The organism is Streptomyces sp. NPDC079167 (assembly GCF_040686735.1).
Lineage (GTDB): Bacteria > Actinomycetota > Actinomycetes > Streptomycetales > Streptomycetaceae > Streptomyces.
Genome location: NZ_JBFBLO010000023.1, coordinates 53,792 through 109,981, shown reverse-complemented (window position 1 = coordinate 109,981; position 56,190 = coordinate 53,792). Strand labels below are relative to the sequence as shown.

Here is a 56,190-nt window from a genome sequence, read left to right as displayed (position 1 = left end):
CACTGCTCGGCGGCTGCGGCGGCGGGAACGCCGCAACGATCCCGGACGGCTGGGCCACGCTCGACACCAAGAGCGTGTCCGTCGGCTACCCGGAGGACGAGGGGTACGACCCCCAGCCGGCGGCCGAGCGCGGCAGGGCCAACGCCGCGGTCGCCCTCAAGGAGGAGAAGGGGGTGCGCACCGGCATGGTCTCCGTCCAGCTGGACTTCGCCACCGGCGTCAGCGACGCCGGCGAGGCGGCCGCAGCGGCGGGCGCCGGCATCGGCCTCGGGGCGACCCGCAAGGAGACCCGGGACGTACGGCTCGCGGGCGCGGAGAGCGCCCGCGACGCCCGCAGGATCGACTACGAGTTCACCTCGACGGGCGAGGAGTCGACACCGCCGAAGGGAACGCGGATGACCGGCGTCGTCGTGACCGGCGTCGACTCGAGGGGCACCCCCTTCGCCATCCGCCTCAACGCGATGAAGAGCTGGCTGCCCCCGGCAGGCCTGGACACCTTCACCCACTCAATCACGGTGAAGTAAGCCGGTCGTCGGGAAGTCACGGACACCCATACCGGACATACGCGACGCCCATCCGTCCACAACTTCCCATCGACTCCCCCGGTTTTACGTCAGTCGAGGCAGAACTCGTTGCCTTCGATGTCCTCCATCCAGAGGCACGACTCGTTGTACTCGTCAGCGACCAGCAGACGCACCCGCTTCGCGCCGAGCGGGATCAGTCGCGCGCACTCGGCCTCGAGTGCGGCCAGACGTTCTCCACCCACGAGCCCGGTGCCGACCCGGACGTCGAGGTGCACCCGGTTCTTGACGACCTTGCCTTCGGGAACGCGCTGGAAGTACATGCGCGGACCGACACCCGTGGGGTCCATGCAGACGAACCCTGCCCCCTGGCGCTCGGGGGGCAGCGTGCGCTCGTACGCCTCCCACGTCGCGAACCCCTCCGGGGGCGGCGGTACGACGTATCCCAGCACCTCGCACCAGAAGCGGGCGACGCGCTCGGGCTCCGCGCAGTCGAAGGTGATCTGGACCTGCTTGATCGTCGGCATCGGATCACCATAGGGGCGAGGTCTTTCGTAGTCCACGGACTTTCCCCTGGCTGAGTCGCGGCGCATGCGGCCGAGTCGCGGCGCATGCGGCCGGTGACTACGGCATCGGGTGCGGGCGCAGGACCATGAGGGGGCCTTCCGAGGCTGCCACCATGGCGAAGGGGAACCGGTCGACCTCGACGCAGAGCGCCACGTCGTCGGGATGGACTCCTTGGCGCACCCCGTTGGCCAGTTCGGCGGCGGCGCGCGACCCGGCGGCGCGGCGGACGTACTCGGCGGCATCCGTCCCGGCCTCAGTGGTTCTCCGGGCGATGTACTGAGCACACGCCAGGTCCTCATCGGCCTGCCCGTCCTCGCCGGTGACCACGAACGTGACGCTGTCGCTCTTCCGCGCCCGCAGGAGCTGAGCCGTGGCCTCCGCCACGACGAAGCCGGCGCACAGCACCAGCGAGGCGTCCTGGACGGCGAGGGCGCCGACCGTCCCCGCCGTGGTCTTCTGCACGACGGTCCGTCCGCCGAGGTCGAGGGACCGCAACAGGCCGGGCGAGTTGACGGCGTCGAAACCGGGCGCGGGCGGACCGTCCTTGATCGCCACCCAGTCCGGGTGGCGCGCCTTGAGCGCCAGGGCTTCGTCGAGCGATCCGGCGAGAACGATCTCCTCCGCTCCCTGGGCGAAGGCCCACGCGGCCACGGTGTAGGCCCGCATGACGTCCACCACGACCGCGACGGAAGGGACTTCGGTCAGATCATCGATGCCGAGGAAGCGAGTGTCCATGCCGGCCATGATCGCGCACCCGCCCCGCATCGTCGGCGCCCGGCCCGTGCTGTGTGGCACATGCTGCGCGGCCCGTACTGCGCGTCCGGTTATCCACAGGCCCGCGCGGCATTCCGCGGTGCGAGGCATCCTCGTCTCCTTGACGTACTCGCCCTCGGGCGAGGGAGGTCGCCGAGATCGCCGTGAACTGAGCGGCGGAGTATCCATGGAGTTAGCCGGATGACGGGGAACCTTCAGCACTTCACCCAGCAGGGCATCCTGCTCACCCGTGAGGCGGTCGCGGCCGGTGGCGCTTCACGGCAGTTGAGCCGGTCACTCGTCTCGGAGGGCTGGCAGCGCGTCGTACGCGGAGCCTGGACGGCACCGGGCACAGAGCTGACGCCGTGGCTCAAGGCCCGCGCCGTGCAGATACTCCACCCCGGGCTCGTCCTCAGCCACCGGGCCGCCGCCTCACTCCACCGGATCGAACTGCTGCGGGACGCGATCGAGTTCACGGCCCCGGACAGCCCTGCCAGTCGGCGCCACGGGTTCATGGTGCATCGCGTGCCCCTCACCCCGGGGGAGATCTGCGTACGCGGTGGAATGCGGGCCACCACTCCCCTGCGTACGGTGCGCGACCTGCTCCTGGCCGGCCCGAGGGACGAGGCACTGGTCGCCGTGGACTCTGCCCTGGGCACGCGAGTGGTGCACGGTGCCCGCCGGGCACCCCTGGTCACGACCGCCCAACTGACCGCCGCCTGTGCGACGCATCCCACCCGCCGCCATCGCGCACCACGGGCGGCGGCCTGGCTCGCCCTGGCCGACCCGCAGAGCGGATCGCCCGCCGAGACGGTGGCGCGGCTGCGGATGCACGACGCCGGACTGCACCCGCTCAGCCAGGCGGAACTGCGGACACCCGCCGGCCGACTGATCCGGGCCGACTTCCTCTTCGTCGCGGAGGGCGTGGTGGTGGAGATCGAGGGCTACGCGTACCACGGCACTCGTGAGGCACACCGCCGCGACCTGGACCGCTTCAACGCGCTGAGCTCCTGCCCCGGGGTGCGCCTGATCCTCCGCTTCCCCGCCGAGACGGTGTTCCGCACCCCCCACCACATGATCGGCGAAATCCGCGCGGCCCTGGCGTCCCATCGCCCGGTCGGTGGGAAGTAGTGGACACCCATCCCGGACATTTGCGGCACTCATCCGTCCTCAACCTCCCATCGACCGAACGGACTCGGGCAGGAGGTGCCGCTCGGCGTCGCGCTGGAGCTGGTGCGGGGGCGCGTGGCGTCCTCGCCGTACGACGTGGAGGCCGCCGGGCACGACGTCCAGCGGCCGGGCGACGACGACTTCTGGGACGGCGTGCGCCGGGCGGTCGCCGCGCGCGAGGCCGGCCTCCTGGGGGAGATGTACGTCGAAGGCGCTTCCCGATGGCACCGCCTCAACCTCGACACCGTCGACTCGGTGCGTGCAGGACTCACCCCCCGCGCGCGGCTCGCCGTGTGGCCGGACCTGTCCTCCGACGTAGACGCGGTCCTCGCCACTCTCCCCGCCGAGGGCCTCGTCGAGTGCGTCTGGCAGGACAAGGACGGCCGGATCCACAGCGCGGTCGCCGACGAGGAGGACTTCCCGGCGCTGGCCCAGCGGGTCTCCGGGGCCGATGCGGCAGCGCTCCTGTCCGTGTACGCGGATGACCGGGTGCCGCTGTTCACTGCTGTCATGCCTGACAGCGACGGAGTGGTGCGAGCCCGATGGCAGACCGAGCCGACGCCGGCTGACCGCCGGTGGGCCTTCCTCACGTCGCTTCACCGAGGCGACATCGCGACCGGCCGGGTGACGTGCATAGCCAACTTCGGCATCTAATTGGACTGGTCGCTGGGAAGAAACGGACGGTCATAGCGGACATACGGGGCGCCTATCCGTCCGTAACCTCCCACCGACCGCCTGTGTCACCTCGGGAGGGTGGCCCATGACTTGATGCCCTGGTGCGGTGGGGGGCCGTCGGTTACGCCCCACTCGCCGCCCCAGTCGTCGACGACGGCCGACAGAAGCCAGAGGGCGTGGCGGCGTCGGGCTGAGCAGAGGGCGAGGGTGTCCGGGTCGGGATGGCGGGGGTGCTGGTCCCACAGGACGAGGCGGAGGGCGTCGGCGCGGTGGCGGAGGGAGAGGTAGAGGTCGCGGGCGGGGGTCAGGGCCGCGGTTACGGCGATGAGTTCGGTGACGGCGTGCGTCACCGGCCAGGCGAACGAGTGGAGCCCGTACGCCGCCAGAGAGGCGGCCACCGCGCGCCGACCGACCGCCGCGCTGCGGGGGTCGCCGGGCAGGGTGAGGCTGAGAACGAGCCCGGGGACGGGGAGGGGTCCCCTTGCGGGACAGAGGGCGGCGGGGGGTTGGGGCGGTGGCGCGTACGGGTGCATGACTGACTCCCTTGTCCGGCGTATGAGTTGACGGTCACCATCGCTGCGGGTGAGCTGTGGCCTGTCTCCCTGGCGCGGGCCTGCCCCTCCCAGGGCAGGAGGTGCGGGCAGGACCGCGCGATGCACTTCGGCTCGACGCAGTGTGTGCGGTGCGTCACTCAAAGTAGACCATGGGAGGCACTAGTGTCCTCACCCTGGAGGCAATTGCCTCCGTGCGGGTGGACTCGGTCTCCACCTCAGCGGCAGACTGTGCCTACCGTTGGAGGAAGAAGAGGCCCATGCCGAGCAGTTCCACACCTACCGAGCGGCAACGGCGTCTCGGCGCCGAGCTCCGGAAGATGCGCACCGCCGCCGAAGCGACGACCGCGTACGCAGCAGGCCTGCTGGGTGTCGACAGGACGAAGATCTCCAACATGGAGGTCGGCGTCCGGCCCGTAGCCCCGGAACGCGTCCGCACTCTCGCCTGCAACTTCGCATGCTCTGACGCTCGTTACGTTGATGCGCTTGTCGATATGGCCGAGCAACGCGAGCGTGGCTGGTGGGAGCAGTACCGGGGAACTCTGCCCTCGGGGCTGCTGGACATCGCCGAGCTGGAGTGGAACGCCGCACGCATCCGGACCGCGCAGACCGTGCATCTGCCGGGCCTCCTCCACACCGATGGGTACGCGCGTGCGGTGTTCGGTGCCGTACTGCCCGCACTGTCACGGTTGGAGATCGAGCTACGCGTGACCCACCGCATGGACAGACAACAGGTGCTGGACCGCAAGAACCCGGTTGACTACGTCGGCTTCGTTCACGAGGCTGCGCTCCGCATGCACTTCGGCGGCCGCGAGGTCATGCGGGAACAACTCGTACATCTCTGTGAGGCATCAGAGCGCACGAACATCGAGCTGCGAGTCATCCCCGTGGACCGGGGAGCGTTCCCCGGCGCGGGACACGCGCTCCTCTATGCGCACGGCGTCGTCCCTCAACTCGACACGGTGCAGCTGGATTCCGCACACGGTCCGGAGTTCATGCACGCCGAGGCGCAGCTCACCAAGTACCGGGCCCACCTGGACTGGATGGAGGAAGCTGCCTTGGGCGCAGCCGAGTCACGCGACTTCGTCCATGCCGTCGCACGTCAACTCTGAGGAGCCTCACCATGGCCGAGATCGACTGGGAAGAGCCCTACTGCGGTGAGGGAAACAATTGTTTCCGGCTCGGGACGGACGCTGAAGGCAACGCCTTCATCGCCGTTCTCGGCCAGGAGGATCGTTACCTCACCGACAGCCGCGAAGCCCTCCAGCAGATGATCCGGGACATCAAGGCCGGCAAGGCCGATCACCTGCTGTAGGCGACGCCCGCGTCCCCCTCGGCCGGGTGCCTGCGGCGGCTCAGGAGCTGCCAGGCGCCCAGGCCCAGGACCAGCACGGTCCCGGCGCCGATCCCGGCGAACCCGATCGCTCGCATCGTGAGGTTCTCGCCGCTGCCGGGGCCCGTGTCGCCGAGGCCGAAGCCTGCCGCTTCCGGGTCACCGTCGTACGGCGGGCCCGGCTGCGCCGTTCCCTTGCGGGTGACGTTCAAGGTCATGGGGACACCGCGGGGGACCTCCGGGTCGAGGGTCACCTGGACGTAGTACCAGCCCTGGAACCTCATCGCCGATTCCGCGGTCGACTCTCCCCCGAACCGGTTGGCGTAGGCGGCCGGGGCCGTGCCGAGATCGACGCCTGCGGGGGCACCGTTGTAGCCGATGCTCTTGTCTGAGACCGGGCCACGAGCCGTGTTGTACAGCGCGAGGCGCAGCCCGTTGACGGTGAAGGACGTGCCGTCCGCGGTGCCGTTGGCCAGCTGGGCCCGCAGGAAGAGCTGCTGGCCCCAGGCGACCGGCACCTTGTAGAAGCGGCTGTCCCCTGGCTGGAGGTCGTCCCGCCAGGTGCCCTCGTCGACGGCTGCCGCGTCGTTGAAACCCGTGCCGCCGCTCACCTTCTGCGGAGTGCCGTCGGGCGGGGACGGTGCCTCCGAGCTCCAGGACGTCGGCGCCTGGGGGGCGGTCGCACCGGGCTTGAGGCCGGGTTCCGCCATGAAGGTCAGCTCGATCGGCCACTCGGCTCCGCCGCCGGTCTTCGTACCCACCCGTGTCACGGTGTAGAGGTAGTCCCCGGCCTGCTGGCAGGCGCCGGTGTCATCCTTGATGCGACGCGACGCGTAGCCCGCGATCGGGCGGGTGGTGTCGTCCCCGAAGTACGCGGCCGGGCTCGAACCGCACGGTGTGCCGGTGGCCGAGGTCAGGGCGACCTGGATTCCGTCGAGGATGCCGCTGCCGGTGCCGGGGGGCGGGGCGAGCACCGTGGAGACGAACGCGTTGGAGGTGTCGTCCAGCCGGACCCGGTAGTACTTCTTCTGCCCCGGGCCGATGGTGTCCGAGTAGACCTTCGCCCGTTCCAGCCGGGGCCCGTCCGCGCTCGACTCCGTACCGGTGACGGGCACGGAGCCGTCGGCCGGCCCGTACGAGGCGGCACCGCTCCCCGGGGTGTCGTCCGCACGCGGGTGGGCGGCAGCGGGAGCCGTCAGAAGCAGTGCGCAGAGTGCTGCCGCCGCGCCGACGGCGGCACCGGCTCCTGGCCTCGACATCGATTCGCTCCTACCGTCCGGCATGGGCACCCACTGTAGGGGGCGCGTGCCGGGTGGCGGGCTGTGATCAGCCGGCCGGTGGGGTCATGGATCCGGTGGTCCGGCGGAGGGGTGACTTCGAGGTGCGGTCGGCCGCGAGGTAGACGGTGTCCACTCCGGCGGCACGGTCGTCCTTGAGGTGGAGGATCGTGGAGAAGCCCAGGCGGTCGAGGAGTTGGAGGTGGCCGGTGTTGGTGGACCACGTACGCAGCACTATCCACGGGGGCAGGGATGCCGGGAGGTCGAACAGCTCCTGGTAGAGGCCGCGCGCGATGCCGTGCCGCCGGTGGTCGTGGCGTACGGCGATGGTGCTCACGTACAGGCAGGGGCTCAGGTCGGCGAAGCGCGGGTCCCGGTGGTTGCTGCGGAAGGAGACGAAGCCGGCGGGCCGGTCCTCGTACCAGGCCATGATCAGGTCCTGCTGGAGCATCTCGTCCAGGTAGCCGTTGCCGGGATCCGCGTCCTCCGGCTCGCGCTCGCGCAGATCGGAGACGGCGGTGCCGCCGCGCAGGGTGAGCGGGGGTACGAAATCGCCGGCGACCTCCGCGAACATCTCCGTCAGCTCACGCAGCCGGTCGTCGGGGATCGCCCCTGGCCGGTACCACCCTGTGCTGATGTCGCTCACGCCACTCCTTCGCCGGGCCGGCTCGGGGCCGGCCCGCCGGGCCGCTCAGGGTCGTCGGCGCCGCGTCCTGAACCGTCGGCGCACACCGGTGAAATCTACTGCGAACAGGGCCCAGAAACCAAGCAAGGGGATCACCGTGGCCGCCACGTGGAGCAGGGTGAACCCGACATCGGTCAGAGAGGGGACGAGACTGGCTATGCCGGCGGCCGCCGAGATGGCGAACAGCACCTGCACGCGACGTAGTTCGGTCTCGTTGTTGAAGTCGGCCAGCTGGCGGGAGTGGTTCTCGAGCGCGTGCAGGAGGCCCATGGCGGTCTCCTTGTGCCTGCGGACCTTGAGATTCGCTTCCAGGTACTCCGCGACCCGGAGCAGTGCGGGGTCCTTGAGCATGACATCGAGGTTGTCGATCTCCGACAGGTCCTGCACGAGGGCGGTCTGGTTCGCGGACAGGACGTGGGCGCCCGCCAGCCGTCTGCCCGCGCCGCCCTGCTGTCCGCGCGGGTCATGGGCGTTGATCCACAACTGGCAGACGAACCACTGGGCGTGGACCAGGTTCAGCAGCGTGGTGACCGTCTCGGCGTCGACGGCTGTCGCGCCGGGCTGCGCCCTGATCACCGTCGACCATCCGGAGCTCGCTATCTCCAGCCCCCGGAATCCGAGCGGGGCGGCCAGTCCGTCCTCCGGAAGATCGGCGCCTCCGTCGGAGAGCCAGAGCAACTCCCGCACCCGTGCGTCGGGGAGGTCGTCGAGGTCTCCGATGAAGCACAGGCGGAAGTCGTGGAAGGAGTAGCAGAAGGGCCTGGGCTCGATGATGGCGGAAACCCCCGCACGCAGCGCCCGCACGGCGGATCCGTGCGCCTCGGAGTCGCTGGACCGCACACCGGGAGGGATACGGAGTTCCAGGTTCTCGCTGAGCGCGCGGCAGTGCTCGAGATAAGGCAGGTAGTCCCGGTTCTTCCACTCGACCAGGTCGTCGTAGAAGCGCTCGATCTCGGCCACGCCCTCGGTGAGGGTGAACATGTAGTCGACCGAGACCACACCGAGCCACGGATACATCCGCATCCGGCAGTCGAAGGACCACTTGGCCCCGGCGAGTACCGTCTCACCGCCGGGCAGGCTGCACGAGAGAACCGGTGCGTGTCCGGCAAGATACGATAAATTCCAGCTGCGTAGCATCGTCATGTCTACGTCCACGGAACCGTGCCGGGCCTCCATCACCGCCATCAGGCGCCTGGTGTCGGTGATGGTCCCGCCGAGGTCGTACTTGATGGGCACGAGAACCCTCAGCCCCGTCGTCGCACCGTGCGCATCCACGGAACCTCCCCCGATCCGGATCTCCCAGCCGCGCGCAGCGCAGAGGCACATCATACGACCGGCGGGCGGAGATCTCCTCAACTGGCGCCAGGGAACGGGGATTTGAGGCGGTGCGCTGTGTCGGCGGAGAGAGGAGGGGCGGTGGGTCCCTATGAGGCGCCGGCGCGCTGGAAGGTGACCTCGACGCGGCGATTCTTCTTACGGCCCTCTTCGGTCTTGTTGTCGGCGATCGGGTAGTCCTCCCCGTAGCCACGGATCTCGAAGGTCACGTTCGGGAGGCCCGGGGAGAGTACTCCTGACACGGCGTCGGCCCGCTGCTTGGAGAGGACGTCGCCGTGGGCGGAGGAGCCGAGGTCGTCGGTGAATCCGAAGACGCGGACCTTGGTCGCCTTCTGGTTCTTGATCTCCTGGGCGATCGCGTTGATGCGGGCGTTGGCCTCGCCACTCAGCTTGGCGCTGTCCTTGCCGAAGAGGACCTCGGCCTGGAGGGCGAAGGTGATGTCCACGTTGGTGTCCTCGCGGCGCTCCTCACCGCCCAGGTCCTCGACGACGGACTTGATGTCGAGCACGCGGATGTCCCCGAGGGTCGCGCCGTCCCCGAGCATCAGACCGGGCGAGTTCGCGTCGACCTCGACGGGCGGCGAGGCGGAGGGTACGGCCGTGGGGTTGTCGTCGGCCGTCGCGGAGGCGGCTCCCCAGAGCGTCGAGGTGCTGAGGACCACGGTGGCGGCGGCGCAAAGGGCGACGCGGCGGCGCAGGGCGCCCCGGGGGGCGCGGGGTGTGGGGGCGGGTGGTGGCTGCATGGTGGTCATCACCCGGAGATCTTGATCGTCGCGGTGGGCATGGTCGGGATTTGGAAGTCGACCTCGGCCGTGGTCTGCGGCGGGGCGGGGAACTGCGCGAAGAACGGTGCCTCGTCATCCGGCTGGATCGCTTCGAACTTCGTGCAGAGGCACCGGCCATCTGTGTCACGCAGGATCAGGTAGCGCTTCTTTCCTGCTTGGTCCACCAGAGTCGCGCCCGCCATGGACGCCCCGTTGCTCACGAGCTCCTGCTCAAGCCCCTGCCATCCGGGGGCGAACCAGATTTGATCCGAACCGTTCTTCACCCGCCCCTTGACCGTGATGAATCCACCGGACTCACGCTCGGCCGAGCTGACAGTGACCTCTACGCCGTCCTTGCCCTTGATCGTGGCCAGCACCTGGTCCTCGTCCGTCGCTTCGGGCTCCGGGGCCTCACTCTTCTGACTGTCGGAAGAAGTGGAGGCTTCCTTGGGCTTGCCCTCCGACTTGTCCGATCCTCCGTCCCCGCCACATGCCGTCAGCACGACAGCCATGGCTACAGAGGCGGCCGCCACAGCGGCCCCCTTGAAGCGAATCCGGGTCATGGCTGCACGCATCGGCGTGGTCCTCTCGATGTCGTTCATCACTTGTCGGCCAGGTGGACGGAGAACAGGTCTGCCAGGTCCGGCAGGAGTTCGAGGTTCTTGGGGTCGATGTCGAAGTCCAAGTCTTCGTCATCACAGACGGCTTTGTACGCCTTCCGCTCCTCGGACTCCTCCGTGTCGCCCTCGTCGTCGTCCGTCGGAGGGCTCGGCGCGGGACGTGTGTCCTCTTCGATGCGGCAGCGCGGCTCGATCACCGCTCGTGCGGTTGCCGTGGCTTTCTTCGTCGCCGTACTGGCGATCACCGAGTCGCCGACGGGCTTGTTCGTCTCGACCGTGACGATGTAAGAGAGCTCTGGCCAGTCCTCCGCGTAGCATCCCGGCCCGCTCAGGTGGGCATCGTTCTCGGCGGCAAGCCAGCCTGCCGCATCACACGACCCCGAGAGGGCTCCGTGCCCGCTCAGCAGGTCGTCCCACTCATCCAGGTCGAAGACGCCGGGCCAGCTCAGTTGGTCGCGCGCGTCCGTCGCCGCCGCGAGCGCGGCGGCATCTGCGGCGGTCTGGGCCTCGTTCTTCTTCATCGACGCCTGGCCGACAGCGAAGTACGCGAACGCAAGAAAGAGCAGGCCCGCCACCACCATGATGTAGATGGGGAAAGCCTGCCCTGCCTCACGTGGCTGTCTGGCTACTACTTTCCACCGGTGATCTTGGCGATCTGCCCGGTGATGGCACCGCCGATCGCCGTCCCGATGTTCGTCAGCATCAGCGCCGCGATGATCGCCACAACCACCACGATGATGCCCAGGTACTCCACCGAGCCCTGCCCCCGGTCCCGGTCCGCCCGGGCCTTCAGGCGCTCCACCGACGTGTTCGCCCAGACCTTGGCGTTGACGGAAGCCTGCAGCATCAGCTTGCTCATGGTGTTCCCCTCCGGGTCCGGCCGGCCGGGGGCCGGCCGACGCGTGTGTCTCTGCGGTGCCGCGTCCGGAACCGGCTTCCTCCTGGCCGGTGCCGTCGGCGACATGAGAAAGGTACGACGGATCCGCGTGTCCCACGGAGGGTCCCAGGGCCCAAACCCGGGCCCAAAACGGCCGTTGGGCCTGTCGTCCCGCCCGTGTCCCCCTGTCGGGGCGTCTCCCCCGTTCAGCCATGGCTGCCTGTCCCCCTCGCTCCAGGTCCCGAGCCCGGTGCCGTGCCGAGCCAGCGGGCTATGGCCTCACTGCGGCTGCCGCTGTGCAGCTTGGTGAAGATCCTGTTGATGTGGTTCTTGACGGTCTTTTCACTGATGAAGCACGTGGCGGCGATCTGCTGGTTGCTCATGCCCGAAGAGATGAGCTCCATGACCTCCGCCTCCCTCGAACTCAGGTCGTGCTGCTGCCGGTTGGGCGCCTGGGGACGCCGGCGTTCACTGTCTGTCGAAGACTGTGCCACAACGGGTTGCAGGTGCGAAAGGGCTTCCGGATTTCCCGCCGGTCGCACCGGCGGCGGCGAAGGCGTCCGGCCCCCGTGAGTGCCACCGGAGCCCGGGCCCGGGCCGCCCTGTGGCGCCCCGGCCGTCAGGGCCGTTCCGAGACCTTCCGGCAGTTGCCTCGGCTGGTGGTCCGCCCCTTGGCGCATATGGGCGAGAAGCGCCTTGGCGGCGGTTTCGGTGAAGGGGGCCCGGCCGCTCCTGGTGTCGCGTACGGACTGCACGAGTTCATCGGCCGTGAACTCGCCGTGCACCAGGTAGCCGCCCGCCCCCAGGCGCAGCGCCTCGTGCACGATGTCGCTCTCGCGGCTGTACGTCAGCATCATCACGGGTGCAACCTGCACCAGGTGCGGCAGGGCGGAGAGGCCGTCCACCCCGGGCATCCGAACATCGAGCAGAATGACGTCCGGCCGGTGGCGTACGGCTGCCTCGTAGGCGGTGCGCCCGTCCGCGGCCTCGGCCACGACCTCGATGTCCGCCCGGCCGCTGAGCAGCACCCCGAGACCCGCCCGTACGACGGGGTTGTCGTCCGCGACGACGACCCGGAGGGGCCCGGGTGCCGGCCCGTCGGGGGCGGCGGGGAACGCGGGCATCTGTGCGCGGGCGGTGGGCTCACCGGCGGTTTCCGGGGGCCGTTGGGGAGTCGGCGGGTGCTGGGTGGCCGGGAACGCGGGGGAGCTGGCTTCCGTGCTGAGCGGGGAGTCGTGCGAGGACGTGTGCTGGGAGGCGTGGTGCTGTGCCGCCCGGCCCTGGCCCGGCGCACGCGAGACGTCGTCCGGCATTCTGCGACCTCCTCTCGGATGGGGTGGGACGGAAAGAGGGTGGGGAGCGGTTACGGGCTCGGAGCTGGGGCCCGGGCTGCCGGGTCCGTCGCTGCGGGCGGGGTGAGGGCGGCCGTCGGGAGTTCCACGCGTACCTCCGTGCCCTTGGCCGCCTGGCCCTTGCCGATGCGGATGCGCGCGCCGATGGAGGCCGCGCGTTCGACCATGCCGACGAGCCCGAAGTGGCCGGCCCGCCTCAGGTCGTCGAGTGTGGTGCCCGTGGGCAGGCCCTGGCCGTCGTCGTACACGCTGACGCGCAGGACGTCGCCCTTGATGCCGGCGAGGACTACGAGGTAGGTGGGGCGGGCGTGCCGGTGGGCGTTCTCCATCGCCTCGGAGGCGACGGTGAGCAGCTGCCGGGCGACGACCTGCGGGACGAGGGGTACGGGTGTGTCGCCGAGGGTGCGGAACACGGTGTTCATGCCGTGCCGCCGGGTGAAGTCCTCGGCTCTGGAACGGAGCTCCGCGATGAGGTCGACGCCGCCGTCGAGTCCGGATGCGCGGCGCAGGTCGGAGAGGAGTTCGCGGGATTCGGCGGCGGCCCGGCGGGCGGATCGGGCCACCAGTTCCGCCTGGTGCCGGACGGTGAGCGGGTCCGTCCGGTCGGAGGTGCGGGCGAGCCCGTCGGCCGCCAGGGCGAGGCCGTGCAGGGTCTTGGCGACGGAGTCGTGCATCTCCCGGGCCAGCCGGGCGCGTTCGTCCTCGACGGCCACGCTGACGGCGAGGCGGGCCCGGGTCTCGGTCAGCGCCTGGCTGGCCGCGCCGACGCGGAGCATCAGATTGCGCAGGGCCACGCCGACGGCTCCGGCGAGGACGCAGAAACCGGGGAGGAGGAGCACGTCGGCCAGGCTCGACTGGGGGCGGTTGTCGACGCTGTAGGCGGCGGCGAGGATCAGGCTCTGCACGGCGGCGAAGACGCCGGCGACACGCCAGCCGTAGAGCAGTCCGGCGAGCAGCGGGGTGCAGACGACCGCGTAGCCGAGGGTCGATTCGGGGGTGGCGGTGAAGAGGAGCAGCGCGCCGAAGACCGTGTCCGCCGCGAGGAGCAGCGGGTGGCGCACGAGAAGCGGTCCGAAGCGTTCCCAGTCGCGGTAGAGGGCGTACGAGCCGACGAACGTCACCAGGACCGCCGATCCCACGAGCCAGCCGGCGAGTCCGGGGGCGCTGTTGTCGATCGCCTGGGGCGTGCCGATGGCGATCATGGCGAGCCGGAAGAGGAACACCTGGCGGGCCAGCGCCTGGAGGGCGTTGACCTGGATGGAGACCGTGGGTGCGGGTCCCACCGGGGTGGACAGGGTGTGGCGGGGGTCCGCGGACTCCGGTCCCGGCTGCAGGGAGATCGTCATCGGCCCGTCGCTCACTCCCCCGTCAGGGATCCGAAGTCGGTGCCGGATCCGAGCAGCATGGCGGCGCCCATGAGGATCACGGTCGCGGGGATCATGAACGTGGTCACCATCAGGGTGGCCCTGGGGACCGCCTTGGCCGCCTTCCGCCTGGCGTTCTGCGCGTCGGTGCGGCGCATGTCGTTGGCGATGGCGATGAGGGTGTCGACGATGGGCGCGCCGAGTTCCTCACCCTGCTGGAGGGCGGTGACGAACATGGCGACCTGGTCGGAGTCGTTGCGCCTGCGCAGTTCGTCGAAGGCCTGGCGGCGGCTGACTCCCATGTCCATCTGGCGCAGGGTGATGCGCAGTTCGTCGGCCCACGGACCCTTGTACTTGTCCGACACCCGGTCCAGTGCCTGCCGGAAGCCGAGGCCGGCGGAGACGACGACGGCGAGGACGTCCAGGAAGTCGGGGAGGGTGCGGTCGATGTCGTCCCGGCGTTTGCGGACGGCGGCCCAGATGCCGACCTCGCCCCAGAAGAGGCCGAAGGCGACCATGAGGAGTGCCATGAAGAACCGGCCGCTGGTGAGCATCACGAAGGCGGCGACCCCGCCGAGGACGCTGTAGACGGCTCGTCGGGCGGCGTAGCGGTCGATGGTGAGGCCGCCGGGGTTGCCCGCCATGTCGATCTTGCGGCGTTTGTCGCTGACCTTCTTGGGTCCCATCAGGCGGAGCACGAGGGGCGCCCAGCGCATTCCGAGCCGGTCGATGCCGGAGCCGACCGCGGTGGTGCGGGTCGAGCCCACCTCCAGGGCGAGCGCGAGGTCACCGGGGAGGGTGGCCTCGGCGCGGTACATCCGTACGCCCTTGAAGACACCGAAGACACTGAGGCCGACGACGAGAGCGAGCAGCAGTTCCATGTTCGGTCCCCTCCTCAGATATCGATCTTGGAAATGCGGCGGATGGCGATGAAGCCGACGGTGTAGAGGCCGAGCGAGACGACGACGGCGACCTGGCCGGCGAACGATCCCGTCATGCGGTCGAGTGCTCCCGGGAGCATCGTGTTGACGAGGAGCATCGCGCCGACGCCGATGGCGGGGACGGCGTACGCGGTGGCGTTGATCTGCGAGAGCTGGGTGCGGACCTCGCGCCGGGTCTCCTTGCGCTCCTCCAGGGTGATGGTGAGGTTGCGCAGCGAGGAGACGACCTGGCCGCCGGCCCGGTTGGAGAGGATGAGGGTGGCGACGAGGACGACCAGTTCGCGGGAGGGCAGTCGCGTGGCGAGCTCGTCCAGCGCGTCGTCGAGCGTGCGGCCCACGCCCAGCTGGTCGGCGACGATGCGGAGTTCGTCGCCCGCGGGCGCTTCGAGTTCGTCGGCGGCCATGGCGATGGAGGTGCGCAGGGAGAGCCCGGCCTGGGTGGCGTTGGCCAGCACCCTGGAGATCTCCGGCAACTGGCTGATGAATGCCTCGGTGCGCTTGGTGCGGTGCCAGTTCAGGAAGGTGTTGGCGGCCCAGATCCCGGCGAGTCCGGCGAGCGGGCCGAAGAAGGAGGCCAGGACGGAGGCCGCGATCAGCCAGACGGCCGCCACCCCGGCCACGACGTAGAGGAAGTACTCGCCCGGAGTGACGTCGAGGCCGGTGGCCGCGAGCTTCAGCTCGATCCTCTTGCCCAGCTTCGTGCGGCGCAGCCGGCGGTCGACCCCCCGGAAGCGGCGCTGCGGGCCCGGCTCGATCTGACCGGTCGAGGAGAGCCGGTCGACGAGGGCTTCGCGCTGGGCCTTGCCCGAGGTGTAGGCGTGCAGGCCCAGGACGGCGAGTACGCAGCACAGCAGCGTGACGCCGAGGGTGAGCGGTGCGAGGTTGTCCATGTCGGGGTACCTATCCGGCCTCTCGGGTGGCGAGGTATTCGTCTGACGGGGCGACCCCGAAGGCCTGGGGGATCGGCTGTCCGGCCATGTACAGCCGGTCGGCGATGCGACGCGGGAGCGGGAGGGCCTGGAAGTCGCCGTGGATCAGGCCGTCGGTGTCCATCGGCCGGGCGTCGAACCGGGCGACGGTGACGATCTTGTACGGGGCACGGCCGTGCGAGTCGAGCACCGCGATCTCGGTGACCCTCCTGCTGCCGTCGGCGTGCCGGGTCAGCTGGACGATCACGTCCACCGCGCTGTTGATCTGGTCGTGCAGGGCCTCGAAGGGGATCTTGATCTCGGACATCGAGGCGAGGGTCTGGAGCCGCATCAGCGCGTCCTCGGCGCTGTTGGCGTGGACGGTGGCCAGCGAACCGTCGTGGCCGGTGGACATCGCCTGGAGCATGTCGAGCGATTCGCCGCCGCGGACCTCACCGACGACGATCCGGTCGGGGCGCATGCGCAGGGAGTTGCGAACCAGGTCCCGGATGGTGACCTGGCCCTTTCCCTCCACGTTCGGGGGACGTGACTCCAGCCGGATCACGTGCTTCTGCTGGAGCTGGAGTTCGGCGGAGTCCTCGATGGTGACGATCCGCTCGCCCTCGGGGATGAGCCCGGAGAGCGCGTTGAGCAGCGTGGTCTTTCCTGTGCCCGTGGCCCCCGAGACGATCACGTTGAACTTCGCCTGGACGAGTCCGGCGAGCAGCAGCAGCATGTGCTGGTCCAGCGAGCCGAAGCCGATCATCTCCTGGAGCGAGAAGGACCGGGGGAAGCGCCGGATGGTGAGCGTCGCGCCGGTGAGCGAGAGCGGCGGGATGATGACGTTGACGCGCTCTCCGCTGGGGAGGCGGGCGTCGACCATCGGATTGGCCTCGTCCACCCGGCGGTTGACGGTGGAGACGATGCGCTCGATGGTCTGCATCAGCTGCTCGTGGCTGGCGAAGCGCAGCGGCAGCTGCTCGACCCTGCCCGCTCGTTCGACGTAGATCTGGTCGGGTCCGTTGACCATGATCTCCGTGATGGAGGCGTCCTCCAGGAGCGGTTCGAGGACGCCGAGCCCGAGTGCCTCGTCGACGACGCGCCGGATGAGCTGGGAGCGTTCGAGGGTGGAGAGGACCGGGCCCTCACGGCTGATGATGTGGCCCAGGACGCGTTCGAGCCGGGCGCGGCGGTCCGCCGTGGCCAGCGACGACATCTCCGCGAGGTCGATCTCCTCGAGGAGCTTCGCGCGGTACGTCGCGACCAGGTGGCCGTCCTCCCGCCCCCCTCCGCGCTCCTCGGGGGCGGTGATGCGTGCCCGCAGGCTCATGGGTGGTTCTCCTCGGATGGGATGGGGGTGCCTGGTGCCTAGTCGCGCGGCATGGTGGCGGACTTCTCGACGGTCCGGTCACCGAGCATGCCGAGCAGGATGTCCGGGATCTTGACGGTGACGGTGACCGTGACGGCGTCGCCCCCCGCGGGCGGCGAGATCTGGGACCGCTCGGCGACCCAGCCGGTCATGGACGCCCGTCCGACCTGCGCGTAGGACCCGGACACGTCCTCCTGCGCGGCGGTACGGGCGGCTGCCCTGGCCGCGGTGCCCGCCTGCTGGGCGGTGTAGGCGATCAGGCCGAGCTGGATGCCGGCGAGGCCGATGAGGATGAGGACCGGGAGGAAGCCGAGGTACTCGATGGCGGTCGAGCCGCGGTCCCTGCCCCTGCCCCTGCCCCTGACCCGTCCCGGTCTCCGTCCGGCCGCGCAGGGGATGCGTACGGGTGCCATCGGGCGTCACTCCCCTTCCGCGGCCGCGCCGGCCGTTGCCGTGACGGGGATGGGGAGGCTCGCGAAGCCCGGGAAGAGCACGGGGGCCTCCAGCCTGACGGTGGCCTTGACCACGTCGCTCCCCCCTGGCTCCCCGCACTTGACGTCCAGGTTCCCTTCCCAGGCGCCCGGGAGCCGTTCGAGCACGGCGGCCCGGCAGCCGGCCGCGCTGTCCCCGACCGCCGCGCGTACGCCTTCGTCCGCCGCCCCGCTCGCCAGCGTGAACGTGTAACCCACCAGGACCGCCTGCCAGAGCAGCACCAGGGTCACCAGGATGATGGGCACCATCCCGGTGAACTCGACACTCAGCTGCCCGCGGTCGCGTCTCAGCCGTGTCCGTATCCGGCCCGGTTCTCCCGCGTCCCTCGTCACTGCCGGCCTCCCCCGCTGGTCGTGCCGCCCCTGCGCTTGCGGCCCCCGATCGAGCCCCGGTCGCCGCGCAGCATGCCGCCGCGCGACTCCGCTCCCTGTGAAGGCTTCACGAGTCCGAGCTCTCCCGCCAGGGCCCACAGGGCCTGTTTCACGGTGGAGCGTGGGTCCAGTTCGTGCATCCTGCCCGAATCCACGACGCCCTGGAGCTCCTTGAAGTTCGCCGGGACCGCCGTGCCCGCCATCCGGGTCCCGGTGATCCGCTGGATCAGGGCGGGCTGGATCTCGGTGTTGCGGTTGAAGCGGTTGACGAGGATCACCGTCTCCTCGGCCTTGCGGACCTGGAGCCGGTCCCACAGCCGCACGATGCGTTTGGCGCCCCGCACGGCGACGACGTCGGGTGTCGTCACGAGCACGGCTGTGTCGGCCATCTCGACCGCCGCGGCGTTGGCCCCGTTCATCTGGCTTCCGCAGTCGATGACGACGATCTCGTAGCGCGAGCGCAGCGCGCTGACGATCTGGCGGGCGGACCGGTCGCTGACCTCCTCGCCGCGTTCGCCCTCCCCCGGCGCCAGCAGCAGCGCCAGGCCGGTGGTGTGGGAGAACACGGCGTCGGAGAGGACGCGCGGTGATATGTCGGCGATGGCCGCGAGGTCGACGACGGAACGCCGGAACTGCACGTCGAGGTAGGCGGCGATGTCACCGGTCTGGAGGTCCAGGTCCACGAGCGCGGCGGTGTGCCCGGAGGCCTGTGCGGCCAGGGCCAGCTGTACGGCGGTGACGGTCGTCCCGACCCCGCCCTTGGACCCGGTCACCGTGACGACCGTGCCGCCGGGGCCGGTGAACACGTCGCCGCCCGCCCCGAGATGGCGTCGTACGCCCGTGGACCACTGCGCGGCGGCCTGCACCCGGTTGGCGAGCTCCTCGTAGCTCAGGGGGAGGGTGGCCAGGCCCCGCGCTCCCGCGTCCATGGCCGCGGCGAAGAGGCCGGGGCTCGCGTCGGCGGTGATCAGCACGACGCCCACCGCGGGGAAGCGCAGGGACACCTCCCGGATCAGCTCCAGGGCGGGCACCGGTCCGATGCCCTCGTGGACCAGGACGACCTCGGGCAGTTCCTCGACGGCCTCGCCGGCGAGGCGCGCGAGGGTGTCGATGAGCTGCGTCGAGTCGCCGGCCGGAGCGGCGGGCTCCGCGTCGGGGAGCTGGCTGAGCAGGGTGGTCACGGACCTGGCCGCGTCGGGGTCACCGACCGCCGGGAGGATTCTGGTGGTCATCCGATCCTCACTTGTCCTTGTCGAGCGTGTAGGTCCGGTCGCCCGGGCGGATGGTGCTGTCGCTGCCGGGGGCGATCAGTGCGAGACGCACGTGCTGGGCGAAGGACTCGGCGTACGCGACGCGCTGGGTGTCGAGCGTGTTGAGCGCGAAGGTGATCGGGACGGCCTCGGTCGCCTGGTTCCTGTCGTCCTTCCTGGGGTCCAGGGCGGTCAGTTCGCCGACGTCGAGGACCTTGGCGTTGGAGACGATGACCTTGGACTGGGAGGCTTCGCCGTCCCGCTCGCCCGCGAAGGTGGCGTAGATGTTGACCTTGTCGTTCGGCCGGATCTTGCCCGCGACCCCCGTCGCGGCGTCGATCATGATGGCGATCTCCTGTTCGCCCGGCCTCAGCTCCGGGCTCCTCACCATCATGTCGGACTGCATCAGGGAACCCTTCTGCAGCTCGGTGACGGCGATCTTGCCGTCGATCTCGTCGATCTCCGTGACGGCGTTGTCCGACAGCCAGCGTTTCGGCATGGAGACCTTCTCGAACTGCCCGGCGGTCAGGTCCGTGTACGGGGCCACGTTCTCCTTGAGCCGGTAGGCGTCGACCTCGGGCCCGACCTTGGAGTTGACGTCACTGATCACCGAGAGCACCCCGGCGAAGGCACCGAAGGCGCACAGGACCGAGAGGAGCAGGAGTATCACGCCGCGGCGCTGGCGGGAGTTCATGGGCCGGACAACCTCGTTCGATTCGGATGCATGGAGGGGCGGAGGGAAAGGGACGCGCGGTGTCCGCGGAGAGCCCCGGGCACGCTAGGTGCTCGGTGGCGCTGCCGCGCCGAGGCTCAGGACACCCGGGGAGTGCATTCGGTTCTCCGGCGGTGCCAGCGGGGAGGAACAGAACCCGCAGCGGTCGCCGATGAGCTCCATTCCGCACCAGTGGCAGCTTTCCCGGCGTACGGAGGAAACGAGCTGGTAGATCACGGAGATGTCCGGAAGGAAGGAGGCGAATTCCACCAGCTTCCCGGTGCCCCACCAGCGCGGCGATCCGGAAGGCAGCGCACACTCCTGAATGGCCTGTACCCCCCATGCCGGGGCGAGGGTCTGCTGCACCCATTCCGAGGTCAACTGACCTTTGGCGAGCAGTAGTTGGGTGGCGAACGGCGGTCCGGACGGCAGTTCGGCCGACGGGCCGATCCTGATCAGCTGAGGGCTGGGTCCGGCGAGCACGGCGAACTGGGATCCCGGCAGCCAGGACTTGGCGTGGGTCTTGAGGCTGACGGGGACCCTGTCGAGCCTGGCGACCGAGTTCAGCAGGGCTCCGGCGTGGATGTAGTGGGCGAGCAGCCGGGCCGCCGAGGCCACCACTCCCGGGCTGAAGTCACAGATGGAGAGCTGGCGCAGCTGCCGTACGAGGACGGCCACGCCGAGCGGGGGCAGGTCCGTCCGCAGCAGGGCGATGCGGTCGCTCTCCAGGACCGAGCGGATGGCGTGCAGTCTGCGTTCATGTGCGGGGCTGATGCCGGCGGGATAGACGGCGATCACGTATCCGTGCTGCTCCAGGAGCACGCTCATGTCACCGATCGCGAGATCGAGGGACTGGGCTTCGGGTGCCTGCAGCAGAGCCGCTGTGGGTGTCTGCTGATCGGTCGGTGGTAGCACGAGATCAGCACTGGTCACTGCTATTGCGGTCGGCACGCTCTTCCCCGTTCCGGCTCCGGCCGTCGTCGGGGGGACTCCGGCCGCAATCGCTCCTGCTCCGTGCTTCTTCCCCAGCACTTTAGCCACGTCGGACCAGGCAGAGAACAGATATCGGAACCCGGTACGAAGACGGTACGGCACAGGCGTTCGCTACACCTCCGTACGAAATCGGACGAAAAGCAAGGTGGTTAACTCCTGCACCACTGCGCAGAGTTACCCCGGCCGACCTGGTTTGAAATCCGGTGGAATTCATCCGCCCACGTCAGCCCGGATTGCGGCCGCTTTCCCCGTACCTCCGCGATATCCACTCCGTCACGCCCGACGCCTTCCGGCCGGGTCACCCGTGCGAGTGGGCCCGCGCGAGCGGGAACCGTCACTCGAAGGTGAGCACGCACCCCTGTCCCGACCTCCCGACGCACCCGCCGTACGCATCAGGGCCGCCAGAGGTCTTGACAACTTGATTGGTCTGGACCAGTTTATCGGCCAACGGTGGCCACCGTTCCCGCCAGCACCCCAACTCCCCCACCGGAGGCAGCAAGTGGAACGCTCCGCAGGCAGCAGCAGGCACAGAAGACGCCGGGTCCGGCCGCTCCTCGGCGGGGCCGTCGCCGTGGTCGCGGCGGGGGCGCTGTGCGTCACCGGGCTCGCGAGCACCGCGCAGGCGGCCGATGTCAACGTGGCCAGGAACGCCGGATTCGAGTCCGGGCTCGCCAACTGGACCTGTTCCGGGGGCAGCGGCACCACCGTGACCTCCCCCGTGCACGGCGGCTCGTCCGCGCTCAAGGCCACCCCGGCGGGCCAGGACAACGCCAAGTGCACCCAGAGCGTGGCCGTGAAGCCCAGCTCCACCTACACGCTGAGCTCCTGGGTGCAGGGCGGTTACGCCTATCTCGGCGCGAGCGGCACGGGTACGACGGACGTCTCCACCTGGTCGCCCGGCTCCAGCAGCTGGACCCAGCTGAGGACCACCTTCACCACCGGCCCCTCCACCACCTCGGTGACCGTCTACACCCACGGCTGGTACGGCCAGGCGGCCTACCTCGCGGACGACGTCGAGGTGAGCGGGCCCGACGGCGGCGGTGGCACGGACCCGGAGCCCTCGGTCCCCGGGGCCCCCGCCGGACTGGCCGTGGCCACGACGACCACCTCCTCCGTCACCCTGAACTGGAACGCCGTCTCCGGCGCCACCGGCTACACCGTCTACCGGAACGGCACGAAGGCGACCACCTCCACCGGGACCTCCGCGACGGTGACCGGTCTGGCGGCGGACACCGCGTACCAGTTCTCCGTCAGCGCGACGAACGCCGCCGGTGAGTCCGTCAAGTCGGCGACCGTCAGCGGACGTACGGCGAAGGCCACCGACCCCGGCCCGGTGACGTCGGTCCCCAAGCACGCGGTGACCGGCTACTGGCAGAACTTCAACAACGGCGCCACCGTCCAGAAGCTCAGCGACGTCCCGGCCGACTACGACATCATCGCGGTCTCCTTCGCGGACGCCACGGCCACGCCCGGCGCCGTCACCTTCAACCTGGACTCGGCGGGGCTGAACGGCTACACCGTCGACCAGTTCAAGGCCGACATCAAGGCCAAGCAGGCCGCCGGCAAGAACGTCATCATCTCCGTCGGCGGCGAGAAGGGGTCCGTCGCCGTCAACAGCGACGCCTCCGCCACCGCCTTCGCGAACTCGGTGTACGCGCTCATCCAGGAGTACGGCTTCAACGGTGTCGACATCGACCTGGAGAACGGCCTCAACTCCACCTACATGACGAAGGCCCTGCGCTCCCTGTCGTCGAAGGCGGGCTCCGGCCTCGTCATCACGATGGCCCCGCAGACCATCGACATGCAGTCGACGTCCGGTGAGTACTTCAAGACGGCGCTCAACATCAAGGACATCCTGACCGTCGTCAACATGCAGTACTACAACAGCGGTTCGATGCTGGGCTGCGACGGCAAGGTCTACTCGCAGGGCTCGGTGGACTTCCTCACCGCGCTCGCCTGCATCCAGCTGGAGGGCGGCCTCGCCCCGTCCCAGGTCGGCCTCGGTGTCCCCGCCTCCACGCGCGGCGCGGGCAGCGGCTATGTCGCCCCGTCCGTAGTGAACGCGGCGCTCGACTGCCTGGCCAAGGGCACGGGCTGCGGCTCCTTCAAGCCGTCCAGGACCTACCCGGACCTGCGCGGCGCGATGACCTGGTCCACGAACTGGGACGCCACCGCGGGCAACGCCTGGTCCAAGGCGGTCGGCCCGCACGTCCACGGCCTCCCGTAACGCGAGGGCCCCTTCGGTCCAGCAGCGCCGCCGCTCCCCCGGCGGCGCTGCTGCGCGGCCTCGGACGCGTGGGCGTCACCAGGGCAGGTCGATCACCTGCTTGACGCACAGCACGATGAACAGCAGCCCTGCGGCGCCGAGCATCCCGTTGCTCAGCCAGCCGTTGCGCCATTCCCTCGGCGTGCGGGAGGAGTTGAGCAGCCACAGCAGGGTCAGGGCCAGGAACGGCATGAAGAACGCGCCGAGGACCCCGTACCCGATGACCAGCCCGAAGGGCTCGTCCAGCCACAGCAGCGTCATCGGCGGGAACGTCAGCCAGAGCAGATACGCGCGGAAGGGCACGGACCGCTCCTGCCGGGCGACCGTCTCACGGGTGGCCTTCTCCTCGCCTGTGACACCGCGGGCGGCCCGGATCCGCTCCACGAAGTCGGCGAACATCAGGCTCACGCCATGCCACACGCCGATGAGCGACGAGAACGAGGCGGCGAAGAACCCGACCAGGAAGAGCTTCGCGGTGCCCGCCCCGAAGCGGTCCTCCAGGATGTCGCCGAGGTCGATCAGCCCCTGGTCGCCCTTGGTCAGCGCGATCTGGGAGGAGTGCAGCAGCTCCGCGCCGACGATGAGCATCGCCACGACGAAGACGCCGGTCGTGATGTAGGCGACCCGGTTGTCGATCCGCATCACCTTCATCCAGGAGGTGTCGGACCATCCCTTGGCGTTGACCCAGTACCCGTACGCCGCCATGGTGATGGTGCCGCCGACCCCGCCGATCAGGCCGAGGGTGTAGACCAGCGAGCCGTCCGGGAGGACGGGGAGCAGTCCGGCGAAGGAGGCGCCGATGTCCGGCGACACCCGGATCGCGACGTAGACCACGACGATGAACATCACGCCGATCAGGACGGTCATGACCTTCTCGAAGACGGCGTACTGGTTGAACCAGACGAAGACCAGGCCGACCAGCCCGGTGATGATCGCCCAGGTCTTCAGGCCCGGCCCGTCGGGGAAGAGCGCCACGATGGGCAGGGCGCTGGAGGACATGGCCGTCGCGCCGTACACGAAGCCCCAGATGACGACGTAGACGGCGAAGTAGCCCGTGGTCCACCCGCCGAGGGCGCGCCAGCCGTCGAAGAGGGTGCGGCCCGTCGCGAGGTGCCAGCGGCCCACCGCCTCCGCGAGGGAGATCTTGACGAGGCAGCCGATCACGGCCGCCCACATGAGGGTGTAGCCGAATTTGCTGCCCGCGATGAGCGTCGCGACCAGGTCCCCCGCTCCGACACCGGTGGCCGCGACGACGATGCCGGGCCCGATGTAGCGCCAACTGGATTTACGCGGCCGGGAGCCGAGCTCCCCCGCCCCTGTGGTCTCGCTTGTCTCCGCCATGTCGATCAACGAAGCGCATCATGCCCGATCGCACAAGGGGGCGCGTCGCGCCTTTCGGGTCGGGCGCCGCCGGCGGTGTGCGGGCGTCAGTGCCCCGTGCCGTCCCAGTGCGCGAGGACGGCGTCCGCCGCGGCGTGCAGGACCTGGGCGGGCGTGCCGTCACAGCGGTCTTCGCGGGCGGCACCGTGGGGGCCCCTGGTCGTCGACGGTGTGGGCGCACGCGCACGCCCGCCTGGATGATCGCCCTGGCCCTCGTGGCGCTCGTGGCGGTCGGCTTCGGCCGGCGGGCCGCCTTCCCCACGGGGCGGTGACCGGAAGAGGCACCGGGGGCCCGGCACGGACGGCCGGGCCCCCGGGGAGGACGACGGCCTCAGATCACCAGACTGAGCGCCGCGGCGACCACGAACCCGGCGACCGAGAGGACCGTCTCCAGGACCGTCCAGGTCTTCAGGGTGTCGCGCTCGGAGATGCCGAAGTACTTCGAGACCATCCAGAACCCGCCGTCGTTGACGTGCGAGGCGAAGATGGAGCCCGCCGAGATCGCCATGATGATCAGCGCGAGGTGGGCCTGCGACATGTCCTGGCCCTCGACGAGCGGGACGACGATGCCGGCGGTGGTGACGATCGCGACCGTCGCCGAGCCCTGCGCGACCCGCAGCACGACGGAGATCAGCCAGGCGAGCAGGATGACCGGCAGACCCACGTCGTTGAAGGTGTCGGCGAGCGCGTCGGCGATGCCGCTGCCCTTCAGTACGGCTCCGAAGATGCCGCCCGCGCCGACGACCAGCAGGATGTTGCCGACGGGCTTCAGCGAGGACGTGGAGACCGATTCGAGGGACTTGCGGGACCAGCCCCGGCGGATGCCCAGCAGGTAGTAGGCGAGCAGCAGGGCGATCGTCAGCGCCACGAAGGGGTTGCCGAAGAACTCGACGACGGAGCGCAGGGTGGACGGGTCGAGCGCGATGGAGGAGAACGTCGCGGCCAGGATGAGGATCAGCGGCGTACCGATGATCGCGAGCACCGTGCCGAGGGGGACGGGCTTCTCGTGGGGGGTGACACCGGCGGCGCGCTGTTCGGCGACGACCGCGGCCTTGGCCTCGGCGGCCGCCTCGACCATGTCCTGCGGTACGTCGACGAAGATGCGCTTGCCGATCCAGGCGGCGTAGCCCCAGGCGGCGAGGACGGACGGGATGCCGACGAGGGCGCCCATCAGGATGACCCAGCCGAGGGAGACGTTGAAGAGGCCCGCCGCGGCGACCGGCCCGGGGTGCGGGGGCAGGAACGCGTGGGTCATCGAGAGGCCGGCCAGCAGGGGCATCGCGTACAGGACGACCGACTTGCCGGAGCGCTTGGCGGCGGCGTAGACGATCGGCGCGAGGACGAAGATGCCGACGTCGAAGAAGACCGGGATGCCGAAGATGAGGCCGGTGAGGCCCATGGCGAGCGGGGCGCGCTTCTCGCCGAAGAGGTTCAGCAGGCGGGCGCTGAGGACCTCCGCGCCGCCGGACACCTCCAGGATGGCGCCGAGCATCGTGCCGAGGCCGATGATGATCGCGACGTGTCCGAGGATGCCGCCCATGCCGGATTCGATGACCGAGACGGCGGCCGACTTCTGGACCGTGCCGAAGAGTTCGGTGACGGAGAGTCCGGCACCCAGGCCGACGGCTATGGAGACGGCGAGCAGCGCGACGAACGGCTGCAGCCTGACCTTGATGATCAGGACGAGCAGGAGTGCGATCCCGAGGGCGGCGACGGTCAGCAGACCGGGCGTACCGCCGATCAGGAGGAGCAGTCCACCCGTGTGGGGTGGCGCCTCGGGGGCGGGGGCGGCGGCGAGCAGCATGAGCGGTCAACTCCGTTGGTGACAGGGTCCTTCAAGGCAGGGGGGAGCGCGGCACGGCGCCCCTCGGGGGTGGGGTGGGGCGCCGTGCCGTAGGACGAGCGGTTCAGCCCTTGGTGATCAGCCGAGGACCGCGAGCGCGTCGATCTCGATGAGCAGGCCCTTGGGCAGGCCGACGTACACCGTCGTACGCGCGGCGGCGGGGGCCTTGAGGCCCTGCTCCTCGAAGTACTCGTTGTAGATGGCGTTCATCTCGGCGAAGTGGTCGACGTCCGTGAGGTAGACACGCATCATCATCACGTCGTCCCAGCTCGCGCCGCCCTCCTCCAGGATCGCCTTGACGTTGGCGAAGGTCTGCAGGGTCTGCTCGCGCAGCGTGGGCCCGGCCGGGGTGGGTGCCTGGCCCTCGACGGCGGGGAGGAAGCCGACCTGACCGGCGACCTGGAGGATGTTCCCCTTCTTCACGCCGTGCGAGAACTTGGCGGGCGGGGCGGTGTGGGTGCTGGGGGTGAGGGCGGTCTTCTCGGTCATGGTGGTTCAGGCTTTCTTGGTGGGGGCGGTGCCGGAGTACTCCCGGCTGATGGTCTCCGCGGTGCGGCGCACCAGGGGGAGCAGGGTGAGGAGTTCCTCGGCCGTGACGACCACGTTCGGCGCGGACACCGACATGGCCGCGACGACGCGCCCGTCCGCGCCCCGGATGGGGGCGCCGACGCAGTTGATGGACTCCTCGTGGCCGCCGAGGTCGGTGGCCCAGCCCTGTTCGCGTACGACGGCGAGCTCCTTGAGGAAGGCACCGGCGTTCGGGAGCGAACGGGACGTGTACATGGGATAGTCGAGCCGTTCGGCGATGGCGCGCCGCTCGGGCTCGGGGAGGTCGGCGAGGAGCAGCTTGGCGACCGCGGCGACGGTGATCGCGACGGGTTTGCCGATCCGTGAGTACATCCGCACGGGGTAGCGGCTCTCGACCTTGTCGATGTAGAGGACCTCGTTCTCCTCGTACACCGCGAGGTGGACGGTGTGCCCGCACTGCTCGTTGAGTGCGACGAGGTGGCCGTGGGCGATCTCGCGTACGTCGAGGTTCTCGACGGCTTCCTGCGCGAGCGCGAAGAGCCGGGCGCCGAGGCGGTAGCGCTGGTCCTCCTGGCGGTAGACCAGTCCGTGTTCGTGGAGCGTACGGAGCAGGCGCAGCGCCGTGGACTTGTGGACGCCCAGGCGTACCGCGACCTGGCCGAGGTCGGCGGGGCCCTGGGCGAGCAGCGGCAGGATGCTCAGCGCGCGGTCGACGGTCTGGCTCATGTGACTCGTACCTCCTCGTTCGCCCCGCCGGCGGCTGTCCAGCCGGGGCCGAGACGAAGTGTGCCCCAGGCCTCGTCGTCCAGGGCGGCGAGCCGGTCGGCGTACGCCCGGGGCGGCGGGCCGGTGAGGTCGCCGGGGACGGTGAGGACGGCGGCGGCCATGAGGTGGCCGTGCCGGGCACGGTCGCGTACGGGCAGGTCGCGCAGGGTGGCGGAGAGGAAGCCCGCGGCGAAGGCGTCGCCCGCGCCGACGGCGGCGACGACGTCGACGCGCAGGGAGGGGACGGTGGTGACGGTGTCCGGGCCGCTCCCGGTCCTGGAGAAGACCGTGGCGCCGTCCGGGCCCCGCTTGACGACGAGGACGTCCGGCTCGGGGATTGCGGCGCGGACGGCTTCGGTGCCGTGGACGCCCCAGGCATCCTCCGCCTCGTCCTCGCCGACGAAGACGAGGTCGCAGCGGCGGGCGAGGTCGAGCAGGATCTCGGGGCCGGCCTCGCCGTCGCGCCACAGGCCGGGGCGGTGGTTGACGTCGAAGGAGATCAGGGGGCGGCCGTCGCGGGGGGCGGTGAGGTCGTGGAGGAGAGCCAGGCAGTCGGCGGAGAGCGCGGCGGTGATGCCGGACAGGTGCAGGACGCGGGTGTCGAGGAGGTCCTCGTACGGCACGTTGTGCGGGGACATCGCGGAGGCGGCGGAGCCGGCCCGGTAGTAGGCGACCTCGTGGGTGTCGGTGGCCCGGTCCGTCGCCGTGCGGAAGTAGATGCCGGTGGGGCGGGAGGGGTCCCGGCGGACGGCGGAGGTGTCGACGCCGTAACCGGTGATCGTGTCGACGAGGTGGTCGCCGAAGCCGTCGGCGCCGACCCGGCCGATCCATTTCGCCCGGTGGCCGGCCGCGGCGAGCGCGCAGGCGACGTTGGACTCGGCACCACCGATGCCCCGGCCGAAGGAGGGGACGTCGGCGAGGCGGCCCGGCTGCGAGGGCAGGAACGTCACCATGGACTCGCCGAGGCAGACGACGTCCGCGGTGGCTGTCCTGGCTGCGGATCCGGGCACTCTGGGCTCCTCGTGGTCGGTCGTCGGGCGCCGCTGGTCACCATTGACCCGGCATCGGCTCGGATGTTAGACAGCCTTGAGCGATATACGCAACGCCTGTTGCATATGATGCAACGACTATCCCCCGAGGAGAACCCCTTGGCCGCCGAGCAGTCCCCCGAACAGTCCGTGACGGCACTCGCCGGCGAACGGGTCGACCACCGCTTCAAGGCGCTGCCGCCGGACGCGGAGGGCCTCACGGTGGGCGCGCTGGCGGCCGAGCGCCGCAATCTGTTCACGGGCGGCTTCACCACCCCGGTGCTGGCCCTGTCCGCCGAGTCCGTCGAGGCCAACCTCGCCCTGCTGGAGACGTACGCGGAGCGGCACGGCCTCGCCTTCGCGCCGCACGGCAAGACGTCGATGTCCCCGCAGCTCTTCGCCCGTCAGCTGGAGTACGGCGCGTGGGGCATCACCGCCGCCGTGCCCCACCAGGCGCGGGTGTACCGGGCCTACGGCATCGCCCGGATCTTCCTGGCCAACGAGCTCGTCGACGCGGTGGCGCTGCGCTGGCTGGCCGGCGAGCTGGACGCCGACCCGGACTTCACGTTCGCCTGTTACGTGGACTCCGTGCGCGGCGTCGAGCTGATGGACGAGGCCCTGCGCGCCGCCGGTGCCGTGCGCCCCGTGGACGTCGTGGTGGAGCTGGGCGCGGGTGAGGGCGCCCGCACCGGCGCCCGTACGGAGGCCGACTGCGCGGCGGTCGCCGACGCGGTGGCGGCCACGTCCACGCTGCGGCTGGTGGGCGTCGCGGGTTACGAGGGCGAGGTGCCGGACGCCTCCCCCGAGCGCGTACGGGAGTGGCTGCGCCGACTCGTCGCGCTGGCGGTGGAGTTCGACTCCGCCGGCCGCTTCACCGCGCTCGCCGACGGTGAGGAGATCCTGGTCAGCGCGGGCGGCAGCGCGTGGTTCGACGCGGTCGCCGACGTCTTCGCCGAGATCCCCGCGCTGAGCCGGCCCGTCCTCAAGCTGCTGCGCTCCGGGGCGTACGTCAGCCACGACGACGGCCACTACCGCCATCTCACCCCCTTCAACCGGATCCCCGAGGAGGGCACGCTGCAGCCCGCCTTCCGCCTGTGGGCCCAGGTCGTCTCCCGCCCCGCGCCCGGGCAGGCGTTCGTCAACGCCGGAAAGCGCGACGCGGCCTACGACCTGGACCTCCCCGAGGCGCAGGTCGTCCGGTCCGCGCGCGACGGCTCGGTGCGGCCGGCCACCGGAATCACCGTCAGCGGACTGTCGGACCAGCACGGCTGGGTGCGTACGGAGGAGGGGGCGGAGCTGGAGGTCGGCGACTGGATCGGCATGGGGCTCTCGCATCCGTGCACGTCGTTCGACAAGTGGCAGCTGATCCCGCTGGTGGAGGCGGACGGCACGGTCACGGAGTACATCCGCACCTTCTTCTGATCCCTACGGGGTTCGTCTCCCCGACCCGCCCCTTCCCGTGACCGGGGGGCTCCGCCCCCGGACCCCCGCGCCTCAAACGCCGGCGAGGCTGGCTTTTCAGCCCGTCCGGCGTTTGAGGACCGGGGTCTGGGGCGGAGCCCCAGTTACGGGAAGGGGCGGGCCGGGGAACAAACACCCCTGAAAGGCGAGCAACACCATGGACCTGGTCATTCGCAACGCGGCCGTCGTCGACGGCACCGGCGACCCCTCCTACCGTGCCGACGTCGGCATCACGGACGGCCGGATCTCCGAGATCCGGCGAGAGGGCGACGGCCCCCGCCTCTCCGCCGCCCGCACCCTGGACGCCGACGGCCTCGCGCTCTCGCCGGGCTTCATCGACATGCACGCGCACAGCGACCTCGCGCTGCTGCGCGACCCCGACCACAGTGCGAAGGCCGCCCAGGGCGTCACCCTGGAGGTGCTCGGCCAGGACGGCCTGTCGTACGCCCCCGCCGACGACCGCACCCTCGCCGAGGTCCGCCGCTCCATCGCCGGCTGGAACGGCGACGGCAGCGACATCGACTTCGACTGGCGCACCGTCGGCGGCTATCTGGACCGCCTCGACCGCAACTTCGGCGGCGAGGGCATCGCCGTCAACGCGGCCTATCTCATCCCGCAGGGCACCGTCCGGATGCTCGCCGTCGGCTGGGACGACCGCCCCGCCACCGACGCCGAGCTGGACCGCATGAAGGAGCTCGTCGCCCAGGGCATGGCCGAGGGCGCGGTCGGCATGTCCTCGGGTCTGACGTACACCCCCGGGATGTACGCGAAGGACGCCGAACTCACCGAGCTGTGCCGGGTGGTGGCGGCGCACGACGGCTACTACTGCCCGCACCACCGCTCGTACGGTGCCGGGGCGCTCCAGGCGTACGAGGAGATGGTGCGGCTCACCCGCGACGCCGGCTGCGCCCTCCATCTCGCCCACGCCACCATGAACTTCGGCGTGAACAAGGGCAAGGCCCCCGAGCTCCTCTCCCTCCTGGACGAGGCGCTCGCGGCGGGCGCGGACATCTCGCTCGACACCTACCCGTACACGCCGGGCTGCACGACCCTCGTGGCCATGCTGCCGAGCTGGGCGAACGAGGGCGGACCCGAGTCGGTCCTGACCCGGCTCGCCGACGGGGCGACGGCCGAGCGGATCCGCCACGACGTCGAGGTCGTGGGTTCCGACGGGTGCCACGGCGTCCCGATCGAGTGGGACAGGATCGAGATCTCCGGCGTCGGCTCACCCGGCCTGTCCGGGTACGTCGGCCGCACGGTGGCCGAGTCCGCCCGGCTGCACGGCGAGGAGCCCTGGGTGACGGCCCGCCGGCTGCTCGTCGAGGACCGGCTGGGCACGACGATCCTCCAGCACGTCGGCCACGAGGAGAACGTCCGGCAGATCATGCGCCACCGGGTGCACACCGGGGGCAGCGACGGCATCCTCCAGGGCGACAAGCCGCACCCCCGCGCGTACGGCACGTTTCCCCAGTACCTCGGCCGGTACGTACGGGAGCTGGGCATCCTCACGCTGGAGGAGTGCGTCGCCCACCTCACGTCCCGGCCGGCCGCCCGCCTGCGCCTGCCGGACCGCGGGTACGTCCGCGAGGGCTACCGCGCGGACCTGGTCCTCTTCGACCCGGCCACGGTGGCGGCCGGGTCGACCTTCGACGAGCCGCGCACCCTCCCGGTGGGCCTGCCGCACGTCCTGATCGACGGGCGCTTCGTCATCGAGGACGGCAAGCGGACGTCCGTCCTGGCGGGCCGGTCGGTACGGGGCGGCGGACGGGCCGCGAGGGGCTGAGGAACGGCCTGCCGCCCCCTGGTCGAACAGCCGGCCAGGGGGCGGCACCCGCAGAAGAGCTCTATCGGTCCCTGTCCGTCAAGGGACGTTGTAGTAGTCGACCATGGCGTCGCCGAAGTCACCCCAGGCGTTCGTGCTCTGAGAACCCCAGATGCCGTCCACCTTGCCGGCGTTGTAGCCGTTGTAGTTCAGGAAGCGCTGCAGAGCCTTCTTGGTCTGAGTGCCGGGAATCCCGTCGATGTCGCCCTCGTAGCCGTTGTACAGGGACAGGACCTGCTGGATTCCGATCCAGCTGTTGGTTCCCAGCTGCCCGTCGATCGGGCCGTTGTAGAGACCGTGGAACCGCTTGAGCCAGGTCTGTACGCCCTTGGCCTTCCTGATGGTCAGACCGAGGTTGACCACGGCCTGCGCCCCGGCCTCGCCCTCGGCCGCGGCCGGCTGGGCCACCCGCGCGGTATCGGCGGCCTGCGGGGCTGCGTGACCGGGTGCTGCGCCGGCGAGGACGCCGGATGCCAGGGCGACGGCAACGGCGGTGGGGACGAGCGTCTTTCGGATGATCCCTGTTCTCATGGCACTTCCTTCTCGTGGGACGGCCTGGCCCTCACTCTGCCGACGGACGGCGGCTCCGGAGCGATGAGCAGGAGGCAGGTTCCTGCGAGGCCTCCCTCGGCCGTGGCAGGAACCTGCCGACCGCGCGGCACTCCTGGAAGCACCTCGGCGGGCATGTTCGGACGGCCCGGACAGTGTTCGTCCGGGCCGGGCCGGACGCGGCGCCACGGTTCGCGTACCTGTCCGCGCCGAAGGAAGAGGAGCCAGTGCGGAGATCAAGATCAAAACGTGCAAGAGCCCTGCTGGGCCTGCTTGCCGCAGGCTGTGTGTCCCTGACGCTGCTGCAGGTCCCGGCCGAGGCCCGCCCGGCGCGGTCGGAGCCCTCCCCGGCCGCCCGGCCGGGCACCGTACCCGTCGAGGACCGCGCCGAAGTGCTCGGCGCCGACTACCAGGACTCCGCCGACATCGCCTGGACGACCACGGGTGACGCGCAGGGGTTCCACCTGCTGACCGCGTCGGAGAAGAGCGGTTACACCTGGGAGACCCTGGCCTCACTGGTGGAGCCCGGCTTCGACGCGGACCAGTGGATCGGCAACGTCTGTGTGACCGGTTCCGGGAAGCGGGCGGTCGTCGTCTACGCGCCGCGCACCTTCACCAACGACGCGAAGCTCATGGCACGCGGCGGTTTCTCGGCCGTCGTCGACCTCTCGTCGGGCGCCGTGACCAAACTGAAGGTCAACGCGTCCCTGTCCTACTACAACCCGGGATGCGGTACCGGCGAGGAGGCCGTGCTCACCCAGTCCCCCGGCGAGGACAAGAAGCAGACCCGGCTGCTGCGGGTGGACACCGCCACCGGCAAAGCTGCCCAACCCGTCGTCGTCGACGGCCAGATCACCTCGTCGGTGCCGGCGGACGACGGACGGGTCGTGGCCGCGAACGGGCGCGACCTCGTCGAGATCGACGGCGAGGGCGGCAAGAGGAAGCTGGTCACCGCGGGGACGGTGCCGTACCGGATCAGCGAGGACGGTGACGGCGGGTACGTGTTCCTGGAACGCGTCCAGCGCAAGCGCCTCACGCAGGCCGGGACGACCCTCGTACGACGCTGGCCGGGGAGGGGCACAAAGGCCCCGAAGCTGGGCTCCGGACCGCTCGGCGACGTCGGTGTGACGCGCCGGGCCGTACAGGTCTACCTCACGGGTGACGTGACCGAGGCGGCGAAGCTGCCGAAGACGGTCACGCACCTCAAGGGCGCGAGCAAGGACGCGCGGCTCTCGACCACAGGGGCCACCGTCGTCCAGGAGACCGCCTGGGCGGACGGCAAGGGGGCCCCGAAGTCCCCGCGGCCCGGCACCGCCCAGGACGCCCGGCCGGTGAACATCACCGCGTCGGTACGCGAGAGCGGAAAGAAGGCCGAGTTCACGGTGACGCCGCTCGTGGCGAAGTCGGCGCAGTGGGGGACCTCGCGGACCATCTCACCACTGCTCGGCAAGGCCTCGGGAGTCAAGGCAGTCGCGGGCACCGGAACGGCCACGAAGGCCGTCGCCTCCACGACCGGCAGCCGCACGGAGATCGTGGAGTCGGAACGCACGTGTTCCGTGCCCCGCGGCGACCCGCGTAACCAGGCGACGCAGCCCAAGCCGCGTCAGGTGGAGTGGGCGGCGGACAAGGCCGTCGCGGGCAACCTGAACACCGGGGCGTCCCGTCCGGCGAACTGGAAGAACCTGGGGATGCCGGCGTACGCACCCCAGACCCTGTTCCCGCAGCCCGCGCTCTCGGGCGGTGGGAAGGTGCCCGCCCAGGTGCTGCTCGGGATCACCGCGCAGGAGTCCAACATGTGGCAGGCCGCCCGCACGGCGGTCCCGGGTGTGACGGGCAACCCGCTGATCGGCAACTACTACGGCATCAACTACTACGACGGCGACACCGGCAACGAGTGGGACGTCAACTGGGCCGAGGCGGACTGTGGTTACGGCATCACCCAGGTGACCGACCACATGCGGGCGGCCGGGCGTGAGCAGGGCTCGGGCGGCGCGGCCTGGGACTACCAGAAGCAGCGGGCCGTGGCCCTCGACTACGCGGCGAACATCGCGGCCGGTCTGCAGATCCTGGTCTCGAAGTGGAACCAGACCCGGGAAGCCGGGATGATCGTGAACAACGGCAATCCGGCCAAGCCGGAGAACTGGTTCTACGCCCTGTGGGCCTACAACAGCGGCTTCTACCCGCAGAACGGCAGCGAGCCCTGGGGAGTGGGCTGGACCAACAATCCCGCCAACCCGGAGTGGGACGCAGGCCGGAACCCGTTCATGGAGGACGCCGTCGGCAACGAGCACGCGCAGGACGCGGCGACCCCGCAGAACTGGCCCTACCCCGAGAAGGTTCTCGGCTTCGCCGCACACCCGCCGGCCTTCCTGGAGTCGCCCGGCACGTTCGTGCCGGCCTTCCGCGCCGGCTGGTGGAACGGCATCGCGGGCAACGCGCTGGTCCCACAGTCGGCGAAGTGGAACCGGGCCCATGTGAAGCCCCCCGAGGACCTGTTCTGCGCGGCGAGCAACCAGTGCGAACCCGGTCTCATCGGCGACAGTGCCCACAACGACACCGGAACGGGCCCCTGCACCCGCACCGACTTCAAGTGCTGGTTCCACGAACCCGTGCAGTGGAAGGACGACTGCAACTACTCCTGCGGCAACGAGTTCTTCCGATTCCCCTCCCCGGACTACGACGCCGAGCAGGCCGACGGCACGGCGTACCCGCCTCGATGCACCACCTCCGGTCTCCCGTCGAACGCGATGATCATCGACGACGTCCCAGCGGGCACGCCCTCCGTACGACCCGGCTGCCCCAACAGCGGCTGGACCGACCAGGGCACCTTCTCCCTGGACTTCGGCGACGGTGAGCCCGGGGTCGGGTACGACGGATCCGCCTCCACCGTCTGGCCCGCCAAGGTGGACCTGCACCAGCTCGGTGCGGGATTCGGCGGCCACTTCTACTTCGGTCACACGCGGAAGGACGACAGCGTCGGGCGCCGGCTGGAGATGACCGCCACCTGGAAACTGGACCGGCCGGTCGACGGCCCGGCGAAGGTCATGGTCCATCTTCCCGATCACGGCGCGCAGACGGCCCGGGCCAGGTACGAGGTGGTGACCAAGGCCGGCACCCGCTCCAAGGTCGTCGACCAGCGGGGCACGGGTAACCGCTGGGTCAGCCTCGGCGGCTTCATGTTCGACCGGGCGCCGGAAATCAGACTCAGCACCATCACCCCGGACGGCACCGGAGAGCAGGACATCGCGTTCGACGCCGTGGCGGTCGTGCCGATCGACGGGGAGTACGTCGAGGAGGCGCTCGAGGCCGTCGCGTACTTCGACGAAGACCAGAACATCGACGTCCGCACGGAGAGTGCCTTCTTCGACACGCCCCTGAAGAGCCGGCAGGCACTCTACGACTGGGCCCGGGACGTCTCGGGAGACGTCCTCGACCAGGGCACCTGCTCCTCCGGCGCGGGCCCTTCCTGCGCCATGCCCAAGACCGCGGCCGCGATGCGGAAGTGGCACGACGAGGTGACGCTGGCGGGCACGGACACCGAGCGGCACCCGGACGGGCACTCCGTCGCCGCCTGGATGAACTTCGCCAACGACATCGCCCACCGCCCGACGACGGACGTCCGGTCGCCGGAGTTCGGCACCGACGACCATGCCTACAAGCTGGTGACCGGCGCGCGGGTCTCCTTCATCAAGGCCGACGGCAGGATCGTCCAGGGCAGCGAGGCGGTCCAGTACCACGACCGCACGTCGAACACTCACATCCCGGACTTCGTGATGGACGCCTTCGAAGCCGTCGAGGCGGACTACGGGATCCAGCCGCCTGACCTGAGCTTCTCCGCGACCAACATGAACACGCACGACGGGAGGACTACCACAGCCGATCCGAACACCACCGGCATCCTGCCGGGACGCGCCTACAAATCCCTGGGCGCGGCACCGACGGTCACCGGCTACGACGACGAGGCGGTCACCGACGGCACCGGGACCTGTGTCTCCGTGCTGTACGCGGCCGGCGGGTCCATCGGATACCGGACCGCGCTCGGCCAGCGGTCGGTCACCGACGAGGTCGGGCGCTGGGTGACCGATGTCGCCGCCGCCACGGGTTCGAGGCTCGGTGAGCCGGTCAACAGGCTGGCCGGCGAGATCCGCAACATGTTCTTCAGGCCGGGCGTTTCCGGATCCATCTTCGGCGAAGCACCGCCCATCTGGCAGGAACTCAACTTCAAGACCTGCGTGGACGGCACGATCCGGCGCATCGGCGACAGCACGGACAGCCCGCAGCCGCTTCTGCGGAACAGCTTCATGCCCAGCCAGTATCTGTACCGCAACGGCCGTGCCGCGAACATGCTCGGCGAACGCTCGGGCCTCAGCAGTCCGGTGTACGACGGCGACTTCGAGAAGTTCAGCGGTCCGACGTCGGACGCGGAAGCGAACGACACTCCGTACGGGCCCTGCGACGCGACCGGCAACATCCACGGCGGTAATCCCTGGGGCATCGGTTACCTCATGCTCGACGCAGGCGTCGACCCGGCCACCGGGCGATTCTGCTCCGATCCGGACCGTACGCCGGACGCGGAGTACAGCCACTGACGGACTGACGGCCCGGGCGGCGGGTCAGCGCGGGCCCGTGGGGTGCGGACCGGACGAACCGTCCGGTCCGCACCCCGCTTCCAGGTACGCCGCAGAGGCATCGACTCGCTTATGTTCTGGATTCGTCCGCATCCGGTCTCCGTCCTTCCACCGGTGCTCGCAGAAGCTTTACCGGGTGGTCGCGCCGCTCCTACACTCCGTCGGAAACCTGGAGATCACTCGGTCGCACCGGGCCGGTTCACAACGGAGTGTCCCCATTGGCTGAGCACGAAATGCTCGTACTCGGGCTGTCCCACATCGAGGAAGACGTCTACCGGCATCTGCTCCGCAACCCAGGTGTCGAGGTGGAGGACATCCACGTCCTGCTGCGCCACGAGGCCGAACCGACCCGCCGGTCCATACAGAGGCTGCGGGACCTCAGGATCATCCAGGAGGTCGACGGCCGGACCCGGGCCTGCGAGCCGGAACTCGTGGTGGCACGCCTGGCCGAGCAGCGGCTCGAGGAGTTGTACGACGACATCCGCTCCCTCACCCATCTGCGCCCCCTCGTGGACTCGCTGGGGCGTGAGATCCCCGAGCCGGAGCTGGGCGAGGACCAGAGACCAGTCGAGCGGATCACCGGCCTGGAGGCGATCCGCACCCGCCTCGACGAGCTGGCGTTCTTCGCCCGTGACGAAGTGCTCGCGGCCGAGCCCTACGACGCGCTGACGCCCGAGAACATCGAGAGCTCCAGGCCCCTGGACATGCGCTGCCTGCGCCGCGGCGTGAGCTGCCGCAGCCTGATCCGCCTGACCGCCCTGGAGGACGGCCCCACCCTCGCCTATCTCCTGGAACTCACCGCGGCGGGTGCGCGGATCAGGGTCTTGGACGGGCTGGACGAACTCATGCTCGTGTACGACCGCCACACCGCCCTGGTCCCCCTCGACCCCGGCAACACGGCCAAGGGGGCGCTGTGTTCGCAGGAGGAGGGCATCGTGACGACCGTGGTCAACAACTTCGAGCGGCTCTGGGCAGGGGCGGACGACTTCACGGCCCTGCTGGAGCAGCGTGGCGGGAGCATGCCCGGTCCGGGTCTCACCGAGATCCAGGGCAAGGTGCTGCGCCTGATGTGCACGGTGGGCAAGGACGAGATCGGTGCACGTGAGGCGGGCATCGCGCTGCGCACCTATCGCCGTCACATCTCGGACCTGATGCAGCTTCTGGGCGCGGAGAACCGCGCCCACGCGGCACTCCTCGCCCGCGAGCGCAGCTGGATCTGAACGACCGCCGGCTCCCCCGGACGTGCAGGGGCAGCCGGCGGGCCTTCAGTTTCAGGGGCAGCCGACGGGCGGCTTCCCCTGCCAGCCGTTGATCGGGTCGCGGCACGGGTCGCTCAAGGGAGAGTCGGCGAGCTGCCGGACCTCCCTGTCCGCGCCGCCCGTCTGCCCGCCCGGCCCGGACATCGCCCAGGCCGGGCCGGCCAGCGTGAGGGCCACGAGGGCCGCTCCCGCGATGGTTCCACGCGTACCGCCGAAGATCACACGCATCTTGTTTCCCCGTAACCCGCCCGGCGCCCCGGTCCCCGTCCAGCCGGGGCGTCACGGGTGAACAGCCGTCAGTCTGCCAGCGGGGGAACCGGCGTGGGACGGCCTCGCCCGGCAGCCTCCTGCCAACCTCCGGGCAGGATCCTGCACGGCTCCGGGCGGCGGCGTCCGGGTCACGGTCCGGCGTCTGCGACCGGAGTTCCGTGGCGCTGACCCCGGCGGGCCGGGGCCTGAGCGACGGCTGATGGCGAACCCACCCCGCGTCAGGGCATACGCGGGCCGTGTTCCCCTGTCTCCTGTGCCGCCAGGGCATTTGAGAAACCCTTGAGGTCTCTGCGTAGTGTCGGGGTATGACACTCGACCTCGACGCCTACTTCGCCCGCATCGGCTGGTCCGGGGAGCGCCGCCCCACCGTGGAGGTGCTGCGGTCCGTGCACCGCGCCCACCTGCTGGGCATCCCGTTCGAGAATCTGGAGCCCCTCCTCGGCAGCGCCCCGTCCCTCGCGCTCCCGGATCTGGAGAGGAAGCTCGTCCGCAGTGAGCGCGGCGGGTACTGCTACGAGCACAACACCCTCCTCACCGCCGCACTGACCGAGCTCGGGTTCAAGGTGACGCTGCTGACCGCACGGGTGGTGCTGGGCGCCGCGCCCGGTGACGTCCGGCCCCGTACGCACATGCTGATGCGGGTGGACGTGGAGGGTGAGCCCGCCCCCTGGCTGGCCGACGTCGGCTTCGGTTCGCACGGCGCGCTGCTGGAGCCGATCCCGCTGGTGGTGGACACCGAGCTGCTCGACACCCCGCGCCGCCACCGGCTCGTGCACGCCCCGCACGACGGCCCGCTGGAGATGTGGGAGCTGCAGACGGACAAGGGCGGGTACTGGGAGCCGCAGTACGAATTCACCCTGGAGCCGTTCGAGGCCCCGGACTACGAGGTCATCAACTGGCACATCGCGACGAACCCGCGCTCGCCGTTCCGGCAGGCGGTGTACGCCCAGCGCACCCTGCCGGGCCTGCACCGTGCCCTGTCCGGTCGGACGCTGGTGGAGACCGCCGACGACGGCACGGTCGCGGAGCAGGAGCTGAGCGACTCCGCCGAGGTGCTGCGGGTGCTGGCCGAGGACTTCGGCGTACGCCTCCCGGAGGGGACCGTCCTGCCCGGTTGACCGGGGTGGCGCATCTCACCCGGTGGGGCCGCTCACGCCCGCATTCCAAGCCGGGGCCCCGCCCGGACCGGGCGTTCCCACGGTCCGCGGCGGGGGCGGCATGCCGATGGAAGACCCGGCACGCCTTCGCGCGCCCCCGGAGGGAGCAACCGGTGCGCGAACCGGGAGCACCGCGCGAAACACGGTCGTAAGCTCGCAGACATGCAGGTCATCCAGTCCACGAAGCTCGCCGGCGTCTGTTACGAAATCCGCGGCCCCGTGCTCGAGGAAGCGATGCGGCTCGAAGCCGCTGGTCATCGCATCCTCAAGCTCAACACGGGCAACCCCGCGGCGTTCGGCTTCGAGTGCCCGCCGGAGATCCTCGAGGACATTCTGCGCAACCTCTCGGGTGCACACGGATACGGCGACGCGAAGGGCCTGCTGTCCGCGCGCCGCGCGGTGATGCAGCACTACCAGACCAAGGGGATCGACCTCGACGTCGAGGACGTCTACCTGGGCAACGGTGTCTCCGAGCTGATCCAGATGTCGATGCAGGCACTGCTGGACGACGGCGACGAGGTGCTCGTCCCCGCCCCGGACTACCCGCTGTGGACGGCCTCGGTCTCCCTGGCCGGCGGCACGGCCGTGCACTACCGGTGCGACGAGCAGGCCGACTGGATGCCCGACCTCGCGGACATCGAGCGGAAGATCACCGACCGCACCAAGGCGCTCGTGATCATCAATCCGAACAACCCGACCGGCGCGGTCTACGACGACGAGATGCTGCGCGGGCTGACGGAGATCGCCCGCCGCCACAATCTGGTCGTCTGCTCGGACGAGATCTACGACCGGATCCTCTACGACGGCGCGACGCACACCCCGACCGCCGCGATCGCCCCCGACCTGATGGTGCTCACCTTCAACGGGCTCTCCAAGAACTACCGGATCGCGGGGTACCGCTCCGGCTGGATGGCCGTCTGCGGCCCGAAGGCCCACGCCTCCTCGTACATCGAGGGGCTGACGATCCTGGCCAACATGCGTCTCTGCGCGAACATGCCCGCGCAGCACGCGGTGGCGACCGCGCTCGGCGGGCGGCAGTCGATCAACGAACTGGTGCTGCCGGGCGGGCGGATCCTGGAGCAGCGGGACGTGGCGTACGACCTGCTGACGCAGATCCCCGGCGTGACCTGTGTGAAGCCGAAGGGGGCGCTGTATCTCTTCCCGAGGCTCGACCCCAAGGTCTTCAAGATCAAGGACGACCGCCAGATGGTCCTCGATCTGCTGCGGGCCGAGAAGATCATGGTGGTGCAGGGGACGGGCTTCAACTGGCCGGAGCCCGATCACTTCCGGGTGGTCACGCTGCCGCCGGCCAAGGACCTGACCGACGCGGTGACGCGTATCGGGAACTTCCTGGACGGCTACAGCCAGCCCTGAGCGACGAAGATCTCTCAGATCCTGCACAACTTTAGACTGAATCCAAGATAGGATGGCCTTACTGCACGCTCCAGGAGGCCACCCATGTACGAGCCGATCCGCACCAAGTCGGTCCACACATCGGCCGACAACGCCGATTTCCCGCACCGCAGCCGCGAGGACGAGCTGGACATCCAGCTCGCCGGACACCTCGCGTCCCTGCTCGCCGTCACCGACGAGCTGGGCCTCGACGCCATGGGCGACCGCATCGCCGGGCAGGTCGCCCGGCTGCGCTCCGCACCGCCCGCCCGGCACGCAGGCCGGAGCGACGCCTCCCCGGCCGCCCTGCACCGCCGCGCCCACGCCCTGGCCGGGCGCGCCCTGCTGGTGGCCGCGTCCCGCGCGGACACCGCCGTGGCGATCCTCGCGGCCGAGGCGATGGACGCGCACGCCGAGGCCCTGACCGCCACCGCCGCGCCGACCGCTCTGGTCGGCGCCCCCTGACGGCCCCGGTCCACGGGTCGCGAAGACGCGTGGACCGGGTGCCACACACCGAGCCGGGTGCGGACCGCACCCGGCTCGCGCGCTTTCCGCCCGTGATCGCCGGGTGCTACGGCACGGGAGCTCTGACCGCCCCGGCTCCCGGCCCCCGGGCCCGGCCCGCCACCCCGCGGGAAAGGGGCGACACCCGGAGCCTGAGGGGGCTCCGGGTGCCGTGCCGCGGCCGGCCCGTGGACCCCACAGGTCAGGGCGGATGCCGGAAGGGCCCGGCCGCGGGGATTCGGAAGGTGGTCAGCCCAGGCGCTGGACCAGCGCGCGGTACTCGTCCCACAGCTCCTTCGGGGTGTGGTCGCCGAAGGTGTTGAGGTGCTCGGGGATCAGCGCGGCCTCCTCGCGCCAGACCTCCTTGTCGACCGTGAGCAGGAAGTCGAGCTCGGACTCGGAGAGCTCCAGGCCCTCGGTGTCCAGGGAGCCCTTGGCCGGCAGGATGCCGATCGGGGTCTCGACGCCCTCGGCCTTGCCCTCCAGCCGCTCGACGATCCACTTCAGGACACGGCTGTTCTCGCCGAAGCCGGGCCACACGAACTTGCCCGCCTCGTTCTTGCGGAACCAGTTCACGTAGTAGATCTTCGGGAGCTTCGTCTGATCCGCCTTGTCGGCGCCGACCTCGACCCAGTGCTTCATGTAGTCGCCCATGTTGTAGCCGCAGAACGGCAGCATGGCGAACGGGTCGCGGCGCAGCTCGCCGACCTTGCCCTCGGCGGCGGCGGTCTTCTCGGAGGCGACGTTCGCCCCGAGGAAGACGCCGTGCTGCCACGTGAAGGACTCGGTGACCAGCGGGACCGCGGAGGCGCGGCGGCCGCCGAAGAGGATGGCCGAGATCGGCACGCCCTTCGGGTCCTCCCACTCCGGGGCGATGATCGGGCACTGGCCGGCCGGGACGGTGAAGCGGGCGTTGGGGTGGGCGGCGGGCGTGCCGGACTCCGGGGTCCAGTCGTTGCCCTTCCAGTCCGTGAGGTGCGCGGGGAGTTCCTCGGTCATGCCCTCCCACCAGACGTCGCCGTCGTCGGTGAGCGCGACGTTGGTGAAGACGGAGTTGCCCCACATGGTCTTCATGGCGTTGGCGTTGGTGTGCTCACCGGTGCCGGGCGCGACGCCGAAGAATCCGGCCTCGGGATTGATCGCGTACAGCTGGCCGTCCTCACCGAACCGCATCCAGGCGATGTCGTCGCCGATGGTCTCGACGGTCCAGCCGGAGATCGTGGGCTCCAGCATGGCGAGGTTGGTCTTGCCGCAGGCGCTCGGGAAGGCCGCAGCGACGTACTTCGACTCACCGCGCGGCGGCGTGAGCTTGAGGATCAGCATGTGCTCGGCGAGCCAGCCCTCGTCCCGCGCCATCACGGAGGCGATGCGCAGGGCGTAGCACTTCTTGCCGAGCAGGGCGTTGCCGCCGTAGCCGGAGCCGTACGACCAGATCTCGCGGTCCTCGGGGAAGTGCGAGATGTACTTGGTGGAGTTGCACGGCCACGGGACGTCCTGCTCGCCGGCGGTCAGCGGGGCGCCGAGGGTGTGGACGGCCTTGACGAAGAAGCCGTCGGTGCCGAGCTCGTCCAGGACGTCCTGGCCCATGCGCGTCATGGTGCGCATCGAGACGGCGACGTACGCGGAGTCGGTGATCTCGACACCGATCGCGGAGAGCGGCGAGCCGACGGGGCCCATGCAGAACGGGACGACGTACATCGTGCGACCGCGCATGGAGCCGCGGAAGACGCCGTTCTCCCCGGTGAAGATCTCGCGCATCTCCGCGGGGGCCTTCCAGTGGTTGGTCGGGCCCGCGTCCTCCTCCTTCTCGGAGCAGATGAAGGTGCGGTCCTCGACGCGGGCGACATCGCTCGGGTCGGAGGCGGCGTAGTACGAGTTGGGTCGCTTGACCGGGTCGAGTTTCGTGAAGGTGCCCTTGGCGACGAGCTCCTCGCACAGGCGCTCGTACTCGGCCTCGGAGCCGTCGCACCAGACCACGCGGTCCGGCTGGGTGAGGGCCGCGATCTCGTCCACCCAGGAGACGAGCTCCTGGTGACGAGTGGGAACAGTGAGGGGAGCCGCGATGTCTCGCGCCACGATCGCTCCTTGTAGAGAGGGTGTGTTGTCAGGCCCCGTGGGGGCTGCGACCCGGATGCTGACCCCTTCGAATTCCCCAGGCGCTCATCCGGTGCCGACCGCACTCATTTGATCATCCGACCATCGCGCCCATATGTCCAGAGGGCCGCCCACGTGAGCATCGCCACTGATATGAGTTACCTACGGGAGCGTAGGTAGCATGCCGATATGACTTCTGCCGCCTCCGGGTCCGGACCCGTCGAGCTCACCGACCCCGTCCCGGTCAAACCACGGATGCGCGGCTGGCTGCACGCCGGAATGTTCCCCGCGGTGGTCATCGCCGGCATCACGCTGATCGTCCTGGCCGACAGCACGCGCGCGCGGATCGCCTGCGCCGTCTACGTACTCAGCGCCTGCCTGCTGTTCGGTGTGAGCGGGGTCTATCACCGTGGCACCTGGGGCCCGCGTGGGGAGGCCGTGCTGCGCAGGCTCGACCACGCCAACATCTTCCTGATCATCGCGGGCACCTACACGCCGCTGACGCTCCTCCTGCTGCCCGAGTCCACCAGCCAGCCGCTCATGTGGGCGATCTGGGGCGCCGCGGCCGCCGGCATCGCCTTCCGCGTCTTCTGGGTCGGCGCCCCGCGCTGGCTCTACACCCCGTGCTACATCGCCATGGGGTGGGCCGCGGTGTTCTTCCTGCCGGACTTCATGCGCACCGGCGGCATCGCGGTGCTGGTCCTCGTCGTCGTCGGCGGGCTGCTCTACAGCGTGGGGGGCGTCATCTACGGCCTGAAGCGCCCGAACCCGTCACCGCGCTGGTTCGGCTTCCACGAGGTGTTCCACTCGCTGACGCTGGCGGCGTTCATCGTGCACTACGTCGGCATCTCGCTGGTCGCCTACCAGCAGTAGGCGTCTCTCCGTACGGCGAAGGGCCCGGCCGTGGCGGCCGGGCCCTTCGCCGTACCCACGCCACCGTGCCGTACGTCAGCCGCCCAGCTTCCCGGCCAGCTCCTCCGCGTCCGTCGTGGGCGCGTCGCACACGAAGTGCCGGCAGACGTACGCGGTCGGCTCGCCGCCCGCCATCGGCCGGTCCACCAGCAGCGGGAACTCCGTGCCCGCGTCCGCCGTCTCGCCCGCCGCGACGACCGCGCCGGGCGCCCGTCCCAGCAGCGCCGTCCGGTGCAGCTCGCCGCCGACCGGCCCGGCCACCGCGACCTCGCGCGGGCCGTCCAGCAGCGCTTCGGCGACCGCGAGTCCCCAGCCGATGAAGCGGGGGGCCTTCGGGCCGAGCGCGCCGACGATCCCGAGGGCACCCTCGGCCGCCGTACGGTGCGCCTCGGAGCCGGTGTGGGCCGCGTAGGAGAGCAACGCCCCCGCGGCGGCGGTCCAGCCGGCCGGGGTGGCGCTGTCGGTGGGGTCCTGGGGGCGGCGGATCAGCCGCTCCGCGTCGTCGGCGGTGTCGAACAGCTGGCCGCCTTCGCCGGTGAAGCGCTCCAGCACGATGTCCAGCAGGAAGCCCGCGAAGTCGAGCCAGGCGCCCTCACCGGTGACGGAGGCGAGCGCGAGGAAGCCTTCGGCGACATCGCCGTAGTCCTCCAGGACCCCGGAGTTCTCCCCCGCGCGGCCGTCCTTCGACGTGCGGCAGAGCCGGGCCACGTCGCCCATGTGCACCCGTACCAGCAGGTCGGCGGCCTCGGTGGCCCGCTCGACCAGGTCAGGGCGGTCGAAGTACGCGCCGGTCTCGGCGAGCGCGGCGATCGCCAGGCCGTTCCAGGCCGCGACGATCTTGTCGTCGCGCTCGGGGCGCACCCGCAGCTCGCGCGCCGCCAGCAGCCGGGCACGCACGTCGGCGACCCGGTCGGCGTCGGCGTCCTCATCCGCGGTCCGCACGAGCCGCAGGACGGAGGACCCCTCCTCGAAGGTGCCCTCCTCGGTCACCCCGAAGTGGTCGGCGGCGAAGGCGGCGTCCTCCTCGCCCAGGACCTCGCGCAGCTGCGCGGGCGTCCACACGTAGAAGGCGCCCTCTACATGGCGCCCCCGCTCGTCCTCGCTGTCGGCGTCCAGCGCGGAGGCGAAGCCTCCCTCGGTGGTCCGCAGCTCGCGGACCATGAAGTCCGCCGTCTCCAGCGCGACCCGGCGGGCCAGGTCCGAGCCGGTGGCCCGCCACAGGTGGGCGTACACACGGCACAGCAGGGCGTTGTCGTAGAGCATCTTCTCGAAGTGCGGGACGGTCCACTCACCGTCGACCGCGTAGCGGGCGAAGCCCCCGCCGAGCTGGTCGTAGATCCCGCCGCGCGCCATGGCCGCGCAGCTGTCGGCGGCCATCTGCAGGGCGCCCTCGGATCCCGTACGGGCGTGGTGGCGCAGCAGGAACTCGATGACCATGGACGGCGGGAACTTGGGCGCGCCGCCGAAACCGCCGTGCTTCTCGTCGTAGTCGCGGGTCAGCCGCAGCAGGGCCTGCGCCAGCTCCGGTTCACCGGGCAGAGCGCCCTCACCGCCGGCCAGGGAACGGCCCGCGAGGTCGCGGACGATGCGCCCGGCCACCTCGGCGACCTCCTCGCGCCGGTCGGTCCAGGCGGCGACGACGCCTTCGAGGACCTGCTGGAAGGAGGGCATGCCGTGGCGGGGCTCGGGCGGGAAGTACGTGCCGAAGTAGAAGGGCTCGGCGTCGTCGGTCAGGAAGACGGTCATCGGCCAGCCGCCCTGGCCGGTCGCCGCCTGGACGGCTTCCATGTACACGGCGTCGACGTCGGGCCGTTCCTCGCGGTCGACCTTCACGGGCACGAAGTGCGCGTTGAGGTAGTCGGCGACGGCCGGGTCCTCGAACGACTCGTGCGCCATCACATGACACCAGTGGCAGCTGGCGTACCCGACGCTGAGCAGGACGGGGACGCCGCGGCGGCGGGCCTCCTCGAACGCCTCGGGCGACCACGGCCACCAGTCGACGGGGTTGTCGGCGTGCTGGAGGAGGTACGGGGAGGTGGTCTGCGCAAGTCGGTTGGCCATACCCCAATCCTCGCGCACCGAGGGTGGCGGCGGGGGGACGGGCTCACCGGGGCCGGAGGTTCGGCCTGTCGGCGCCCGCACCGGGAGTCGAGCGCGACAGCAGGACTTGCCGTGCATCCACCCCAGGCGGTCTTCGAGGCACTGGTGGCACGTGGCGCCGGCCGCACCGTGACCCGATGCGGCGTCCAATGGTGGGGACCGCGACGCGGACCGGCAGGTGCCCAGACGATCCCGCGAATGTAATAGAGCCGGTCTTACAATGCTTCCGGGAAGCAGAACCGCTCCGGAGTCACCGAAAACATCTCCGTATCCATGCCTTCCGAGCTGGTCAGTGAACTCCGGTCGAGGACCGGCCGCCGAGGCCTGTCCGGCTACGTCACCGAGGCTGTCAGGCACCAGCTCGCCATGGACGGGCTCGCCGAGATCGTGGCGTCGCACGAGGAGGAACACGGCGCGCTCACGGAGCGGGAGATCGAGGCCGCTCGTCGCGAGCTGTTCGGAGAGGCGAACACCGAGCGGGGCGCCGCGTGAAGGAGCAACCGGCCCGCTCGCTGGTGCTCGACTCCGAGGCGCTCTCCCTGCTGCTGCGCAACGACCGCGGCATGGCGGCTCGCATCGAGGCATCCCGGCAGGCGGGGGTCCCTGTCCTCGTGTCCGCACTGACCATCGTTGAAGCCGTGCAGGGAGAGACCGATCCTGCGCGGTTGAAGTGGGTGCTCTCCCGGTTGCGGGTGGAACCTGTCAGCCAGGAGGATTCCCTGACCGCCGTGGCACTGCTTCAGGACGCGGGTGGGCTGCATGGGCACAAGTACGCGATCGACGCCCTCGTTGCCGCGCGCGCACTCCGCGCCCCGGCCCCTGCGATCGTTCTGACCTCCGACCGTGACGACTGGTCCAAGCTCTGCGGGAAGCGCGTGATCATCAGAGACGTGTAAGCAGCGCCGACTGCTGGGTTCGTGGGTCCACAGGCGCCAGTGGCAGCTGGCGTACCCGACGCCGACCAGCACCGGGGCGCCGCGGCGGCGGGCCTCCCCACTACGGGGACAGTAGGCTGAGCCAAGCAGTGCTGTGACTGCAGAGCTCCTCGAAGGAGGTACACCATGACCGCCGAGATGGTGGCGCCCGCGTGGATGCATACGCAGATCAGCGCGGAGCAGTACGACTCCTGGTCCGAGGAGCAGTGCGCCGGCATCGAGATGGTGGACGGGATGGTCGTCGTGAGCCCGAGCGCCTCCAAGCGGCACAACCGCCTGGCCCGGATCCTGGCCAATGCCCTGGACGCCGCCGCGGGCCCCGACTGGAACGCCGACACGGACTTCGACGTCCGGCTGCAGGACGTTCCGCTCACCAACCGCCGTCCGGACGTCGTCGTCTACCGGGCGGAGACCATCGACATCACGCCCACCCGCCCCGAACACGTACTCCTGGTCGCCGAGATCGTGGCGCCCGGCTCGGAGACCACCGACCGGGTCGTGAAGGTGGACGAGTACGCCAAGGCCGGCATCCCCTTCTACTGGCGGGTCGAGCAGGCCGCCACAGGTGTCCCGATCGTCCACACGTACGTACTCGATCCCGCCACCCGGGCCTACAAGGACGGCGAGATGTTCACCGGCGTGATCGAGGCTGCCGCCCCCTTCTCCGTCACGGTGGACCTGGGAGCCGTCTGACAGCCCTCGCCGAGTGCCCCGCGCCTCCCGGTCTCGCGGGCTCCCTGTTGCCGGGGCGTCCGAGCGAGGACACTGGATGGTCGACGCAGCGGATCCGGCCGCGACCTGGCCAGGGTCGCGAACGAGGGGGATGCATGGGGATGCGGAGCAGCCATCGGGCGGAAGCCGAACGGCTGTTGGTACGTGCCGTGGAGGAAGAGGCACGGCGGACAGGCGGCCGGACGGACTCGGGCGCGCTGCTGGCCCGTGCGCGCGGCGCGCTCGACACCATGGCGGCGGGCGCGGCCGAGGAGTACGCCGCGTACACCCGGGCGCTGGACGACGCGGAGGCCGGCCGGCAGCCGCTGTCCGCGCGGTTCAGCAGAGCGACGCTGGGAACGCCGCTGCTGGTGACCGGAGTTGCCGCCGCGGCCGCCTTCGGCGCGGATCTGGCGCTGGGCACCGCGACCGGCCTCGCCCTGGGCGCGGGCGCGGTCGTCGCGGCCGCGGGGACGACGGTCACGGTGGCGCGGGTGACCGCGTCGCACTGGCCGGCCGCACACCGCAGGGCGGGCGAACGGAACCAGCCCGGCGGCCCCGAGCAGCTGCGCCTGGAGTGGCTGACGGCCCTGGAGGTACGGGGCATCCGCCCGTACCTCGACCAGCAGCGGATGCTGACGGCCTCGGCCCGGCCGCCGAAGAAGGCGGGCGCCTCGGTGGTGGCGCAACTGCGCGGCGGTGACCGCAGTGCGGCCGCGCGCGCCCGGTCGGTCCTGGAGCAGTCCTTCGGTCATCTGCCCGCCATGGAGGGCCCGTTCGCGGGCCGCCGCGGTGAACTGGCGCAGATCGCCCAGTGGGTGCACGCGGCCCGCGCCGCGACCGAGACCAGACCGACCGTCGTCGTCCTGCACGGCGCCCCGGGCTCCGGGCGCACCACGCTCGCCGTACGGGCCGCGCACGCGCTCAAGGACCAGTTCCGCGGTGCGTGCGTGGTCGATCTGCGGGGTGACGTCTCCGGCGAGACCCCGCTGCCGACCCGGGACGCCCTGCTGCACCTGCTCAACCGGCTGGGCGCGCCGCGCGAGCAGCTGCTCTTCCGGGAGAGGTCCTCCGCCGAGCAGCAGGTGCGGCGGCTGAGCGAGCTCTACCACCAGCATCTGACGGGCACTCCGGTCACGATCGTCCTGGACGACGCCACGGACGCCGCCCAGGTCCGCACGCTCGTCCCCGAGCGCTCCGACAGCCTGGTCCTGGTCACCGCCCGCGAGCCGCTCACCCTGCCCGACGACATCCCGGCCCGCGTGTACCACCTGCCCGTCGGCGGTCTGGAGGCGGCGGGCGCCGAGGAGCTGCTGCGGGAGTCGGCCCTGGACGAGGAGGCCGGTCCGTACGACTACCCGTCGACCGACACCGTCGTCGAGCTGTGCGGCGGACTGCCGCTCGCCCTCCGCGTCGCCGGCTCGGCTCTCGGCGCGCGCAACCGGGCCGAGCTCGCCGGGGCGCTGGGGGCGTACGGTCCGGTCGCCCCCGTCGAACGGGCCCTGTGGCTGCGCTACACCGACCAGTCCGAGACGGCCCGCCGGCTGCTGCGGCGGCTCGCCCTCGCCGGGCGGGCCAGTCTCGGGGCCGCCGCGGCGGCGTCGCTGCTGTCCTCGGACGAGCAGGAGGCCGGCCGCCTGCTGGAGGCCCTGGCGCGGGCCGGGCTCCTGGTGCATGTGCGGGGCGCCCGCTACCGGCTGCACGACCTCGTACGGGACTTCGCCCTGGCCAGACTGCTGGACGAGGAGCCGGCGGCCGAACGAACGGCCGCGCAGGAGCGCCTGATCCAGAACTACGCGGAGCTCGCCGACGCGGTGATCCGCATGGTCGACGGCAAGATGTCCACCCGCGCGGGACAGTTCGGCTCGCACGGCTTCAGCTCGCTGGACGCCGCCCTGCGCTGGCTGGACGACGAGTCGAGCTTCATCACCTCGGCGCTGCGGCACGCCGAGGGCGTCGACCAGGCTGCGGTGCTCCATCTGCTGGGCGCGCTGTGCGACTACTGCCTGCTGCGCGGTGACCTCTACCGGCTCGGTGAGATCAGCGAGCTGACCCAGGCCGTGGACCAGGGTCTCCTGGAGCGGTCGGTGCAGTGGCGTACGGGGATCGCGGCCCGGCAGCTCGGTGAGCTCGACAAGGCCCGTACGACGCTGTCCTCCGTCGTCGGCCTCTACCGCGAGGCGCAGAACGACGCGGGCGCCGCCCTCGCCCTCTGCTCGCTGGGCATCACCCTGCACCACCAGGGCAATCTGACGGAGGCGTCGGCCCGGCTGCGGGAGGCGATCGCGCTGCAGGCCCCGGAGGAGCAGGCCGAGGACCGGGCCTGGTCGCTGCACGCCCTGGCAGCCGTCGAACGCGACCGGGCGAATCTGTCCGAGGCCCTGACCCTGCTGGACACCGCGCTGGCCCTGCACCGCGAGGGCGAGTCCCTGCACGGCGAGGCCTGGTCGCACTTCCAGCTCGGCCAGGTCTGTCTGCGCCTCGGCGAGGTGTCCCGGGCCGAGGAGGAGCTGTCCGCCGCGCTGGACCTGTACGGCCGGACCCGGGACGAGCGCGGGGAGGCCTGGGCGCTGACCCAGCTGGCCCGCGCCCGGCTGCTCGACGGCGACCCGGCCCCAGCGGTGGAGCAGCTGCGCGAGGCCCTCGCCCGGCACCGGGGCAACGAGGACGCGCGGGGCGAGGCGTGGACGCGGTACTACCTCGGACAGGCGCTGGAGGAGGACGGCGACACCGACCAGGCTGTGCGGGAGCTGGAACGGTCCCGCACGATGTTCTCCCGGATGCGGGACGTGTACGGGCTGGCGTGCGCCCGCCACCACTCGGGACGCGTCACGCGCGACCAGCGGGCCGCGCAGACGGGCAACCTGCGCAACTCCGGCTTCGCCCGGCAGCTCCTGGTGGACGCCCGGGCCGACTTCCGGCGGATCGGGGTCGCCCACGGCGAGGCGTGGACGTGCCTGGAGCTGGCCCTGGTCGACGGCGGGAACAACCGGGCGGCGCAGGCCCTGGAGCTCTGCGGCGAGGCGATCACGCTGTTCGCCTCGTACGGCGACGCCCGCGGCGGGGACTGGGCGGCGTTCCTGCGGTGCACACTGCTGCCGTACGCCTCACCGGGCGGCAGCGAGGTGGGCACGGCGGTGGCCCAGCAGGAACTCACGGACCTGCTGGACGCCTCGCACCCGCTGCGGGACGCCAAGCTGGAGGACTGCGCGGAGGCCTTCCGGGTCGTCCTGAACCGCGGGGTGGACCTGGACGGCGGCTGGCAGGCCTGGCGCCTCGGCCTGACGCCGTCCCGGCACGCCCGCGAGGTGATGGGGGTGCCGGTGGGCGTACGGCCGTGATCACGCGCGGGGCAGGCCCAGCCGGCCGCGGGTGGCGACGAGCAGGACGGCCGCCACGACCGTGGAGCTGACCAGGAAGGCGTGCGCCGCGTAGGAGTCGCCCAGCGCCGGGAAGACGTCCGAGTAGGCGACGGAGAAGAAGTTGTTGACGCTGGTGTGGAGCAGCATGGCCAGCGGCAGGCTCTGGCGGGTGTGGTTGAAGACCCAGGTCATGACGAAGCTGAAGGCGATCGTGGTGGCGACGAACTCCACCGGCGTCCACCAGACGATGTCCGGGCCGCCCCACTCGGTGAGGTAAAGCGGCAGGTGCCAGACGCCCCACAGCGGGCCGAGGACCAGGGTGGCGCGGACCGGGCCGAACCTGTCCTGCAGACGCGGCATCGCGAAGTCGCGCCAGCCCGGCTCCTCGGCGATGCCGGTGGTGATCATCTGCAGGAGCAGTCCGGGCAGGAACGCGGCCAGCACCATGGCGCTCGGCACGGCGGGGCTCTGCCCGCCCAGGGCGTACAGGGTGACGACGAGCACGAGGGGGACGGCGAGGACGACACCGGTCCACCAGTGCCAGCCGACCCGCCACTTGGTCATCCGTCCGGCCCAGGCGCGGAGCCCGGGGCGCCCGTCGGCGACGGCGGTGACGATGAACGCCGAAAGGACCGGGCCGAGGTAGGCGCCGGGGAGCATCCCGAGCAGCTGGGACCCCATCGCGCCGCCGGGGAAGACGAAGTCCAGGACGCCCTGCCCGTTCCCGGAGAGGATGTACGGCACCCAGGCCACCCAGCTCAGCAGGAACGCGAGAGAGAAGAACCAGGTCAGGGGGTGGCGCCGTACGCTGCCCCGCCAGACGTCGCGCGGGGCCGGCGTGACCGGTACCGGCGGGGGAACGGCGCCGGGACGCGGCGGAGCACTGACCGGGGGCACGTCTTCGACGCCCTTCATGCCTTCCTCGCCCGGCGGTGGTGTGCGACGAGCCCGACGGCGCAGGCGAGCGTGGCCAGCCCGGACGCGAGGGAGACGATCACGGCGGACCCGCCCATCGTCGAGGTGACGGCGTTGCAGACGGCGCAGAGCAGGAGCAGCAGCCACAGCACCGGGCGTACGGAACCGCGTGGGGATCCAGGCATCGTTCTCTCCTTGTCCGGAAGGGAGTGGGGCACGGACAAGACGCTACGGAGACGGCACGGGACCGACGATCCGGCCAGGTGGAGAACCGAGGTACAGCAGGCTGTACCAGCCGTCCCCGGCTCCTCGCGCACCCGGTGGGAGATGCCATAGTGGCGCGGCACAGGAGGTGGAGATGTCCACGCACGACGCGTCACCGGCGAACGGCGCGGAGCCGGCCCGCACCCGGGACGTCGTCGCGCGCTCCCGCGTCGCGCTGGACGCCTTCGAGCATCTCGTCGGGGGCATGGGTACGGCGGTCCTCGCCCTGATCATGCTGCTGTGGCTGATGCTCACCGCCGCCGCCTGCCTCCTCGGGGTCGGTCTGTTCCTGGTGCCCGTCACCCTGCGGGCGCTGCGCGCGGTCGCCGACCGGGAACGCGTGCGGCTGTCCCGGTGGGGACCCGAGGTCATCGGACCGGCGCCCTGCCCGACCCGGCTGCGTCAGGCCCTGGCCGACCCGGCCACCCGGCGCGAAGTGTGCTGGGTGGCCTCGCACGCCACCCTCGGTACGGCCCTGGGCCTGGTCGGGCTGACGCTGCCCCTCACCTCGGCGACCGATGCCACGTTTCCGCTGTGGTGGCGGTTCGTACCGCCCGCGGAGGCCACCCCGTCCATCGGTCTGTGGACCGTTCACGACTGGCCGGGCGCTCTCGCCGTATGTCTGCTGGGCATCGGGTGGTTCACCGTCACCCTGGGTGTCGCCCCTGGCATGGCGCGGCTCCAGGCGTGGCCGGGGCGACGGCTGCTGTCCCCTCCGCCCGGCACCGACCTCGCGACGCGCGTCGCCCAGCTCACCGCGACCCGTGCCGCCGCACTGGACGCACACGCCACCGAACTGCGGCGGATCGAACGCGCCCTGCACGACGGCACCCAGAACCGGATGGTCGCCGTCACCGTGCTGATCGGCGCCTCCCGCCGGGCGGTGGCCCGCAACCCGGCCGACGCCGACGCCGTGCTCGAGAGGGCCCAGGACGCGGCCGAGCAGGCCCTGGCAGAACTACGCGCGGTCGTCCGCAGCATCCTGCCGCCGGTGCTCGCCGAACGGAGCCTGACCGACGCGCTCTCGGGTTTGGCGAGCAGTTGCCCGGTGCCGTGCCGGGTCGACGCCGCCGTGGACGGGCGGTTCGCCGCTTCCGTCGAGGCGACCGCCTATTTCGTGGTGGCCGAGGCGCTCACCAACATCGCCAGGCACAGCCGGGCGCGGCATGCCACCGTCACGGTCCGCCACCGTGACGCCCGGCTCCGGATCCGGGTCACCGACGACGGCCTCGGCGGAGCGGACGAACACGGCGGGTCCGGTCTGGCCGGCATCCGCAAGCGCGTCGAGGCACTCGACGGCGCACTCACCCTGGCCAGCCCACCCGGCGGGCCCACGACCCTGGAGGCCGAACTGCCATGCGGATTGTGATCGCGGAGGACGATCCGCTGCTGCGGGAGGGTCTCGCGCTGCTGCTGCGCGCGGAGGGCCTCGACGTCGTGGCGGCCACCGGTGCTCCGGACACCTTCCTGGAAGCGGTGGACGAGTACCGGCCCGACGTCGCGATCGTCGACGTCCGGATGCCACCGACGCACAGCGACGAGGGGATCAGGGCAGCCGTGGAGGCGCGGCGCCGTCAGCCGGGCCTGGCGGTCCTCGTGCTCTCCGCCTACGTCGAGCAGGCCTTCGCCACCGATCTGCTCGCCGACGGCAGCGCCCGGCTCGGCTATCTACTCAAGGAGCGGGTCGGCCGGGTCGAGGAGTTCCTGACCGCTCTGCGGCGGGTCGCGGACGGCGGTACCGCCATCGACCCCGAGGTGGTCGCGCAGCTCTTCGCCCGTACCCGCCCCGACGCGCACCTGGACCGGCTCAGCCCACGTGAACGCGAGGTCCTGGCCCTGATGGCGGAGGGCCTGGGCAACGCGGCGATCGCCGAACGTCTCGTCGTGACGGACGGCGCCGTCCACAAGCACATCCGGAGCATCTTCGCCAAGCTGGACCTGGCGCCCGCCGACCGCACGGACCGCCGGGTCGCGGCCGTGCTGCGCTATCTGAACGACGCGCACCGGCGGGTCTGAGCCGCGGCACGGGGGCCACCTCGGTCCCCTGAGGGAAGGGGCGAGGCGGCCGCGCCGCGTCAGCCCCTGGTCTTCGTCCCCGTGCCGGAGGCGGCTGCCGCCTCCGGCTTCCCGTCGGTGCCCGCGGGCTCCGCCGCCGGGTCGGGGGCCTCCTCGAAGTCGACCTTGCCCATGTGGCGGTTCATCGACTTCATCAGGAGCCACACCCCGACGGCGAGCGCCGCGAAGACGAGGAAGCCGAGAACGCCGGGGGTCACCTTGTTCTTGTCGAGCTCGTCGGCGGCGAGCGGAACGAACTGCGTCAGTGCCTGGGTCGCGTACATATCAGGCATTGTCGCGGATGCCCGCGAAGAGGTCGCTCTCGGGGAGGGAGGTATCGACCAGGGACTTGGCGAGCTCGTACTCCTCGGTCGGCCAGACCTCCCGCTGGACGTCCATCGGCACCCGGAACCAGCCGCCGTCCGGATCGATCTGCGTCGCGTGCGCGATGAGTGCCTTGTCGCGGATCTCGAAGAAGTCGTCGCACGGGATGTGCGTGGTCAGCGTGCGTTCGGCGCGCTCGAACTCCTTCCAGCGCTCCAGCCAGTCGCCGTACGGGGACTCCAGCCCGCGGGCGAGCAGCGCCTCGTGCAGGGCGAGCGTGCGCGGCTTGTTGAAGCCCTGGTTGTAGTAGAGCTTCTGCGGCTGCCAGGCCGGGCCGAACTCCGCCTCGGAGAACCTCTCGGTGTCCGCCGACGCCTCGAACGCGATCATCGAGATCGTGTGGGTCTTGATGTGGTCGGGGTGCGGATACCCGCCGTTCTCGTCGTAGGTGGTGATCACCTGCGGCCGGAACGCGCGGATCTTCGCGACGAGACGCCCCGCCGCCGTCTCGTCGTCCTCCAGTGCGAAGCAGCCCTCGGGCAGCGGGGGCAGCGGGTCACCCTCGGGCAGACCCGAGTCGACGAAGCCGAGCCACTCCTGCTTGACGCCCAGGATCTCCCGGGCCTCGTCCATCTCCTTCTTGCGCACCTCGTGGATGTTCGCCTCGATGTACGCGTCCCCCTGGAGCTTCGGGTTGAGGATGGATCCCCGCTCGCCCCCTGTGCAGGTGACGACCAGGACGTCCACCCCCTCGGACACGTACTTGGCCATGGTGGCCGCGCCCTT

The 56,190-nt window shown here is 70.7% G+C and carries 53 protein-coding genes and 1 pseudogene (2 of these 54 only partly in view); 21 read left to right on the top strand and 33 right to left on the bottom strand.

Annotation, left to right across the window (positions count from 1 at the left end):
- A protein-coding gene (locus AB0P41_RS32840; RefSeq protein ID WP_365935757.1) for a hypothetical protein crosses the window boundary here: on the top strand, nt 1-524 show its 3' portion. The gene continues 64 nt to the left of window position 1, outside the view; 524 of the gene's 588 nt are visible here — the last part of the coding sequence; its start codon lies beyond the left edge, outside the window; the stop codon is at nt 522-524.
- An 89-nt stretch (nt 525-613) separates the two neighbouring features.
- Here the strand turns inward: AB0P41_RS32840 and AB0P41_RS32835 are convergent, their stop codons facing one another.
- Nucleotides 614-1,048: a VOC family protein gene (locus AB0P41_RS32835; RefSeq protein WP_365935755.1), complete on the bottom strand. Its 435-nt coding sequence runs from the start codon at nt 1,046-1,048 to the stop codon at nt 614-616.
- 97 nt (nt 1,049-1,145) lie between these two features.
- Nucleotides 1,146-1,823 carry a 2-phosphosulfolactate phosphatase gene (locus AB0P41_RS32830; RefSeq protein ID WP_365935753.1) on the bottom strand — a complete coding sequence of 226 codons (678 nt, stop codon included), beginning with the start codon at nt 1,821-1,823 and terminating at the stop codon, nt 1,146-1,148.
- 219 nt (nt 1,824-2,042) lie between these two features.
- On the opposite strand from AB0P41_RS32830, the gene AB0P41_RS32825 reads away from it, so the two are divergent.
- Both AB0P41_RS32825 and AB0P41_RS32820 read left to right on the top strand, forming a co-directional pair.
- Nucleotides 2,043-2,972 carry a hypothetical protein gene (locus AB0P41_RS32825; RefSeq protein ID WP_365935752.1) on the top strand — a complete coding sequence of 310 codons (930 nt, stop codon included), beginning with the start codon at nt 2,043-2,045 and terminating at the stop codon, nt 2,970-2,972.
- 75 nt (nt 2,973-3,047) lie between these two features.
- Nucleotides 3,048-3,665, top strand: a complete 618-nt coding sequence (locus AB0P41_RS32820) for a hypothetical protein (RefSeq protein WP_365935750.1) — start codon at nt 3,048-3,050, stop codon at nt 3,663-3,665.
- A gap of 86 nt (nt 3,666-3,751) precedes the next feature.
- Here the strand turns inward: AB0P41_RS32820 and AB0P41_RS32815 are convergent, their stop codons facing one another.
- The gene (locus AB0P41_RS32815; RefSeq protein ID WP_365935748.1) at nt 3,752-4,084 is read right to left on the bottom strand and encodes a hypothetical protein; all 333 of its coding nucleotides are present in this window, start codon (nt 4,082-4,084) and stop codon (nt 3,752-3,754) included.
- 413 nt (nt 4,085-4,497) lie between these two features.
- Between AB0P41_RS32815 and AB0P41_RS32810 the strand changes: the two genes are divergently transcribed.
- Both AB0P41_RS32810 and AB0P41_RS32805 read left to right on the top strand, forming a co-directional pair.
- A complete protein-coding gene (locus AB0P41_RS32810; RefSeq protein WP_356713067.1) occupies nt 4,498-5,349 on the top strand; it encodes a DUF5753 domain-containing protein in 852 nt (283 codons plus the stop codon).
- An 11-nt stretch (nt 5,350-5,360) separates the two neighbouring features.
- A complete protein-coding gene (locus tag AB0P41_RS32805; protein WP_356713065.1) occupies nt 5,361-5,552 on the top strand; it encodes a hypothetical protein in 192 nt (63 codons plus the stop codon).
- On the opposite strand, the gene AB0P41_RS32800 is transcribed toward AB0P41_RS32805, so the two are convergent.
- From AB0P41_RS32800 to AB0P41_RS32720, 17 genes and pseudogenes are all read right to left on the bottom strand, one after another.
- A complete protein-coding gene (locus AB0P41_RS32800) occupies nt 5,540-6,829 on the bottom strand; it encodes a hypothetical protein (RefSeq protein WP_356713063.1) in 1,290 nt (429 codons plus the stop codon). The two genes, AB0P41_RS32805 and AB0P41_RS32800, sit on opposite strands and share 13 nt — an antisense overlap.
- A gap of 67 nt (nt 6,830-6,896) precedes the next feature.
- The gene (locus tag AB0P41_RS32795; protein ID WP_356713061.1) at nt 6,897-7,493 is read right to left on the bottom strand and encodes a GNAT family N-acetyltransferase; all 597 of its coding nucleotides are present in this window, start codon (nt 7,491-7,493) and stop codon (nt 6,897-6,899) included.
- A 45-nt stretch (nt 7,494-7,538) separates the two neighbouring features.
- On the bottom strand, nt 7,539-8,807 hold the full coding sequence (locus AB0P41_RS32790; RefSeq protein ID WP_365935746.1) for a hypothetical protein: 1,269 nt from the start codon (nt 8,805-8,807) through the stop codon (nt 7,539-7,541).
- Between the two features lie 149 nt (nt 8,808-8,956).
- Nucleotides 8,957-9,610, bottom strand: coding sequence for an OmpA family protein (locus tag AB0P41_RS32785; RefSeq protein ID WP_356713146.1), 654 nt, complete (start codon nt 9,608-9,610; stop codon nt 8,957-8,959).
- An 8-nt stretch (nt 9,611-9,618) separates the two neighbouring features.
- A complete protein-coding gene (locus tag AB0P41_RS32780; RefSeq protein ID WP_365935745.1) occupies nt 9,619-10,233 on the bottom strand; it encodes a hypothetical protein in 615 nt (204 codons plus the stop codon).
- Nucleotides 10,233-10,844 (bottom strand): annotated as a pseudogene (locus AB0P41_RS32775) (pilus assembly protein TadG-related protein); the annotation flags it as partial. The gene AB0P41_RS32780 and the pseudogene AB0P41_RS32775, both read right to left, overlap by 1 nt.
- Before the next feature lie 35 nt (nt 10,845-10,879).
- Nucleotides 10,880-11,110: a hypothetical protein gene (locus AB0P41_RS32770; RefSeq protein ID WP_365935769.1), complete on the bottom strand. Its 231-nt coding sequence runs from the start codon at nt 11,108-11,110 to the stop codon at nt 10,880-10,882.
- Nucleotides 11,111-11,334: 224 nt separating this feature from the next.
- Nucleotides 11,335-12,441 carry a response regulator transcription factor gene (locus AB0P41_RS32765; RefSeq protein WP_365935743.1) on the bottom strand — a complete coding sequence of 369 codons (1,107 nt, stop codon included), beginning with the start codon at nt 12,439-12,441 and terminating at the stop codon, nt 11,335-11,337.
- Between the two features lie 50 nt (nt 12,442-12,491).
- Nucleotides 12,492-13,826 carry a histidine kinase gene (locus tag AB0P41_RS32760; RefSeq protein WP_365935741.1) on the bottom strand — a complete coding sequence of 445 codons (1,335 nt, stop codon included), beginning with the start codon at nt 13,824-13,826 and terminating at the stop codon, nt 12,492-12,494.
- Nucleotides 13,827-13,837: 11 nt separating this feature from the next.
- Entirely contained in the window at nt 13,838-14,725 is an 888-nt protein-coding gene (locus AB0P41_RS32755; protein WP_356713051.1) for a DUF5936 domain-containing protein, read from the bottom strand.
- 14 nt (nt 14,726-14,739) lie between these two features.
- Complete coding sequence (locus AB0P41_RS32750) at nt 14,740-15,675, bottom strand: type II secretion system F family protein (RefSeq protein ID WP_356713049.1); 936 nt, start codon at nt 15,673-15,675, stop codon at nt 14,740-14,742.
- Nucleotides 15,676-15,685: 10 nt separating this feature from the next.
- Entirely contained in the window at nt 15,686-17,023 is a 1,338-nt protein-coding gene (locus AB0P41_RS32745) for a CpaF family protein (protein ID WP_356713047.1), read from the bottom strand.
- Between the two features lie 38 nt (nt 17,024-17,061).
- On the bottom strand, nt 17,062-17,475 hold the full coding sequence (locus tag AB0P41_RS32740) for a TadE/TadG family type IV pilus assembly protein (RefSeq protein ID WP_365935739.1): 414 nt from the start codon (nt 17,473-17,475) through the stop codon (nt 17,062-17,064).
- Nucleotides 17,476-17,481: 6 nt separating this feature from the next.
- Complete coding sequence (locus AB0P41_RS32735) at nt 17,482-17,886, bottom strand: pilus assembly protein (RefSeq protein ID WP_365935738.1); 405 nt, start codon at nt 17,884-17,886, stop codon at nt 17,482-17,484.
- Nucleotides 17,883-19,157 carry an AAA family ATPase gene (locus AB0P41_RS32730; RefSeq protein ID WP_365935736.1) on the bottom strand — a complete coding sequence of 425 codons (1,275 nt, stop codon included), beginning with the start codon at nt 19,155-19,157 and terminating at the stop codon, nt 17,883-17,885. Before AB0P41_RS32730 ends, AB0P41_RS32735 begins: the two co-directional genes overlap by 4 nt.
- A gap of 7 nt (nt 19,158-19,164) precedes the next feature.
- On the bottom strand, nt 19,165-19,869 hold the full coding sequence (gene cpaB / locus AB0P41_RS32725; RefSeq protein ID WP_356713039.1) for a Flp pilus assembly protein CpaB: 705 nt from the start codon (nt 19,867-19,869) through the stop codon (nt 19,165-19,167).
- 84 nt (nt 19,870-19,953) lie between these two features.
- A complete protein-coding gene (locus AB0P41_RS32720; protein WP_365935733.1) occupies nt 19,954-20,820 on the bottom strand; it encodes a hypothetical protein in 867 nt (288 codons plus the stop codon).
- A gap of 559 nt (nt 20,821-21,379) precedes the next feature.
- Between AB0P41_RS32720 and AB0P41_RS32715 the strand changes: the two genes are divergently transcribed.
- Nucleotides 21,380-23,107 (top strand): glycoside hydrolase family 18 protein, encoded by a 1,728-nt coding sequence (locus tag AB0P41_RS32715; RefSeq protein ID WP_365935732.1) that lies wholly within the window; start codon nt 21,380-21,382, stop codon nt 23,105-23,107.
- A 75-nt stretch (nt 23,108-23,182) separates the two neighbouring features.
- Here the strand turns inward: AB0P41_RS32715 and AB0P41_RS32710 are convergent, their stop codons facing one another.
- On the bottom strand, nt 23,183-24,487 hold the full coding sequence (locus AB0P41_RS32710) for an Nramp family divalent metal transporter (RefSeq protein WP_365935730.1): 1,305 nt from the start codon (nt 24,485-24,487) through the stop codon (nt 23,183-23,185).
- Nucleotides 24,488-24,507: 20 nt separating this feature from the next.
- Between AB0P41_RS32710 and AB0P41_RS32705 the strand changes: the two genes are divergently transcribed.
- Complete coding sequence (locus AB0P41_RS32705; RefSeq protein WP_365935728.1) at nt 24,508-24,798, top strand: hypothetical protein; 291 nt, start codon at nt 24,508-24,510, stop codon at nt 24,796-24,798.
- 59 nt (nt 24,799-24,857) lie between these two features.
- On the opposite strand, the gene AB0P41_RS32700 is transcribed toward AB0P41_RS32705, so the two are convergent.
- From AB0P41_RS32700 to AB0P41_RS32685, 4 genes are all read right to left on the bottom strand, one after another.
- A complete protein-coding gene (locus AB0P41_RS32700; RefSeq protein WP_356713031.1) occupies nt 24,858-26,330 on the bottom strand; it encodes a gluconate:H+ symporter in 1,473 nt (490 codons plus the stop codon).
- A gap of 117 nt (nt 26,331-26,447) precedes the next feature.
- Nucleotides 26,448-26,858 (bottom strand): RidA family protein, encoded by a 411-nt coding sequence (locus AB0P41_RS32695; RefSeq protein WP_104788630.1) that lies wholly within the window; start codon nt 26,856-26,858, stop codon nt 26,448-26,450.
- Between the two features lie 6 nt (nt 26,859-26,864).
- Nucleotides 26,865-27,623: an IclR family transcriptional regulator gene (locus AB0P41_RS32690; protein WP_365935726.1), complete on the bottom strand. Its 759-nt coding sequence runs from the start codon at nt 27,621-27,623 to the stop codon at nt 26,865-26,867.
- The gene (locus AB0P41_RS32685; RefSeq protein WP_365935724.1) at nt 27,620-28,672 is read right to left on the bottom strand and encodes a sugar kinase; all 1,053 of its coding nucleotides are present in this window, start codon (nt 28,670-28,672) and stop codon (nt 27,620-27,622) included. The genes AB0P41_RS32690 and AB0P41_RS32685 overlap by 4 nt, the downstream gene beginning before the upstream one ends.
- Nucleotides 28,673-28,810: 138 nt before the next feature.
- On the opposite strand from AB0P41_RS32685, the gene AB0P41_RS32680 reads away from it, so the two are divergent.
- Nucleotides 28,811-30,112 (top strand): amino acid deaminase, encoded by a 1,302-nt coding sequence (locus AB0P41_RS32680; protein WP_365935722.1) that lies wholly within the window; start codon nt 28,811-28,813, stop codon nt 30,110-30,112.
- A gap of 196 nt (nt 30,113-30,308) precedes the next feature.
- A complete protein-coding gene (locus AB0P41_RS32675) occupies nt 30,309-31,934 on the top strand; it encodes a D-aminoacylase (protein WP_365935720.1) in 1,626 nt (541 codons plus the stop codon).
- A gap of 78 nt (nt 31,935-32,012) precedes the next feature.
- On the opposite strand, the gene AB0P41_RS32670 is transcribed toward AB0P41_RS32675, so the two are convergent.
- Nucleotides 32,013-32,504, bottom strand: coding sequence for a peptidoglycan-binding domain-containing protein (locus AB0P41_RS32670; protein WP_356713022.1), 492 nt, complete (start codon nt 32,502-32,504; stop codon nt 32,013-32,015).
- 305 nt (nt 32,505-32,809) lie between these two features.
- Between AB0P41_RS32670 and AB0P41_RS32665 the strand changes: the two genes are divergently transcribed.
- A complete protein-coding gene (locus AB0P41_RS32665) occupies nt 32,810-37,111 on the top strand; it encodes a hypothetical protein (RefSeq protein ID WP_365935718.1) in 4,302 nt (1,433 codons plus the stop codon).
- Between the two features lie 257 nt (nt 37,112-37,368).
- Nucleotides 37,369-38,370 (top strand): helix-turn-helix transcriptional regulator, encoded by a 1,002-nt coding sequence (locus tag AB0P41_RS32660; RefSeq protein ID WP_356713018.1) that lies wholly within the window; start codon nt 37,369-37,371, stop codon nt 38,368-38,370.
- Between the two features lie 51 nt (nt 38,371-38,421).
- Here AB0P41_RS32660 and AB0P41_RS32655 read toward each other — a convergent pair whose 3' ends face one another.
- A complete protein-coding gene (locus AB0P41_RS32655; protein ID WP_356713016.1) occupies nt 38,422-38,637 on the bottom strand; it encodes a hypothetical protein in 216 nt (71 codons plus the stop codon).
- A gap of 347 nt (nt 38,638-38,984) precedes the next feature.
- Between AB0P41_RS32655 and AB0P41_RS32650 the strand changes: the two genes are divergently transcribed.
- From AB0P41_RS32650 to AB0P41_RS32640, 3 genes are all read left to right on the top strand, one after another.
- Nucleotides 38,985-39,797 carry an arylamine N-acetyltransferase gene (locus AB0P41_RS32650; protein WP_365935716.1) on the top strand — a complete coding sequence of 271 codons (813 nt, stop codon included), beginning with the start codon at nt 38,985-38,987 and terminating at the stop codon, nt 39,795-39,797.
- A 201-nt stretch (nt 39,798-39,998) separates the two neighbouring features.
- Nucleotides 39,999-41,210 carry a pyridoxal phosphate-dependent aminotransferase gene (locus AB0P41_RS32645; protein WP_104788609.1) on the top strand — a complete coding sequence of 404 codons (1,212 nt, stop codon included), beginning with the start codon at nt 39,999-40,001 and terminating at the stop codon, nt 41,208-41,210.
- An 84-nt stretch (nt 41,211-41,294) separates the two neighbouring features.
- Nucleotides 41,295-41,693 carry a hypothetical protein gene (locus AB0P41_RS32640; RefSeq protein WP_356713012.1) on the top strand — a complete coding sequence of 133 codons (399 nt, stop codon included), beginning with the start codon at nt 41,295-41,297 and terminating at the stop codon, nt 41,691-41,693.
- Between the two features lie 288 nt (nt 41,694-41,981).
- Here AB0P41_RS32640 and AB0P41_RS32635 read toward each other — a convergent pair whose 3' ends face one another.
- Nucleotides 41,982-43,808: a phosphoenolpyruvate carboxykinase (GTP) gene (locus AB0P41_RS32635; protein WP_356713010.1), complete on the bottom strand. Its 1,827-nt coding sequence runs from the start codon at nt 43,806-43,808 to the stop codon at nt 41,982-41,984.
- A 207-nt stretch (nt 43,809-44,015) separates the two neighbouring features.
- Between AB0P41_RS32635 and AB0P41_RS32630 the strand changes: the two genes are divergently transcribed.
- On the top strand, nt 44,016-44,699 hold the full coding sequence (locus AB0P41_RS32630; protein ID WP_356713008.1) for a hemolysin III family protein: 684 nt from the start codon (nt 44,016-44,018) through the stop codon (nt 44,697-44,699).
- Between the two features lie 75 nt (nt 44,700-44,774).
- On the opposite strand, the gene AB0P41_RS32625 is transcribed toward AB0P41_RS32630, so the two are convergent.
- Nucleotides 44,775-46,799 (bottom strand): thioredoxin domain-containing protein, encoded by a 2,025-nt coding sequence (locus AB0P41_RS32625; protein WP_365935713.1) that lies wholly within the window; start codon nt 46,797-46,799, stop codon nt 44,775-44,777.
- A 312-nt stretch (nt 46,800-47,111) separates the two neighbouring features.
- On the opposite strand from AB0P41_RS32625, the gene AB0P41_RS32620 reads away from it, so the two are divergent.
- The 4 genes from AB0P41_RS32620 to AB0P41_RS32605 all read left to right on the top strand — a co-directional run bounded on the left by AB0P41_RS32620 (nt 47,112) and on the right by AB0P41_RS32605 (nt 51,825).
- Complete coding sequence (locus tag AB0P41_RS32620; RefSeq protein WP_365935711.1) at nt 47,112-47,330, top strand: hypothetical protein; 219 nt, start codon at nt 47,112-47,114, stop codon at nt 47,328-47,330.
- Nucleotides 47,327-47,734, top strand: coding sequence for a PIN domain-containing protein (locus AB0P41_RS32615; protein ID WP_365935709.1), 408 nt, complete (start codon nt 47,327-47,329; stop codon nt 47,732-47,734). The genes AB0P41_RS32620 and AB0P41_RS32615 overlap by 4 nt, the downstream gene beginning before the upstream one ends.
- Nucleotides 47,735-47,899: 165 nt before the next feature.
- Nucleotides 47,900-48,466 (top strand): Uma2 family endonuclease, encoded by a 567-nt coding sequence (locus AB0P41_RS32610; RefSeq protein ID WP_365935708.1) that lies wholly within the window; start codon nt 47,900-47,902, stop codon nt 48,464-48,466.
- A 140-nt stretch (nt 48,467-48,606) separates the two neighbouring features.
- Nucleotides 48,607-51,825, top strand: a complete 3,219-nt coding sequence (locus AB0P41_RS32605; RefSeq protein WP_365935706.1) for a tetratricopeptide repeat protein — start codon at nt 48,607-48,609, stop codon at nt 51,823-51,825.
- Here AB0P41_RS32605 and AB0P41_RS32600 read toward each other — a convergent pair whose 3' ends face one another.
- Nucleotides 51,826-52,761, bottom strand: coding sequence for a type II CAAX endopeptidase family protein (locus AB0P41_RS32600; RefSeq protein WP_365935704.1), 936 nt, complete (start codon nt 52,759-52,761; stop codon nt 51,826-51,828).
- Nucleotides 52,758-52,946: a hypothetical protein gene (locus AB0P41_RS32595; RefSeq protein WP_356712998.1), complete on the bottom strand. Its 189-nt coding sequence runs from the start codon at nt 52,944-52,946 to the stop codon at nt 52,758-52,760. Before AB0P41_RS32595 ends, AB0P41_RS32600 begins: the two co-directional genes overlap by 4 nt.
- A gap of 173 nt (nt 52,947-53,119) precedes the next feature.
- On the opposite strand from AB0P41_RS32595, the gene AB0P41_RS32590 reads away from it, so the two are divergent.
- Together AB0P41_RS32590 and AB0P41_RS32585 are read left to right on the top strand one after the other, a co-directional pair.
- Complete coding sequence (locus tag AB0P41_RS32590; protein WP_365935702.1) at nt 53,120-54,394, top strand: sensor domain-containing protein; 1,275 nt, start codon at nt 53,120-53,122, stop codon at nt 54,392-54,394.
- The gene (locus tag AB0P41_RS32585) at nt 54,382-55,041 is read left to right on the top strand and encodes a response regulator transcription factor (RefSeq protein WP_356712994.1); all 660 of its coding nucleotides are present in this window, start codon (nt 54,382-54,384) and stop codon (nt 55,039-55,041) included. The genes AB0P41_RS32590 and AB0P41_RS32585 overlap by 13 nt, the downstream gene beginning before the upstream one ends.
- 59 nt (nt 55,042-55,100) lie before the next feature.
- Here AB0P41_RS32585 and AB0P41_RS32580 read toward each other — a convergent pair whose 3' ends face one another.
- On the bottom strand, nt 55,101-55,364 hold the full coding sequence (locus AB0P41_RS32580) for a hypothetical protein (RefSeq protein ID WP_356712992.1): 264 nt from the start codon (nt 55,362-55,364) through the stop codon (nt 55,101-55,103).
- A gap of 1 nt (nt 55,365) precedes the next feature.
- Nucleotides 55,366-56,190 carry the 3' portion of a mycothiol conjugate amidase Mca gene (gene mca / locus AB0P41_RS32575; protein ID WP_356712990.1) on the bottom strand. Its footprint extends 57 nt past the window's final position, so 825 of the gene's 882 nt are visible here — the last part of the coding sequence; its start codon lies off the right edge, out of view; its stop codon occupies nt 55,366-55,368.

Excerpts from the sequence above, each read along its gene's own strand:
- AB0P41_RS32835 (WP_365935755.1), bottom strand. The coding sequence starts at position 1,048 with ATGCCGACGATCAAGCAGGTCCAGATCACCTTCGACTGCGCGGAGCCC.
- AB0P41_RS32830 (WP_365935753.1), bottom strand. The coding sequence starts at position 1,823 with ATGGACACTCGCTTCCTCGGCATCGATGATCTGACCGAAGTCCCTTCC.
- AB0P41_RS32825 (WP_365935752.1), top strand. The coding sequence starts at position 2,043 with ATGACGGGGAACCTTCAGCACTTCACCCAGCAGGGCATCCTGCTCACC.
- AB0P41_RS32810 (WP_356713067.1), top strand. The coding sequence starts at position 4,498 with ATGCCGAGCAGTTCCACACCTACCGAGCGGCAACGGCGTCTCGGCGCC.
- AB0P41_RS32805 (WP_356713065.1), top strand. The coding sequence starts at position 5,361 with ATGGCCGAGATCGACTGGGAAGAGCCCTACTGCGGTGAGGGAAACAAT.
- AB0P41_RS32800 (WP_356713063.1), bottom strand. The coding sequence starts at position 6,829 with ATGTCGAGGCCAGGAGCCGGTGCCGCCGTCGGCGCGGCGGCAGCACTC.
- AB0P41_RS32785 (WP_356713146.1), bottom strand. The coding sequence starts at position 9,610 with ATGCAGCCACCACCCGCCCCCACACCCCGCGCCCCCCGGGGCGCCCTG.
- AB0P41_RS32780 (WP_365935745.1), bottom strand. The coding sequence starts at position 10,233 with ATGAACGACATCGAGAGGACCACGCCGATGCGTGCAGCCATGACCCGG.
- AB0P41_RS32770 (WP_365935769.1), bottom strand. The coding sequence starts at position 11,110 with ATGAGCAAGCTGATGCTGCAGGCTTCCGTCAACGCCAAGGTCTGGGCG.
- AB0P41_RS32765 (WP_365935743.1), bottom strand. The coding sequence starts at position 12,441 with ATGCCGGACGACGTCTCGCGTGCGCCGGGCCAGGGCCGGGCGGCACAG.
- AB0P41_RS32760 (WP_365935741.1), bottom strand. The coding sequence starts at position 13,826 with ATGACGATCTCCCTGCAGCCGGGACCGGAGTCCGCGGACCCCCGCCAC.
- AB0P41_RS32755 (WP_356713051.1), bottom strand. The coding sequence starts at position 14,725 with ATGGAACTGCTGCTCGCTCTCGTCGTCGGCCTCAGTGTCTTCGGTGTC.
- AB0P41_RS32750 (WP_356713049.1), bottom strand. The coding sequence starts at position 15,675 with ATGGACAACCTCGCACCGCTCACCCTCGGCGTCACGCTGCTGTGCTGC.
- AB0P41_RS32745 (WP_356713047.1), bottom strand. The coding sequence starts at position 17,023 with ATGAGCCTGCGGGCACGCATCACCGCCCCCGAGGAGCGCGGAGGGGGG.
- AB0P41_RS32740 (WP_365935739.1), bottom strand. The coding sequence starts at position 17,475 with ATGGCACCCGTACGCATCCCCTGCGCGGCCGGACGGAGACCGGGACGG.
- AB0P41_RS32730 (WP_365935736.1), bottom strand. The coding sequence starts at position 19,157 with ATGACCACCAGAATCCTCCCGGCGGTCGGTGACCCCGACGCGGCCAGG.
- cpaB (WP_356713039.1), bottom strand. The coding sequence starts at position 19,869 with ATGAACTCCCGCCAGCGCCGCGGCGTGATACTCCTGCTCCTCTCGGTC.
- AB0P41_RS32710 (WP_365935730.1), bottom strand. The coding sequence starts at position 24,487 with ATGGCGGAGACAAGCGAGACCACAGGGGCGGGGGAGCTCGGCTCCCGG.
- AB0P41_RS32705 (WP_365935728.1), top strand. The coding sequence starts at position 24,508 with ATGCCCGATCGCACAAGGGGGCGCGTCGCGCCTTTCGGGTCGGGCGCC.
- AB0P41_RS32700 (WP_356713031.1), bottom strand. The coding sequence starts at position 26,330 with ATGCTGCTCGCCGCCGCCCCCGCCCCCGAGGCGCCACCCCACACGGGT.
- AB0P41_RS32695 (WP_104788630.1), bottom strand. The coding sequence starts at position 26,858 with ATGACCGAGAAGACCGCCCTCACCCCCAGCACCCACACCGCCCCGCCC.
- AB0P41_RS32690 (WP_365935726.1), bottom strand. The coding sequence starts at position 27,623 with ATGAGCCAGACCGTCGACCGCGCGCTGAGCATCCTGCCGCTGCTCGCC.
- AB0P41_RS32675 (WP_365935720.1), top strand. The coding sequence starts at position 30,309 with ATGGACCTGGTCATTCGCAACGCGGCCGTCGTCGACGGCACCGGCGAC.
- AB0P41_RS32670 (WP_356713022.1), bottom strand. The coding sequence starts at position 32,504 with ATGAGAACAGGGATCATCCGAAAGACGCTCGTCCCCACCGCCGTTGCC.
- AB0P41_RS32655 (WP_356713016.1), bottom strand. The coding sequence starts at position 38,637 with ATGCGTGTGATCTTCGGCGGTACGCGTGGAACCATCGCGGGAGCGGCC.
- AB0P41_RS32650 (WP_365935716.1), top strand. The coding sequence starts at position 38,985 with ATGACACTCGACCTCGACGCCTACTTCGCCCGCATCGGCTGGTCCGGG.
- AB0P41_RS32645 (WP_104788609.1), top strand. The coding sequence starts at position 39,999 with ATGCAGGTCATCCAGTCCACGAAGCTCGCCGGCGTCTGTTACGAAATC.
- AB0P41_RS32640 (WP_356713012.1), top strand. The coding sequence starts at position 41,295 with ATGTACGAGCCGATCCGCACCAAGTCGGTCCACACATCGGCCGACAAC.
- AB0P41_RS32630 (WP_356713008.1), top strand. The coding sequence starts at position 44,016 with ATGACTTCTGCCGCCTCCGGGTCCGGACCCGTCGAGCTCACCGACCCC.
- AB0P41_RS32625 (WP_365935713.1), bottom strand. The coding sequence starts at position 46,799 with ATGGCCAACCGACTTGCGCAGACCACCTCCCCGTACCTCCTCCAGCAC.
- AB0P41_RS32620 (WP_365935711.1), top strand. The coding sequence starts at position 47,112 with ATGCCTTCCGAGCTGGTCAGTGAACTCCGGTCGAGGACCGGCCGCCGA.
- AB0P41_RS32610 (WP_365935708.1), top strand. The coding sequence starts at position 47,900 with ATGACCGCCGAGATGGTGGCGCCCGCGTGGATGCATACGCAGATCAGC.
- AB0P41_RS32605 (WP_365935706.1), top strand. The coding sequence starts at position 48,607 with ATGCGGAGCAGCCATCGGGCGGAAGCCGAACGGCTGTTGGTACGTGCC.
- AB0P41_RS32600 (WP_365935704.1), bottom strand. The coding sequence starts at position 52,761 with ATGAAGGGCGTCGAAGACGTGCCCCCGGTCAGTGCTCCGCCGCGTCCC.
- AB0P41_RS32595 (WP_356712998.1), bottom strand. The coding sequence starts at position 52,946 with ATGCCTGGATCCCCACGCGGTTCCGTACGCCCGGTGCTGTGGCTGCTG.
- AB0P41_RS32590 (WP_365935702.1), top strand. The coding sequence starts at position 53,120 with ATGTCCACGCACGACGCGTCACCGGCGAACGGCGCGGAGCCGGCCCGC.
- AB0P41_RS32585 (WP_356712994.1), top strand. The coding sequence starts at position 54,382 with ATGCGGATTGTGATCGCGGAGGACGATCCGCTGCTGCGGGAGGGTCTC.
- AB0P41_RS32580 (WP_356712992.1), bottom strand. The coding sequence starts at position 55,364 with ATGTACGCGACCCAGGCACTGACGCAGTTCGTTCCGCTCGCCGCCGAC.